Raw genomic sequence first — 57127 nt, 5'->3', positions numbered from 1 at the left:
GAGCACGTCCAGCGCGTGCTGGAGGTCGTCGGGGTACTCGCTCGCGAAATCGACGCGCGACCCGGTGCCGGGGTGTTCGAAGCCCAGCCCCACGGCGTGCAGCCACTGCCGCTCCAGGCCGAGCCGTTTGGCGAGCACGGGGTCGGCGCCGTAGGTGAGGTCGCTCGCGCACGGGTGGTGCAGGGCCGAGAAGTGCACACGGATCTGGTGGGTCCGCCCGGTCTCGAGGTTCACCTCGACGAGCGTCGCGGCCTGGTGCGCCTCGAGCGTGTCGTAGTGCGTGATCGACGGCTTGCCGTCGGAGGTCACCGCGAAGCGCCAGTCCGACGAGGTGTGCCGGCCGATCGGGGCGTCGATCGTCCCGGACAGCGGGTCGGGGTGGCCCTGCACGAGCGCGTGGTAGGTCTTGTCCACGGTGCGGTCCCGGAACGCCCGCTTGAGCAGCGTGTACGCGCGCTCGGATGCGGCCACCACCATGAGCCCGGAGGTGCCCACGTCGAGTCGGTGGACGATCCCCTTGCGCTCGGGCGGCCCGGAGGTGGAGATGCGATAGCCGGCGGCGGCGAGGCCGCCGATGACGGTGGGCCCGGTCCAGCCCACCGAGGCGTGGGCCGCCACGCCGACGGGCTTGTCGACGACGACGATGTCGTCGTCCGAATAGATCACCGCCATCCCCTCGACGGGCTCGGCCACCACCGCGGGCTCGGCTCGCGGCTCGGGCATCTCCACCTCGATCCACGACATCCCGGTGAGCTTGTCCGACTTGCCCACGGCCCGGCCGTCGAGCAGCACCTTGCCCTCGGCCGCGAGGTCCGCCACCGCCGTGCGGGAGATCCCCAGCAGGCGCGCAACGCCGGCGTCAACGCGCATGCCGTCGAGCCCGTCGGGAACGGGGAACGTCCGGGTCTCACCCATCGGCATCGCCCCGTCCCGCCACCTTCGCCGACGCGCGGGAGCCATCCGTCTCCACCCCGAGGAACACCGCCACCGTCACCACGATCACCCCGGTGACCAGGCAGGCGTCCGCCACGTTGAACACCGGCCACCAGCCCACCGAGACGAAGTCCACGACGTGGCCCCGGAGCACGCCGGGCGAGCGGACGAACCGGTCCACGAGGTTGCCGGCGGCGCCGCCCAGGATGAGGCCCAGGCCCCAGGCCCACCACCGCGAGTTGACGCGCCGCGAGTACCAGAGCAGTCCCGCCACCACCGCGCAGGCGATCACGCTGAGGACCACCGTCGCGTCCGTCCCCAGCGAGAACGCCGCCCCAGGGTTGCGGAGCAGTACCAGACGGACGGTGTCGCCGACGAGCCGCACGGGATCGGCGCCCTCGAGTGCGGCCACGGCGGCGAGCTTGGTCACCTGGTCGACGAGCACGATCACCGCGGCGATCGCGAGCATGACCACGGGACCGGCCCGGAAATAGCGCGGCCCCACGCCGTCAGGGGCCTGCCCCGGCGCCGGGGTCCGCGGGCGGTCGGTCTCCGTCATGCCCCCAGTATCCCTGACGAGCCGATGGGCCCGGCGGCCGCGGGGAGCGGACCCTCTAGGCTCGGTCACCGTGACCCCGCGCGCGAGCTCCTCCCCCGCCCCCTCCCGACGCCCCCGCCCCGGCGTGCGTCCCCGCCTCGCCGCCGCGGCGACGGCCGCCGTCCTGGCGGTCGGGGTGGCGGCGTGCGGCGCCGACGACACCGATGGCGGGAACGGGGCGTCGGACATCGCCGTGGAGGCCGGGTCGCTCGAGGCCGCGATGACGGTCGACCCGGGACCCGCGCCCGACGTGCGGCTCCTCGAGCCGGGCACGGGCGAGCGGCGCGTGGTGACGTACGGCCCGTCCCGCACGCCGGCCGTCGTGGAGATCACCCGGTCCGGGTCGTCGCGGACCGTGGTCCCGGGAACCGCGCCCCGGGTCGACGACACCCCCGAGCAGGTCCTCACGGTGGAGGGCGGCTCGGACCCGGACGTGGACGGCGCCCAGCGCGCGACCGTCACCGTGCTCGACTTCACCTCCGTGGACGAGCACCGGGCGGCGCAGTTCGCCACCGCGACCGGCTTCACCGTGACCTGGACCCGAGGCGCCGACGGCGCGGTCCGGCAGGTCTCGCTCGAGGCCCCGGTCGGCGCCACCGACGTGGCCCGGGCCGGCGTCGAGATCACCGCCGCGACGGTGTCCGACACCACCGTGGTGTGGCCCCGCGAGGCCATCGGCGTGGGCGCGCGGTGGGAGGTGACGCGCCGGGTCGACGACGCCGTCGCGCCGACGCGGGTGACGACGTACGAGCTCACCGGCCTCGAGGGGGACGTGGCCACCCTCGAGCACACCACCACCGCACCCGACCCCTCCCCCACGCTCACGGCGCCGGGCTCCGACGGCGAGGGCGGCGTCGCGCTCGACGTGGACGCCTACGATGTCGCCGGACGGGGTGAGCTCACCGTGGACCTGCGCTCGGCGCTCCCGGTCGACGGACGAACCGAGTCCTCGACGCGGGCGGTCTACGTGGACCCCGACTCGGGGGCACGGACCACCCACGACGAGAACTCGGTCCTCGAGTTCGCGCAGGCGGACTGAGGCGGTCCGCGCGGGGCGTCCCGCCCGGACCGCTCATCCGGTCACGGCTGGGCGGGAAGAACCCCCGGGTCGCCGGGCACCGCCGCCGGATCGCCGGCCGGGGCCATGGGGTCGCCCGCCGGGGCCATCGGGTCACCGGCGGGGGCCGCCGGATCACCGGCCGGGGCCGCCGGGTCGGCGCCCGGGGGCGTGCCCGACTCACAGCTGGCCGGAGCCTGCAGGCCGGCGTTGGTGATGAGCGCGCAGGCGAAGGACTTCTGCAGCTTCCACTGTCCGTCCTGCTGGATGAACTGGGCCTGGACGTTGATGTCCTGCTGGCCCTCCTGCGCGATCACGGCGTTGGCGATGAGGGTGCCCGGAATGTCGCCTTCCACCGCGTTGGTGATGGTGACATCCGCGCCCTGCTGCTCCTTGAGCGCGGCGATCTGGTCGAAGAGCTCGGGCGCCTCGGCCCCGCCCTCCACGAGGTTGACCTTCTCCTCGATGGGCACGTTCGGGTCGGAGGCCCGGTCGAGCAGCTCGGTCAGCTCCTCGGCCGTGGGCACGGGGGCCGCGGCCTGCGTGGTCTGCGCAGTCGGCTCCGGTGCGGTCTCGCGCTCGTCTTCCCCACCGCAGGCGGCGAGGCCGCCGAGGGCGAAGGCGGAGAGGGAGACTGCGGCTACGGTCCGTCGAAGACTCACGCGTGGGTCCTTTCGTCGAGGTCTGGGTTCGGGGGCGTCCTGTTATCGGCCCAACTATCGGCCCAACGAGCCCGAGGGTGCCATTGTTCCAGCACCCGCCGCCGGGAGGGTTGACGAAACGCCCGGACGGCACCACTGTGGTGCGGGTGAACAGCGCCGAGACCAGCACCGATACCCGCCGCGTCGTGATCTGCACCACCGGCGGCACGATCACCGCCTCCACCGATCGCGGCGGGGTCGTCTCCGCCGGAGACTCCGGTGCGGCCACGGAGGCGCTGCTCGCCTCCCTCCGCACGGTGCTGCCGGACACGATCCGGGTCTCGGTCCGCGAGGTGCTCGACGCCGACTCCTCGACGTTCGGGCCCGCGGAGTGGGACGCGCTCACCGCCGCCGTCGCCGACGCCCTCGCCGACCCGGGGGTCGCCGGAGTGGTCGTCACCCACGGCACGGACACCCTCGAGGACACCGCCGTGGCACTGGACCTGGTGCACGACGACCCGCGCCCGGTCGCGCTGACCGGCGCCCAGCGCCCGGCCGACCACCCGGAGGCCGACGGCCCCGCCAACCTCCTCGACGCCGTCCTCCTGGCCGCGGACCCGGTCTCGCGGGACCTCGGTGTGCTCGTCGTCCTGGGCCGGGCGATCCTCCAGGCTCGCGGGGTCCGCAAGTGGCACACGACCGACCCCGTGGGCTTTGCCCGCAACGCCCCCGACGTCCCGGTCGAGGGCCTGCCGGCCGGGCTCGAACGGCCCGTCCTGCCCGCCCGGCCCCGGTTCGCCGACATCCGGGTGGACGTGGTGGCCTGCCCGCCCGGCTCCGACGCGACGGCGCTGCGGGCGTGCGTGGCGGCCGGCGCCCGCGGCCTGGTGCTCGAGGGCTCGGGCTCGGGCAACCTGCCGCCGGCGGTCGCCGAGGCAGTAACCGCGCTCGCCACCGACCGCCCGGACGTGGTCGTGGTCGCGAGCAGCCGGGTCCCGCGCGGCGAGGTCACCGCCACCTACGGCGGTCGCGGCGGCGGCGCCGAACTGGCCGCCCGCGGGGTCCTCACCACGGGATACCTGCGCTCCGCGCAGGCGCGGGTCCTGCTGGCCGGGTTGCTCTCGCTCGCCGGGGACTCCACCGACGCCGCCGCCGAGGTGCGACGACAGTGGTCCCGGTTCCACCTCTACGCCTGACGAGGACCGCCCCCTCCCCGGGGCGGCCGGCGGTCACTCCAGCGAGCCAAGCGGGTCCGCCCGCTCGAGCGCCGGGTCGTCCTCGGCGAAGGTCCGCATCCGCCCGGGACCGGTGGTGCGGGTCTCGAAGCGCACCGACACCCGGCCGTGACCACTGCCCTGCACCCAGCCGTGGCCGAACTCCGGGTGGCGCACATCGGCCCCGGTGGGGAACCGCCCCTCCTCGGCCCGCCGCCACGTCCCGATCGCCGGCGGCCCCTCCTCCACGGCCGACTCGCCGGCGGCCTCGTCGTGGGCGTCGGTCGTCACCGTGGTGCCCACGCCCACGATGTCGGGCAGTTCGTCGTCCGCCGCGTCACCGGACTCCGCGGCGGGCCGGGCGTCCGGCACGAACTCCTGCTCGAAGAGCGCGTCCTGGTGCACCTCGACGAGCCCTGAGACACCCACCCCGAGCAACCGGATCGCCCCGAAGTCCACCGGGTCTGGGGCCAGCGAGCGCGCCACGGCGTCGATCGTCTCAAGCGACGTGGTGCCCACCGGGAGCGTCGTGGACCGGGTGCTCACGGAGAAGTCGCTGCGCCGCACCTTGACCGTGACGGTGCGGGCGGCCCGTCCGTCCGCGAGCAGGCGCCGGTGCGCTGCCCCGGCCGCCCGGCGCACCGCTTCCGCGACCTGTCCGGCGGTGGTGAGGTCGGTCGCAAAGGTGCTCTCGGCGCTGATCTGCTTGGCCTCGGCGCGCTCGTGGACCGGCCGGTCGTCGTAACCGCGGGCGATCCGGGCGATGGCCGGGCCGACGGTCCGCCCGAGCGCCTGCGCCACGTCGTCGTCGTCCATCGCCGCCAGGTCTCCGATCGTCACCACCCCGAACTGGGCGAGCCGCTCCCCCGCCACCGGCCCCACCCCCCACAGCTTGCGCACCGGCAGCGGGTCGAGGATCTCGGCGTGGTCGCGCCGGGCGACCACCGCCACCCCGTCCGGCTTGGCCAGGTCGGAGGCGATCTTGGCGTACTGCTTGCCCGCCCCCGCCCCCACCGACGCGGGGAGCCCGGTGGCCTCCCGGACCGCCGCGCGCAGGCGTTCCGCCCACGCGCGCGTGTCCTCCACGGTCGAGCCGCGCAGCTCCGTCGGCTCGAGGAACGCCTCGTCCACGGAGACCTGCTCGACCACCGGCACGTGCGCGCGGAAGACCTCGAAGACGCGGCGGCTCAGGACGCGGTAGACGGACATCCGGTTGGGGAGGACCACCGCGGACGGGCCGACGAGGCGGCGCGCCTGGTGCATGGGCATGGCGGAGTGAACGCCGTGGTCACGGGCCTCGTACGAGCACCCCGCCACCACGCCGCGGCCGCCCACGCCGCCCACGAGTACCGGCCGACCCCGCAGGGTCGGCCGGGTGAGCTGCTCGCAGGACGCGAAGAACGCGTCCATGTCCACGTGCAGGACCCAGCGGTCCTGCCGGACGGTCACGTCGGGCCTCCCGATCAGACCCGGGACAGGGTCATCCGGACGCCCTCGCCCAGGTCCACGGGCGCGCCGTCGGGCCCCGCCTCCGAGTCCAGCGCGTCGACCACGGCGAAGTCGGTGGCCAGCACCTCGCCGGCGACGAGGTGGGCGTGCCGGTCGGCCCACTCGCGCCGCTCCGCCGGCACCTCGAGGCGCACGCGGATGCGGTCTGTGATGTCCAGCCCGGCCGCCCGCCGCGCCTCCTGGATCTCGCGGATGCGGTCCTTGGCCCAACCCTCCGCCTCGAGTTCCTCGGTGACGGTGAGGTCCAGCACCACGAGCCCGGCGCCACCGGGCAGGGCGGCCGTGGACTCAGGGTCGGCGGCCACGAGACGATGCTCGTACTCGCCCGGCTCGAGCTCTATCCCACCGGCGGTCACAACCCCGTCGACCTCCGACCAGTCCCCCGACTTGGCGCCCCTGATGCAGGTCTGGACGTCCTTACCCAGGCGCGGGCCGGCCACGCGGGCGTTGACGGCCAGCTCCATGCGGCCGTGCGCGGCCACGTCGTCGGTGAGCACCACCTCGCGGACGTTGACCTCGTCGGCGATGATCCCGGTGAAGGGCTCGAGCCGGGTGGCGTCCGGCATGGCCACCGTGAGCGAGCTGAGCGGCAGCCGCACGCGCAGGTGCTTGGCCTTGCGGATCGAGGACACGGTCGAGCACACATCACGCACGGCCTCCATCGCCTCGACCAGGCCGGTGTCGTGCGGCAGGTCGGACTCCGCGGGCCAGTCGGTGAGGTGCACCGACTCCTCGCCCGTCAGGCCCGTCCACACGACCTCCGCCATGAGCGGCAGCAGCGGGGCCGCGAGTCGCATGGTGGTCTCGAGCACCGTGTAGAGGGTGTCGAAGGCGTCCTTGGCGTCCTGCCCCGAGGACTCGCCCGCCCAGAACCGCGAGCGGGACCGGCGGACGTACCAGTTGGTCAACGCGTCGGCGAACCGGCGCAGCTCGTCGCAGGCGCCGGCGATGTCGGTGGCGTCCATCGCCGTCGTCATGGCGTCGCGGGTCGAGGCGAGCCGGGCGAGGATGTAGCGGTCCAGGACGTGCTGCGAGTCCGTGCGCCATGTGGCTCGCTCTGCCGCGTAGAGCTGGAAGAAGCTGTAGGCGTTCCACAGTGGGAGCATCGCCTGCCGGACGCCCTCGCGGATCCCCTGCTCGGTCACCACGAGGTTGCCGCCGCGCAGGATGGGCGAGCTCATGAGGAACCAGCGCATGGCGTCCGAGCCGTCGCGGGCGAACACCTCGTTGACGTCCGGGTAGTTGCCCTTGGACTTGCTCATCTTGAGCCCGTCGTTGCCCAGGACGATGCCGTGGGCGGCGACGTGGGTGAAGGCGGGCCGGTCGAACAGCGCGGTGGCCAGCACGTGGAGGGTGTAGAACCAGCCGCGGGTCTGGCCGTTGTACTCCACGATGAAGTCGCCCGGGTTGTGGGTCTCGAACCACTCCTTGTTCTCGAAGGGGTAGTGGACCTGCGCGAACGGCATGGAGCCGGACTCGAACCAGCAGTCGAACACGTCAGCCACGCGCCGCATCGTGGACTTACCGGTCGGGTCGTCCGGGTTGGGCCGGGTGAGCTCGTCGATGTACGGGCGGTGCAGGTCGGTGGGCCGCACACCGAAGTCGCGCTCGAGCTCGTCGAGCGAGCCGTACACGTCGACGCGAGGGTAGGTGGGGTCGTCGGACTCCCACACCGGGATCGGGGCGCCCCAGTAGCGGTTGCGGTTGATGTTCCAGTCGCGGGCGCCCTCGAGCCACTTGCCGAACTGCCCGTCGCGGACGTGCTCGGGCATCCACGTGATCTGCTCGTGGTTGAGCTCCACCATGCGGTCCCGGAACGCCGTGACCTTGACGAACCAGGCCGGCAGCGCCATGTAGATGAGCGGCTGACCGGAACGCCACGAGTGCGGGTACGAGTGCTCGATGGTCTCGTGCCGGATGAGCCGCCCGGCCGAGCGCAGATCGCGGGAGATGGGGGCGTTGGCGTCAAAGACGAGCTGGCCGGCGTACGGCGGAACCTCGGAGGTGAACTTTCCGTCCGGGCCCACGGGGATCACGAGCTCGATACCCGCGGCGTCGCAGGCGTCCTTGTCCTCCTCGCCGAAGGCGGGCGCGAGGTGGACCACGCCGGTGCCGGACTCGGTGGTGACGTAGTCGGCGGAGAGCACCACGTGCGCGTTCGGGTGACCGGCGAAGAAGTCGAAGGGCGGCGTGTAGCGCAGGCCCACGAGCTCGGTGCCCTTGAGCGTGGCGATCACCTCGGCGTCGTCCCCGAACTCGGTGGCGTACACGCCCCGCCGGGCCTCGGCCAGGACGAAGGTCCGGCCGGCGAGGTCGCCGGAACGCACGCGGACCACCGTGTAGTCGATCTCGGGGTGGACGGCGGCCGCGAGGTTGGACGGCAGGGTCCACGGCGTGGTCGTCCACACCAGGGCCTCGGCGCCGTGTAGCGGGCTCGACTGCGGGGCCTCGAGCGGGAGCCCCACGGTCACGGCCGGGTCCTGACGCATCTTGTACGCGTCGTCGAGGCGGGTCTCCTGATTGGACAGCGGCGTCTGCTCGTACCAGGAGTACGGCAGGACGCGGAAGCCCTTGTAGACCAGGCCCTTGTCGTAGAGCTCCTTGAAGGCCCACAGGACGGACTCGGTGAAGTCGATGTCGAGGGTCTTGTAGTCGTTCTCGAAGTCCACCCAGCGGGCCTGGCGGTGGACGTACCGCTCCCACTCGTCGGTGTACCTGAGCACCGACGTCTCGCAGGCGTTGTTGAACTCCGCGAGCCCCATGTCGAGGATCTGGGACTTCTCGGTGATCCCCAACTGCTTCTCGGCCTCGAGCTCGGCGGGCAGCCCGTGGCAGTCCCAGCCGAAGCGCCGCTCCACCTTGTAGCCACGCATCGTGCGGTAGCGCGGGACCACGTCCTTGACGTAGCCGGTGAGCAGGTGCCCGTAGTGCGGCAGGCCGTTGGCGAAGGGCGGGCCGTCGTAGAAGACGTACTCCTCGGCGTCCACGCGGTTGCGGATGGACTCGCGGAACGTGTCGCGCTCGTCCCAGCGGGCGAGGACCTTCTCTTCGAGGGCCGGGAACGACGGCGAGGCGATGGTCCCGTCGGTGAGGTCGAGGCGCGGGTACGCGCCGCCGGTACGGTTTTCGGCGGTGGGCTCGGTGCTCATGTGTGGCGGACTCCTCGCGGGTGCGGGCCCCGCGGGGCGTGGCGTCCGCGGGGCCTGGTGTGGCCTGCTCTCGGGGACGATCCGGCCGCGCTCCTCGCGCGTGCCGTCCGCGGTACCACCCCGTTTGGCGCCGGCGTACGGCGCCCACTCGTGGGTCGGGGCGCCTTCGCGCTCCCGGGGTTCGGTTCTACTGAGCGGGCCCGCCTCCGGCCGCGGCCCGCCGTTCTTCCGAGCGCTCCCCGGTGATGGCCGGATCTCTGCGCATCCGGCGCGTGGCCGGACGGCTCCCGATCCTACCCGCCCGTCCGGGCGTCCGCCCCATCCGGATTCCCGGAGGGGGTCGCGCCGGGGTCACCGCCGGCCTCGTCGTGGCCGCTGCGGCCACGGATGAGGTCGACGACGAGGAGGAGCAGCCCCAGCGCGCCCACGCCGATGCACGCCCACGCCCAGAGGATCTGGCCGGTGGCCACCGCGGCCACGAGGAAGGCGAACCCGAGCATCGTCAGGCCGAGTGCGGCGACGAGCATCGGTGACCTCCTGGCGTTCTCTGCGACAGTGTCCGCGACCGTGGCGCGGTTCCCGCCCCCGAATATACGTCGGTCCCCACACCCGTGACGGGCGCGGGGACCGACGGACGACCCGTGGGCGAGCTACTCGGAGCGGTCGCCGCCCTTCGCGGGGCCCTGATCGGGGGCGCCGGCGTTCTCGGCCGGGGCGGCGGGGGCCGCCGAGCCGGACCTGCCGAGCTCCTGCAGCTGGTTCTCGAGGTAGCTGGTGAGCCGGCTGCGGTAGTCCTTCTCGAAGGTACGGAGCTGGTCGATCCGGCCCTCGAGCACGCCACGCTGCTGGTTGATGGTGGCCATGATCTCTGTGTGCTTGCGCTCGGCGTCGGCCTGCAGCGCGTCGGCCTTGGACTGCGCCTCCTTGACCTGCTGGTCCGAGCGGGCCTGGGCGTCGCTGACGATGGAGTCGGACTTGGTCTTGGCCTCGCCGAGGATCCGGTCGGCCTCCTTGCGGGCCTCCCCGACCATCTTCTCGGACTCGGAGCGGGCGTCGCCGACGAGCTTGTCCGACTCGCCGCGGGCCTTGGTCATGAGCTCGTCGGACTCCTTCTTGGCCTCGCCGGTGAGGCGGTCCGCCATCTCCTGCGCCATCGCGAGGACGCGGGCGGCACGGAGATGGGTCTCCTCGTTGGCCGCGCCGTCGTCGCTCTTGGCGAGCGAGGGGGTCGCGGCGGCCGCCGCGACGGGCGCCGCGGCCTGGGCGGCGGGCTGCTGCTTCTTGCCCTCGCCGGAGTCGTCGGCAGCCGATGCCTTGTCGCTCTTGCCGCCGGACTTGCGCGCCTTCTCGAGGTCGCGCGTCAGCTCCTCGACCCGCTGGCGCAGATCCTCGTTGTCGGCGACCAGCGTGCCGAGCTCGTCCTCGACGAGGTCGAGGAACTGGTCCACCTCGTCCTCGTTGTAGCCGCGCTTGCCGATCGGCGGCTTGGAGAACGCGACATTGTGCACATCGGCTGGAGTCAACGGCATGGGATACCCCTCGTGGTCGTCTCGGGTGCCGGCCCGACGTTCACACGACGGACCCACGTCATCATTACTACCTTAACGGCGGTCAATCTAGTCACAATCGGCCCGCGAGTCACCCGCAGACCCGTCCCACGCGTCAGACCGTCTGCGCCATGAGCATGCTCAGGACCATCTGGAGCACGATGATGATGACGAAGAGCACCAACACCGACAGGTCGAGCGAGATCTGGCCCATCCGCACGGGCTTGATCACTGTGCGCAGGGCCTTGACCGGCGGATCGGTGATCACGAAGATCCACTCGAGCACCACCGCGACCGCGCCCCTCGGACTCCAGCCGCGCGAGAACGACGCGATCATCTCGACGACGATCCGGGCCAACAGGAGGAACCAGAAGATCTGGGTGAGAATGTAGAGAACAACCAAGAATTCGCGCACGCGTCAACCCTAACCGTCCGCGGCCGGCGGGCGCGGACGGCGTCGTCGGAGGTGGTCCGTCAGCGCCGGAAGGCGCCGTTGACAGCCTCGCGAACCTCGGCCTCGGTGAGGTCCATACCGACCGGCTGGAGCAGGAAGGTGCGTTCGCGGTCGGCGACCTTCTCCATGCGGCCGTCGAGGCCAAACACGAGGCCGGCAGCGAAGTCCACCATGCGGCGGGCGTCATCGCGGGCCATCGAGGACAGGTCCAGGACCACGGCGCGCCCCTCGCGGAAGTGCTCGCCGAGGCTCTTGCCGTCGCCGAAGCCGCGGGGGCGCTCGACCACGGTCTCCGGCACGGTGACCAGCCCGTCCTCGACGAAGTCCTCCTCGGGGGCGAGGGCGACGGCGCCGTGGGTGTGGGCGGAGCCGCGGGAGACGCCGCGGAGCGAGGCGCGGGCGCCGGCCTCGGCGGCATGGTAGCGGCGGGGGCGCGGGGCGGGTTCGTCGATCGCGTCGCGGTAGCGGCGCCCCGCGTGGAGGTCGTCCGCGGCGTCGAGCTCGGCGCCGCGGGTACGGGGGGCCTCGTCGGCGTAGCGGTCGGCGGCGTAGCCGTAGTCCTCGCGCCGGTCGCGGGCTGCGGCGCGGGGAGCGAGGTCCAGGTCGTCGGCGCCGCGCAGGCGTGCGTCGCGGACGTCGTGGTGCACGGGCCGGTCGTAGTCGTCGAGGTACTCGTCCTCGTACGCCGCGACGGGCGCCATGCCGAAGTACTCCTTGAACCGGGCGATTGCGTTCATCGGGAGGGGACCTTCCTGGTGCTGGGTCGTCGCGGTCAGCTCGTCACGGGGTCGGTCCCCCGTGATCATGGCCTTCAACCTACTGGTCGCGGGCCGAGGATCGCCGTACCGACACGCACGCACGTCGATCCCGCGGCGACGGCGGCCTCGAGGTCGCCGGACATCCCGGCGGAGAAGGCGTCGGCGTCGGGATGGTCGCGGCGCAGCCGGTCCGCGACGGCGGCGGCGTCGGCGAAGTGGGCGGCTGGATCCCCCTCCAGCGGGGGCACCACCATGAGCCCGGCCAGGCGGAGGTGGTCGAGACCGGCGACGTGGTCGGCGAGAGCCGCCAGGTCGTCGCGGGCGACGCCGCCGCGGGTGGTGTCGCCGTCGAGGCTGAGCTGGAGCAGGACCGGCAGGGCCCCTACGCCGTCGCGCTCCCCGGCGGCCCGGGCGCGGCCGCGCTCGAGACCGCCTGCCACCTTGACCGAGTCCACCGAGTGGACGCGGTCGGCCCAACCGGCCACGGCGGCGGCCTTGTTGGACTGGATGTGGCCGATCATGTTCCACCGCACCCGCGCGGCGAGGTCCGGGTGCCCCTCCGCCAGGTCGGCGACCTTGGCGGACGCCTCCTGCACCCGATTCTCCCCGAGGTCGGCGACGCCCAGCGCGGCGAGGCGCGCGACGTCGGCGACGGGGTGGAACTTGGAGACGACGACGAGGTCGACCACGTCGGTCCGCCCGGCCGCCGCGAGGGCTGCCGACAGGCGGTCGCGGGTTTCGGCCAACCGCGCGGCGATCTCGGCGCCGCGAGGGTCGTCCGTCAGGTCGGTTCCGGTCACTGCTGCCTCCAGATGACGCTCGCCTGGCGGCCGGTGCGTCCCTGCCGCCGGTAGGAGAAGAGGGTGTCGTCGGCAATGGTGCACCGCGGGTCGGCGGACACGCGGGACACGCCCAGTCCGGCGAGCTGGCGGGTGAGGCCGGCCCGGATGTCCACGCCGGCGGTGCCGGCGACGGTCGAGGTGCGGCTGCCGGGAAGGGCGGCCTCGACCTCCGCGGCCAGGTCCTCGGGGAGCTCGTAGTGCCGACCGTCGGCAGCGGGCCCGAGTAGGACGGTGATCCGGTCCGGGAGGGCCCCGAGCGAGCCCATCGCCCCGATGAGCGCGGGGACGATCCCGGCGGCCGCCCCCACCCGGCCGGCGTGGGCGGCGCCGATGACACCGGCCTCCTCGTCGGCGGCGAGGACCGGGACGCAGTCGGCCGTGAGGACGGCGAGCGCGAGCCCCGGGCGGTCGGTGACGAGGCCGTCCGTAGCCGGCACTGCGCCACCGGTGGGCCCGTGAACGCGGGCGATCCGGGTGCCGTGCACCTGGTCCATCCACACGACGTTCCCGGGGGGCAGGCCGAGGTGCCCGGCGAGGCGCCGTCGGTTGGCGGCGACCGCCGCGGGGTCGTCCCCCACGTGATCGCCGAGGTTGAAGGAGTCGAACTCGCCCGCGGACGCGCCGCCGCGCCGGTCGGTGACCACGCGGCGGACGCGCCCGGTGGCAGGTGGCGTCACCGCGGGATCAGTGCCGCATGAACGGCGGGACGTCGATGTCGTCGTCCTCGTCGCGGCGGCGCGAGGGCGAGGCCGGCGCGGCCGCGGGTGCCTCCTCGCGGCGGCGGCCGTCGAGCGGCGTGGATCCGAGGCCCGGCGCGGACTCGCCCTCGCCGGTGGCGCCGGGGACCGCGTCGTCGTCGAGGTGGTGGCGGCCGCGGCGCGACGGGGCGTCCCCGCGCGCGGTGACCGGCCGCGAGCCGCCCTCGAAGCCGGCGGCGATGACGGTCACACGGACCTCGTCGCCGAGCGAGTCGTCGACCACGGTGCCGAAGATGATGTTGGCGTCCGGGTGCGCCTCCTCCTGCACGAGCGAAGCGGCCTCGTTGATCTCGAACAGACCCAGGTCGGAGCCGCCGGCGATGGACATGAGCACGCCCTTGGCGCCCTCCATGGTGGTCTCGAGCAGAGGCGAGTTGATGGCGGCCTCCGCGGCCTTGAACGACCGGTTGTCCCCGCGGGCCGAGCCGATGCCCATGAGCGCGCTGCCCGCGCCGGACATGACGCCCTTGACGTCGGCGAAGTCCACGTTGATGACGCCGGGGGTGGTGATGAGGTCGGTGATGCCCTGCACGCCGTTGAGGAGCACCTCGTCCGCGGTCTTGAACGCCTCCATCATGGACACGCCCGCGTCGCCGAGCTGGAGCAGCCGGTCGTTGGGGATCACGATGAGTGTGTCGCAGGCCTCGCGCAGCGCGTCGATGCCGGCATCGGCCTGGCCGCCGCGGCGCTTGCCCTCGAAGGAGAAGGGCCGGGTGACGACGCCCACGGTGAGTGCGCCGAGCTTGCGGGCGATGGCGGCCACGACGGGCGCGCCACCGGTGCCGGTGCCGCCGCCCTCGCCAGCGGTGACGAAGACCATGTCGGCCCCCTTGAGGACCTCCTCGATCTCGTCCTTGTGATCCTCGGCGGCCTTGCGGCCGACCTCCGGGTCGGCGCCGGCGCCGAGACCGCGGGTGAGCTCGCGGCCCACGTCGAGCTTGACGTCCGCGTCCGACATGAGCAGGGCCTGGGCGTCGGTGTTCACCGCGATGAACTCGACGCCCTTGAGGCCCTCGTCGATCATCCTGTTGACGGCGTTGACGCCGCCGCCGCCGATCCCGACGACCTTGATGACTGCGAGGTAGTTGTGCGGTGAGCTCATCGAGGCCCGGCCTTCCTGTGGGGGTGTCGTGCTCGGTTGCGTGCTGACTCGACGAAACCCTCCACCGGTGAAGTCTCACCCTCTAGTTGAGGGTTAAACTTGCTGGTCAGAGGCCTTTTCCGCCGTCGAGGGACACGGTAGGGGCACGGGCCCCGTGCGTCCACGAGGCTCGCGGGCGTGTCGGGTCGCGAACGCGTCTACCGGGAGGCCGGCAGCGCCGGGTTGGACACGTTCCAGACCTCGCCCGGCCTGTCGAGCACCATCTGCAGGGCGACGGCCTTCTCGTGGTCGCGGCCGGCGGCCCCCCACTCGATCCGTCGGCCGTCTGCCAGGACGAGCACGATCGACGCGCGGGTCTCGACCTCGGCGGCGGTGATGTCGAGACCGGCGGTGCCCCGGGCCTCGTCGAAGACGGTCGCCAGGTCGCGGACCACGGCGGGCAGGTCGGCGCGCGCCGACTCCCCCACCGTGAGCGTCGGCGTCCCGGGCGGGGCCTCGCCCTGCCCGAAGTCCACGCCGTCCGCGTCGACCAGGTGCGGGGCGCCGTCGACGTCCACCACGACGAGCGCCGTGCGCTCCACCAGGTCGATCCGCAGCGAAGAGGGGTAGTCGCGCCGGACCGTCACCTCGTCGACTCGCGGTAGCCCCGCGACCCGGCGGGCCACTGTGTGCGTGTCCACCTGCAGCAGTGGGGTCCCCGTGGCGACGGCCGCACGCTCCGTCACCTGCTCGACGGGGATCGTCTCCGCGCCGTGCACCTGGACCGACCGCACCGACAGCAGGGGCAGGAAGTACAGCGCCACATAGCCCACGAGGACGGCGGCCAGCGCCAGGCCCAGGCCGAGGTAGATGCGGTTGGTGCGGCGACGGCGTCGACGCAGGCGCGCACGGACCGCCGGGTCGGCGTGGCGGACACGCTCGTCCGAGCGCTCCACCGAGGCGGCGGCGGCCCTGCGGTCCGGGTCGTCCGAGATCGTGGCGGGTTCGTCACTGTGGTCGGTCACCGTCACGCCCTCCCGGCGACCCCGTCGAGGATCCGCGGGCCGAGTGTCGTGACGTCACCGGCGCCGAGGGTGAACACGACGTCCCCGGGCCGGACCAGCCCGACCACCGCGGCCAGTGCGGCGTCCAGGTCCGGGACGTGGTGCACGTCGACGGTGACGTGGCGGGCCACGAGTCCGCCGTCGACGCCGGGCTCGGGCTGCTCGCGCGCCCCGTAGACGTCCAGCACCACGACCTCGTCGGCGAGCGAGAGCGCCGCGCCGAACTCGGCCGCGAAGATCCGGGTGCGCGAGTACAAGTGCGGCTGGAACACCGCCACCAGGCGCCCGGGCCCCGCCGCCGTGACCACGTCGCGCGCCGCCGAGAGCACCGCCGTCACCTCGGTGGGGTGGTGCGCGTAGTCGTCGTAGACCTGCACCCGGCCGCCGTCGAGCGCTGCGGAGCCCTTGGGCTCGAAGCGCCGTCCCACCCCGCCGAATCCGGCGAGCCCGGCGAGCAACCCGTCGGTGTCCACGCCGATCTCTCGGGCCGCGAGCAGGGCGGCCAGCGCGTTGAGGGCCATGTGCTCGCCCGGGGCGCCCACGTGGATCCGGCCGACGGGGGCGCCGTCGAGGACGAGCGAGGCGTCGGTGCCGTCACCGTCGACCGTCAGGTCCGCCAACTCGGCCGCAGCGGGCAGCCCCGACTCGGGGCCGCCGGCGGTGCGGTAGCCCACGACGCGCACCCCGGCGGCCGCGGCGCGGCGCGCGCGCTCGGCGGACCCCGGGTCGTCGAGGCAGGCCACGAGCGCGCCGGAGGCCGGGATCCGGGCAAGGAAGGTGTCGAAGACCTCGTAGTAGGCCTCGGCGGTGCCGAAGTGGTCCAGGTGGTCGGGCTCGGCGTTGGTGAGGATCACGACGTCCGGCTCGTAGTGCACGAGCGAGCCGTCGGACTCGTCGGCCTCGGCAACGAATACAGGGTCCGCCCCACCCCGGGCGTTGGTCCCGAACTGCAGGACGGTTCCGCCCACGGCGAACGACGGGTCCCGGCCCGCGGCGAGCATCCCGGCGATGAGCATCGACGTGGTGGAGGTCTTGCCGTGGGTGCCGCACACCATGATCGAGCGGCCGGCGCGCGCGAGGTGGCCGAGGACCTGCGAGCGGGTGACCACCGGGATCCCGGCGTCCCGCGCCGCGGCGAGCTCGGGGTTGTCGGCGGGGATCGCCGCCTTGGACACCACGACGACCTCCGGCGGGGCGCCGAGCACGCCGAGCGCGGCGGCGTCGTGGCCCACGCGGACGGCAGCGCCGCGGGCGGCGAGCGCGCGCAGGTCGTCGGAGTCGCGGGCGTCGCTGCCGGAGACCGCCACCCCGTGGTCGAGGAGGATCCGCGCGACGCCGGACATGCCGGCACCGCCGATCCCGATCATATGGACGCGGCTCAGGGTGTCGGGCACCCCGGTCGTCGTGCCTGGGTTCTCCGTCACCGGCGGGCCTTCCCGGCGGCGTCGAGCGCGACCCGCGCCACGATCTCCGCCGCGTCTCGCGAGCCGCCGCGCACCGCGGCGGCGGACATGGCGTCCAGGCGGTCCCGGTCGAGGACCAGCGGCAGGACGGTCGAGCGCAGGAACTCCGGCCCGAGGTCGGCGTCGTCGACGAGCAGTGCCGCGCCGCCCGCCACGAGGTCCCCGGCGTTGAGCGCCTGCTCACCGTTGCCGTGCGGCAACGGCACGAACACCGCCGGCAGCCCCACGGCCGAGACCTCGGCGACGGTGATCGCACCGGAGCGGCACAGGATGAGGTCGGCGGCCGCGTAGGCCAGGTCCATGCGGTCCACGTAGGACACGGTCACGTACGCCGGGCCGGGACCCTCGACGCGGGGCGCGGAGTCGACGTTCTTGGGCCCCACGGCGTGCAGGACGCCCACCCCGGCCCGCGGGAACTCCTCCGCGACGCCGGCCATCGCCGTGTTGAGCGAGCGCGCGCCCTGCGAGCCACCCACGACGAGCAGGGTCGGGGCGTCGGGATCGAGCCCGAAGAACCGCCGGGCCTCCGCGCGCAGCGCGGTCCGGTCCAGACCGGAGACCGACCGCTTGACCGGGTTGCCGACGACGCGCGCGTCCAGGCCGGACCCCCGGACCGCGGCGAGGGTGGCCACGGCCAGGCGGGCGCCGAGCTTGTTGGCCAGGCCGGCGCGGGCGTTGGCCTCGTGGACCACGATCGGCACGCGGGGGCGGGTGGTCGCGGCGGCGAGATACACCGGCACGCAGGCGTAGCCGCCGAAGCCCACCACCACGTCGGCGTCGGTCCGGCGCAGCACGGCACGGGCCCCGCGGACCGCCCGGGCGAGCCGCACCGGAAGCCGGAGCAGGTCGGCACCGGGCTTCCTCGGCAGCGGGACGGGGTCCACCAGCTCGAGCGGCACGCCCCGCCGCGGGACGAGGTCGGTCTCGAGGCCGCGGGGCGTGCCCACCGCGGTGACGCGGGCGGCCGGGTCGATTGCGGTGATGGCCTCCGCCACGGCGAGGGCGGGCTCGATGTGTCCGGCGGTGCCGCCGCCCACCACGAGGACGGAGGGTCCGCCGGTGTGGGCCGGGGTCATCGCTCGCGCCCCCGGTGGATGGGGCTCGGCGACTGGCGGGCCCCGCCGTCGGCGGACGGGCGCCGCGGGCGGCCCGCCGCCTGGGCGTCGCGGGCGCGGCCGCGTACGGGGCGGGCCGTGCGACCGGTCATGGCCGTGGCGCCGCGACGTCGGTCGCGGTCGGCGTCCGCCGGGATCGGCATCGACTCGTACGCCGGTCCGCTCGGGGCGCCGCGGCCGGGCCGGGGCGTCGGGGCAGGCTGGGCCGTCCGCCGGGGCGCGGCGGACGGGCGACCGCGGCCGGGCTGCTGCGGCGAGCGGGTGACCGGCTCGCCGTAGCGGCGGGCGCCCTCACTGGACCGGCCGGGGGCGGCCGCGGCGGGGACCGGCCGCTCCGGCGTGTACGGCCGGGGGGCGGGCAACGAGAACCAGCGGCGGCGGCGCGCCGGCGAGCTGAGGATCGCCGAGATGGCCTCGGGCTCGTGGCGCGCGCAGTTGGCGAGCAGCCCCAACGAGGTGAGGGTGACGACGGCGGAGGTGCCGCCGTTGGAGATGAGCGGGAGCTGGAGGCCGGTCACCGGCAGCAGCCCTACGACGTAGCCGATGTTGATGAACGCCTGGAGCACGATCGCGGTGGTGATGGTGCCGGCGAGCAGGCGACGGAACGGGTCCACCGAGCGGAGCGCGATCCGCATCCCCGCCCAGCCCAGGGCCACGTAGAGGGCGACGACGACCGCGGCGCCGAACCACCCCAGCTCCTCGCCGATGATCGCGAAGATGAAGTCGTTGGTGGCCTCGGGCAGGTAGAACCACTTGGCGCTCGACTGGCCGAGGCCCACGCCGAAGAGTCCGCCGTCGGCCAGGGAGAGCATGCCCTGATACGACTGGTACGCCGACCCCTGGGGGTTGGAGAAGTCTCCGACGAACGTGCTCGTGAACGTGCGGATACGCTCGAAGCGGTAGGCGAACGCAGCGGCGAAGACGCCGAACACGATGGCGCCGAAGCCCAGGACGTAGAGGAAGTGCCGGCCCGGGTACCCGGCGAACCACAGGGCGGCGAGCAAGACGACGGTTGTGGCGGTGGCCATGCCGAGGTCCGGGGCGACGACGATGAGTCCGGCGACCACCGCCCAGCCGAGGATCGCGGGGAAGAGCATGTCCAGCCAGTAGCCACTGCGCACGCGGCGAGCGATGACCGAGCAGGCCCAGACGAGAAACGCGAACTTGGCGATCTCGGCGGGCTGGATGTGGAACAGGCCGAGGTTGATCCACCCGCGCGAGCCGTTGACCTCCATGCCGACGCCCGGGATGAGCACCGCGCCGAGCAGGGCGATGCCGGCGAGCAACAGAGGGAACGCCATCGCGCGGACAACCTCGATCCGCACGCGCAGGGCCGCGTAGAAGCCCACCCAACCGATCGCGACGAACATCGCCTGGCGCAGGAAGATGTCGAAAGGGGTGCCGCCGCCCGAGAAGGCCAGAACGTTGGAGCTGGAGAGCACCATGCCGAGCCCGATCACCGTGAGCAGGCACGTGATCACCATGACCACGTGGTACGAGGTGAGCGGGGCGCGGTTGATCGCCGCCAGGGGCGCGGCGATGCGGCCGAGCAGGTCGGGCCGCCCCTCCGCGCCGCGGCCGGATCCCTCGTCGGCAGCGGCGGCGGACGCTCCGGCCCGCCGTACGGGTTCCCTGAGTGTCATTCCTACCTCCCCGCCACGCGACCCACGGCGAGGACGAAGCTGCGCCCGCGGTGGCCGTAGTCGGTGAACATGTCCATCGACGCGGCCGCGGGGGCGAGCAGCACGGTGTCGCCACCGGTGGCCATCCGCGCGGCCTCGGCGACCGCACGGTCCATCGTGTGCTGCGGCTCGTCGGGAGCCGCGGCCCCGTCATCGTCTCCCGAGGGCAGCTCCACGACGGGCACCGTCGGCGCGTGTCGGGCCAATGCCTCCGCGATCCGCCCCCGGTCACGGCCCAGGAGCACGACCCCGCGGAGCACGTCGGCGACCTCGGCGACCAGCGGCTCCACGTCCGCGCCCTTGAGCAGCCCGCCGGCGATCCACACCATCGGGCCGCCGGCCAGCAGCGACGTGCGGGCGGCGTGCGGGTTGGTGGCCTTGGAGTCGTCCACGTAGCGCACGCCGTCGACCGTGTCGACGTGCTCGGCGCGGTGCTCGCCCACAGTGAAGTCGCGCAGCGCGGCGGCCACGTGCTCCGGGCGGGCGCCCACGGCCGCGGCCACCGCAGCGGCGGCCAGCGCATCGAGGATCCCGGCCGGGCCCGGCGGACGAACGTCCGCCGCGGGCAGCAGCGCGGCCTCGTCGTCGTCACCGCCGCCCGACGCGCCGCGCACGGTGAGCACCCCCCCGGACACCCCGTACTCCCCGGGCCCGGGCTCCCCCAGCCGCACGCCGACGTGGGTGGGCGCCGGGGCCGCGGCGAGCAGCCGGGCCGCCCGCGGGTCGTCCACCCCGGCCACCGCGACGCGGCCGGTGAGGACCTGCGCCTTGGCCGCGGCGTAGGACTCCATCGACCCGTGCCAGTCCAGGTGGTCCTCGGCCACGTTGAGCACCACGCCCACGTCGGGCCGGCAGCTCGGCGCCCAGTGGAGCTGGAAGCTCGACAGTTCGGCCGCAAGGACGTCCACCCGCGGCTCGGCGAGCAGCACCTCGGTCACCGGCAGCCCGATGTTGCCGCAGGCGCTGACCGCCAGCCCCGCCTCGAGGCAGATCGCCTCGAGCATCGAGGTGGTGGTGGTCTTGCCGTTGGTTCCGGTGACGGCGAGCCAGGTGCGACGCGGGCCGAAGAGCTCGGCGGCGTCCGCGCGCCACGCCAGCTCGACGTCGCCCCACACGTCGATCCCCGCCTCCGCGGCCGCCACGAGCAGCGGCGAGTCCGGCCGCCAGCCGGGACTCGTCACCACGAGGTCCACCTCGCCGTGGGCGACGAGCTGCGCCGCCCGATCGAGGTCCGCGCCGCCGCAGGCGACGCCGCCCGGGAGCGCGGCGCGGAGCCGTTCCAGCGCCTCGGGTCGGGAGTCCGCCACGACGGGCTCGGCGCCCAGGGCGCCGAGCATCCGGACGGCGCCCGGGCCGGACACCCCAGCGCCCAGGACGAGGACCCGCGTGCCCGCGAGCGCGCGGACGTCGGTCCCCCGGGCCCCGGTGGTCAGCCACGTCATGCCGGTCATCCCGTCGAGTTGGCGAGCCAGTCGCCGTAGAACAGGGCGATGGACAGGCCGCAGGAGATTGCGCAGATGAGCCAGAAGCGGATGGTCACCGTGGTCTCCTTCCACCCACCGTTCTCGAAGTGGTGGTGGATCGGCGTCATCCGGAACGGCCGCCGGCCGGTGGTCCGGAACGCGACGACCTGGATGACCACCGAGACGAACTCGATGATGAACAGGGCACCCACGACCACCATGAGCAGCTCGGTGTGCGAGACCACCGACACGCCGGCTACGAGACCGCCGAGGAACATCGAGCCGGTGTCGCCCATGAAGATCTTGGCGGGCGCGGCGTTCCACCAGAGGAAGCCCAGGCAGGCGCCCAGCGCGGCCGAGCAGAGCACCGCGATGTCCAGCGGGTCGCGCACCTGGTAGCAACCGGACAGGTCCACCTCCGTGTTGCTGGAGAAGCACGAATACCGGAACTGCCAGAAGCTGAAGATGACGTAGGTACCCATCACCATGGCCACGGAGCCGGCGGCCAGGCCGTCCAGCCCGTCCGTGAAGTTGACGGCGTTGGACCAGACAAAGACGAGGGCGACGATGAAGATCAGGAAGACCACGACCGGGAAGGTCACCGCGACGAAATCGCGGATGTAGCTCAGCGAGGTGCTCGCCGGCGTGATCCCGTCGGAGTTACGGAAGCCCAGGATGAGCACGGCAAAGGCGAGTGCGGCGGCCACCTGGCCGACGGTCTTGGAGACGATGCCCAGACCCTTGTTGTGGCGCTTGAACACCTTGAGACCGTCGTCGACGGTGCCCACCACGGCGAGCCCGGTGGCCAGCCCGAGCACGAGCAGGCCGGAGGCGGTGAACCCGCCGCCGCCCACCGTGAACTGGCCGACCAGCCCGGCCGCGATGTAGGCCAGCCACACCGCCACCACCATCGCGAGCCCGCCCATCGTCGGGGTGCCGGACTTGCTCAGGTGGGACTTGGGGCCCTCGATCCGGATCTCCTGACCGAACCCGCGGCGCCGGAAGTACAGGATCAGGACGGGCGTGAGGAAGATGCTCACGACGAACGCCACGACTCCCGCGACGATGATCTGGGTCACTTGCTGTTCTCCTCACCACGCGCCTCGAGCAGGTGCTCGGCGACGCTCCACAATCCCACGGCCTGCGAGGCCTTGACCAGCACGAGGTCCCCGGGTTGCACCCGTTCGTCGAGGAGGGCGACGGCCTCGTCGACGTCCGCGACGTGGTCGGCCTCGCTGCCCCACGACCCCTCCTGGATCGCGCCCTGGAACAGCGCGCGCTGCGGGCGGCCGTGCCCCACCACCACGAGCTGCGAGATGTCCAGGCGCACCAGGAAGCGGCCGACGAGGTCGTGCTCGATCACCGCGTCCTCCCCCAGCTCCGCCATCTCGCCGAGCACGGCCCAGGTGCGGCGGTGTCCCCCGCCCGCGCGCGCCATGAGCGCGAGCGACTTGAGCGCGGCCCGCATCGAGTCGGGGTTGGCATTGTACGAGTCGTTGATCACCGTGACGCCGTCGGCGGTCACGCGCACGTCCATGCGGCGCTGGGAGGCGGCGGTGGCCGTGCCCAGCGCGGCCGCGACGGCCGCCACGTCCATGCCGCAGGCGAGGCCGACGGCCGCCGCGGACAAGGCGTTGCCCACCTGGTGTTCGCCGTGGACGCGCAGAGCGACGTCGGCCCCGCCCTCCGGGGTCACGAGCCGGAAATGGGCGCGGGCCCGGTCGTCGAGCGTCACGGACTCGGCGCGCACCTCGGCCGATCCCCCCACCCCGACGCTCACCACGCGGGCCGCGGTGCGGTCCGCCATGGCCTGGACCCGGTCGTCGTCGCGGGTGAGGACGGCCACGCCGCCCTCGGAGGCCGGCGGCAGGGCCTCGACGAGCTCGCCCTTGGTGGCGGCGATGACGTCGCGTGAGCCGAACTCTCCGAGGTGCGCGGTCCCCACGTTGAGCACCACCCCGATGCGGGGCGGGGCGATCCGGGCGAGGTCGGCGATATTGCCGGGCGCGCGGGCGCTCATCTCCAGGACGAGGAAGTCGGTGGACTCGTCGGCGCGCAGCGCGGTCCAGGGGTGGCCGATCTCGTTGTTGAACGACCCGGGAGGCGCCACGACGGTGCCGGCGGCCGAGAGCACGGCGCCGATGAGGTCCTTGGTGCTGGTCTTGCCGGAGGAGCCGGTCACCCCCACCACGACGAGCCCGTGCTCGGCGACAAGGCGGTCAACGCTCGCCCGCGCCAGCGCGCCGAGGGCGGCGAGCACCGCGGCGCCCGAGCCGTCGGCGTCGGCGGCCAGGGCCATGGCGTTGGTCTCGCGCCGGTCCACGGGCGGCACGACGATCTGCGCGCCATCGGCGCCGTCCACCGGCCGGGCCACGAGGGCGGCGGCCGCGCCGGCCGCGAGGGCACCGGCAACGAAGTCGTGGCCGTCGACCCGCTCGCCGGGCAGCGCGAGGAAGAGGCCGCCGGGGCCGACGCGGCGGGAGTCGAACTCGACGGTGCCCGTCACCACAGTGCCGGGGGCGCCGCCGTGCAGGCGGCCGCCGACGATGTCGGCGATCTCGCCGAGCGTGAGGTCGATCATGGGTGGGAGTCCTCCGTCTCGCCGTCCGTGTGGGTGTCGACGCGGAGCCGGTCGATCTCCTCCGCCGCGCAGACGCGGTCGTCGAAGGGGTGGACCGTGCCGGCCACCTCCTGCCCGGTTTCGTGGCCCTTGCCCGCCACCACGACCACGTCCCCGGACCGCGCCCAGGCGACGGCGGCCGCGATCGCGGCGCGGCGGTCGCCGATCTCCACGACGCGCGTGCCGGGGCCCGCGGCGCCCTCCGCCCCGGCCCGGACCTCGGCACGGATCGCCGCCGGGTCCTCGCTGCGCGGGTTGTCGTCGGTCACCACCACGAGGTCGGCCACCTCCGCGGCCGCGGTGCCCATGAGGCGTCGCTTGCCGGGGTCCCGGTCGCCGCCCGCGCCGAGCACCACGGCGACGCGGCCGTCGGCCTGGGCGCGCACGGACCGGAGCACCGCCGACACCGCGCCCGGCTTGTGGGCGTAGTCGACGAGCACCCGGAAATCCTGGCCGTGGTCGATCGGCTCGAGGCGGCCGGGGACCCGGGCGTCCGCCATCCCGGCAGCGGCGTCGCGCACATCCAGCCCGAGCGCGTCGACGATCGCCAGGGCCACGAGCGCGTTGGCCACGTTGAACCGCCCGAGGATCGGCAGCCGGACCTCCACCGTGACGCCCCGCGGCCCCCACGCGGCGAAGGTCTGGGTGCCGTCCGTGGAGGTGAGGGACTCGCCGGCGGTCCAGTCCGCGTCCCCCTGCGGGTCCGCGGAGACGGTGACGGCGTCGGGCCTGCGCGCGGCGACCCGGCGGCCCCACTCGTCATCGACCACCACGACCGCCTTCTCGGCGGGCCGGACCACCGAGCCCGGGTCGGCGTCCGCGGAGAACAGGCGGCACTTGGCGCGGAAGTAGTCCTCCATGTCCGGGTGGAAGTCCAGGTGGTCCTGGCTGAGGTTGAGGAAGGCGCCGACGGCGAAGCGGGTGCCGTCCACCCGTCCCAGCCGCAGGGCGTGGCTGGAGACCTCGGCGGCCACCGCCCGGGCGCCCGCGTCGCGCATCCGGGCCAGCAGCGCCTGGAATTCCGGGGCCTCCGGTGTGGTGAGCCGGCTCGGCAACACACGGCCGGCCACCCGGCTCCCCGTGGTGCCGATGAGCCCGGCGACGGGCCCGCACGCCTCGATCGCCGCCTCGAGCAGGTAGGAGGTGGTGGTCTTGCCCGACGTTCCGGTGATGCCCACCACGTCGAGACGCTCCGAGGGGTCGCCGGCGACGGCCGCGGAGAGTGCCCCGAGGACCGCCCGCGGACGGTCGTGGACGAGCACCGCCACGTGAGAGGCCACCTCGCCCATCGCGTCGAGCCCGGCGGGATCGGTGAGCACGGCCACGGCCCCGGCGGCGACGGCGTCGCCCGCGTAGGCGGCGCCGTGGGCGCGGGCGCCCGGGAGCGCGGCGAACAGGTCGCCGGGGCCGGCGTCCTGCGCGCGGATCGTGGCACCCGTCACGGTCAGCCGGGCGGATCCGGGGTCGCCGAGGAGGTCCGCGCCGACCGTCTCGGCCAGCTGCTTCGCCGTCGTCATCTCGTCGCCCGCCTCCCTCGTCCTGCCGTCTCGACCCTCCTGTGAACCCGCTACACGCTACCGCGTCCGCGTCCGGTCACCGAGCCTGCAGGACCAGCTCCGGGGTGGGCGCCGACGGCGGGATGTTGTCCCGGTTGACGAGCCAGGCGGCGATGTCGTGGAACAGGGGCGCCGCGGAGGCGCCCAGGACGCCCTTGCTCGGCGCGTCGAGCATGATCGCGATGACGTACCGCGGGTCGTCCGCCGGCAGGATCCCGGCGAAGGTGATCCAGTAGCGCGAGTTGGAGTAGCACGAGCACGCCGGGTCGATCTGCTGCGCCGTCCCCGTCTTGCCGCTGATCTGGTAGCCGGCGACAGCGGCCTGCGGGCCGGTGCCCGCGTCCGGCGGCCCCTGGACGACGGCGCGGAACATGTCGCGGACCGTGCGTGCGGTCTGCTCGCTCACCACGCGCACGCCCTCGGGGCGCTCGGTCGCGTGGACCTCGCCGTCGGGGCTCACGCGCTCGGCCACGATCCGGGGCGGTACCCGGACGCCGTCGTTGGCGATGGTCTGGTAGATACCGGCCATCTGCAGGGTGGTCATGGACAGGCCCTGCCCGATGGGGAGGTTGGCGAACGTGCCGCCCTGCCAGTTCTGCAGGTCCGGGACCAGGCCGTCGGATTCGCCGGCCAGCTCGATCCCTGAGCGCTGCCCCAGCCCGAAGTTGCGGAGGTACTCGGAGAAGGGCTCCTTGCCCACCCGCTGCGCGAGCATGAGCGTGCCCACGTTGGAGGACTTACCGAAGATCCCGGTGGTCGTGTACGGCGTGGGGCCGTGCTCCCAGGCGTCGGAGACGGTGACGCCGTCCATCCGGATGCTGCCGTCCACCGAGTGGACCTCGTCCGGGTCCGTGAGGCCGGCCTCGATCGCGGCGGCCGCGGTGACGATCTTGTTGACCGAGCCCGGCTCGAACGGCGACGTGATCGCCGGGTTGCCCAGGTCCGCGCCGCGCTCGAGCTCCTCCCCGATGCCCACCGCGGGGTTGAAGGTGTTGTCGTTGGCCATCGCCCGGACCTCGCCGGTCTTGGCGTCGAGGACCACAGCAGAGGCGCTGCCCGCGCCGGAGTCGTCCTTGGCGGTCTGCACGGCCTTCTGGAGGTGCCACTGGAGGTCCGCGTCGAGCGTGAGGCGGACCGTGTCGCCGTCGCGGGGGGCCGAGACGTTGCGCAGGGTGCCCGGGATCATCGTGTTGTCCTGGGCCTTGTCGAAGGTCTGGCGGCCGTCCTCGCCGTCGAGCTCGTCGTTGAGCACGGCCTCGATGCCCTGGAGGCCGATGATCTTGCCGTCGTCGCTCTTGGACGTGGCGCCCACGACGTTGGCGGCGAGGGCCCCTCCCGGGTACTCCCGGATGTCAACCCGCTCGGAGCCGATCATGGGGAACTTCTTGGTGATGGAGTTGGCCTGGGTGACGTCGATGTTGCGGACGAGGTAGGTGAACCCGCCCTCGGAGGAGAGTTTGGCCTCGATCTCGTCGCGGTCCACCGCGTCGCCGAGCACGGCGACGAACTCGTCGGAGATGTCCTCGACGAGCTGGTCCCACGTCGGCTTGGTGGGGTCGAGCCGCTTGCGCTCCTCGGCGTTGCGCTGCTCCACGAGCGGCTGGATCGACAGGTCGCGGGCCTCGCGGGTGAAGGCGATGGGGTCACCCCCCACGTCGACGATCGCCCCGCGCGTGGCGGGCAGCACCTGGTGGACCTGCCGCTGACTCTCCGCGCGGGCGGCCAGCTCGGTACCGCCGATAGTCTGCACCCACAGCAGTTTGACCAGGGCGATCGCCATGATCGAGATGAAGGCCGTCCGCATCCACACGAAGCGGCGGTCCGTCGCCGAGACCGACCCCACCCGACCGGAGCGGGTGGGGGGCCGCCCGTCGGCCGATCGTCCCGCGCGCTGGGCGCCCTGGGGGACGCCCGGCCCCCTCCGCGGGGCGCGTCGATCGGTCATGGGGTGGCCTTTCGGGTCGAGACGTCAGTGGAACTGCCCCGGGACCGGGGCGAGTGTCGCCGGGTCGTGGGCCGGCGCCGCGGCGGCCTCGGGGGCCGTCGCCGGGCCGTCCGCGGGCGGGACGGGCTCGGCGGGCGGTGCCGATGGAGCGACCGGGGTCGGCGGGCCCGCGAGCGGCGGATAGGGAACAGGGGCCACCCCCCGCGGAGCCCTGTCCTGGGGCGCCTGGGCGGGCGGTGCGTCGAATCCGTCCCGGGCCGGCGGCTCCGACGGGTCGGACGCTACCGGAGCGGGCTGCAACGGCTTGATCGGCGCGCCGAGGGTGGCCTCGGGCTCCCCGACCACCTCGATGTGGCCGTCGGAACCGCGGGTGAGGATGGGGGCGCTCGCCACCCCGACCATGCCGAGCTTCTCCGCGCGGGTGGCGAGGACCTCAGCCGACCGGGCGCGCTCGTTGGAGGCCCGCAGTGCCTCCATCCTCTCGACCAGCTCCACGTTGGCGTCGCGGGCGTTCTTGAGGTCGTAGGTGTCCTGCGTGGACTGCGCCGAGAGCAGCAGCGTGCCGCCGACGCCCGCGCCGATGAGGACGAGAATCACCACGACGAACGGCACCCGCTGCGCCACTTCGGCCGCGCTGAGCCGGGCAGCGGGCGCCGCCTCGACCCGCCGGCCACGGACGGACCGCGCCGGGCGCCCGCGACGGGGGCCGGCGGTCCGCGGGGGGCGCGGCGGCGCGGCGACGCCCGACGCGGCGGCGCCTGGTCCGGCCCCGGGCGGCCTGGCGTGCGACACCTCACGCGTCGTGGTCCCGGAACCGTCGATCGTGCTCGTCATGCCGTTCTCCCGTCGATTCGCCGGACACAGCGCACCCGGACCGAGGCCGAGCGCGGGTTGTGGTCGATCTCCGTCTGATCCGCCTTCTCCGCCCCGCGGGTCACGGACTCGAACTCGGGTCCGTGACCGGGCAGTTCGACCGGCAGGCCGGCCGGGGTCCGCGACGCCGTCCGCGTGCTGATCTCGCGCTTGACGATCCGGTCCTCCAGCGAGTGGTAGGCCATGAAGACGGCGCGCCCGCCACCGCGGAGCAGGTCCAGGTAGCCCGGCACGGCGTTCTCCACCGCCTCGAGCTCGGCGTTGACCTCGATCCGCAGCGCCTGGAATACCCGCTTTCCCGGGTGACCACCCGTGCGGCGGGCCCCGGCGGGGATGGTGTCGTAGAGCAGCTCGACCAGCTCGGCGCTGGTCGTGAGCGGAGTTGTCCCGCGGCGGCGGACGATCTCGGCGGCGATCTGGCGGGCGAACCGCTCCTCGCCGTAGATCCGGAACACCCGGGCGAGATCGTCCCGCGCATAGGTGGCGAGGACGTCCGCGGCGGTCGGGCCCGTGGTGGGGTCCATCCGCATGTCCAACGGGGCGTCCACCGCGTACGCGAAGCCGCGGTCGGCCACGTCGAGCTGCATGGAGGAGACCCCGAAGTCGAGGAGCACCCCGTCGATCGCCGGCCCGGCCGCGTCGCGGGCGTCGGCGGGGAGGGAGGCGACGACGGCCCCGAAGTCGTCGAAGCGGGCGTGCACGGCGGTGAAGCGGTCGCGGTAGGCGGTGAGCCGGCGGGTCGCCATCTCGAGCGCCTCCGGGTCGCGGTCCACGCCCACGATCCGCAGGTCATCGAACTCCGCGAGCAGATGGGAGGAGTGTCCACCGAGCCCGAGCGTGCCGTCCACCACGACGGGCCGGCGCCCCTCGGAGGCGGCGGCCTCCACGACGGGGCGGAAGAGTTCGATCGTGCGGCCGAGGAAGACCGGGACGTGACCCGAGCGCGCGGCGGGGCGGTCGGGTTCGGCCTGTCCTGGCATCTCGCCTCCCTCGCGTCGGCCGGTCGTGTGCTGCCGGTTGTCGTGGAGCCCCCTGGTCCCCGTCCGGAACCCACCTGGCGTTGGGGAAGTACGTCAGGGTGGTGCCGGGCGGGGGCCGGGGGGCTCCGTGCTCCGCGCCGTCCTGCTCTCGTCTCGGTCCGTCTCGTCCTCCGCCCGTCCCCGGTCTCTAGAACTCGATCCCGAGGGAGGTGCCCTCCATCTCGGAGAACACGGGCAGGTTCTCCGCGTTGTAGCGATCCCAGGCCTGTGCGTCCCAGACCTCGAGTCGCTCGCCGAGGCCGTTGACCACGCAGTCCTTGTCGAGGTTCGCGTAGGCGCGCTGGCTCGCCGGGATGGTGACCCGCCCCTGCGAATCCAGCTGCTGGACTTCCGCACCGCTCACCAGGAGCCGGAAGAACGCCATGTGCTTGGCACTGAGGTTGGCGGTCGGCCGGACCTTGCGGACCAGTGCGTCGAACTCGTCTTCCGGGAAGACCGAGAGCGTGTTGGTGAACCACCCGCACACCACCACCCCGTCCGCCAGGCCTGGCCTGAACTTGGCGGGGATCGTCAGTCGTCCCTTGTCGTCGAGCTTGGGCCGGTGTGTCCCGTACCCGACGAAGGCTCGTTCGCGTCCGGAGTCGGCGAGATCGGTGTCGGTCACCCGCCACCTCCTGGGTCCAGGCCCTCCCCCCGGGTCCGCCGTCGCGGCCGGGGAGGTCGGAAATCTCCGTCGAGCTCCTTGCGCTCCCCACTGTACCCCACTTTCCCCCACACACAAGGATCGTTCCCCACTTCTCCCCACAAGCATTCATTTCTGCAGGTCAACGCGGCTACTGCGCGGAAAAATTGGCGGAATCTCCACGGCGCCCCGGCGTGGCGCGCCCAACAGGACTCGTCTCGCCGGGACTTATGAGGCATATGATGATCAGTGTGACAGGGAGGCGCCCTCAGGTGGGGAGAAGTGGGGTCACGGAGTGGGGCGCGGTGGGAGGCCCCGTGGAGCGGACCGTGGAAAGGGAGCGGGGCGGCCGCCGGCCCCCGAGAAGACGAGAGAGGGGCGAGCGCCGAAGCGCTCGCCCCTCTCGGGAGGTCTCTGTGGGTCCGCTAATGCTCGAAGCGGCGGCGGAAGCGGTCCTCCATACGAGACGAGTAGGACTGCCCGTCCCCCGACCTGCCGCCTCCGCGACCCGGGCCGGAAGCACGTCCGCCCTGCCGCGTGCCGCCGCGGGGGCGGGCCGCACCCTGGGGCGCCGACCGCATGGCGAGGACGCCGGCGCCGAACATCACGAGGAAGCCGATGAGGCTCACGAACGGGAACCACCCCGTGTTGAGCGTGAGGACGAGACCGCCGATGAGGAGGGCTAGCCCGAGGACGCCGAGCAGCACGACGAGCCCGGTGGGCCGGGCTGCTCCGGTCGGCCGGGTCTTACGGACGGACGAGGCGAACTTGGGGTCCTCTGCGTAGAGTGCGCTCTCGATCTCGTCGAGCATGCGCTGCTCGTGCTCTGAAAGTGGCACGACGACCTCCTCCGGGTGCTCGGACGACACGGGCGCTGGTGGCTCGATCGAGGGGATGGTTGACGGACGGATGCCCCGCCGACCGGTTTCCCACCATCATACGAGCGGCGCGGCGCGAGGACCACCCGAGTTCCCGGTACACGCGGGCGAGCTGCCCGGGGAAGTCAGGCCGCGGGGCCCAACATCCCCAACCGCTGGTCGACGAGGTCGAGGAACCGCCCCACCGCCCAGAGGAAATCGTCCGCCATCCGGGCGTCGATCCGCCGCGGAAGCCCGTCCTCGACCGCCGCCGCGAGCCGCGAATACCCGGCGAACACGCGTGCCCACTCCCCCAGCTCGGTCACCTCCGCCTCCAGCCGGTGCCACACGTCCGCGGGCCCCCGCCGCCGCGGGCCGGGAGCGAGCAGGGCCGACGCCGCCGTCCGGGCTGCCCGGTACGCCTCGAGGAAGGTCTCCTCGGGGGACCGAGCCGCCACTGCACGCCCGCGATGCACCTCAGCCCGGCCGGCACGCCCCAGCGCCAGCGGGGTCCCCACAACCGGCCGCCCCGTCGTCACCGCCACCACCGTCACCACCTCTTTCCTCTCCGACTCCGCACGGTATCGGCGGGGTACGACACAACCGCGCCGACGAGGGGCGGCGGCGTGATGAGATGGAGGCGATGGACACCGTGATCTCCCGGCTCGACCCCGGGGACTTCCGCGACCGGCTGCCCGAGGCACTCGGCGTCTACGTGGACGCCATGGGGTACCCGACGCAGGTGGTCCGCTCCCGCGCCCCGGCGTGGATGGAGCACAGCCATCGCGAGGGCTGGTCCTGCGTCGCCGCGTTCGACCCGCCGCGTCGCCGCCTCATCGGCCACGCCCGCGGCCCGCTCGTGGGCATCTGTTACGGCTACCGCGGCGCGCCCGGGCAGTGGTGGTACGAACAGGTCTCGCGCGGTTTGCGCGACCACGACCACCACCTCCCCGAGGACTACGTCGAGCTCACCGAACTCCACGTGGCCCCCTCCCACCAGGGCCGGGGTCTGGGGACGATGCTGCTCACCGAGTTCCTCTCGGACCGGACCGAACCGGTGGTGCTGCTCTCCACCCCCGAGGTCGACGACGAGGCCAACGGCGCCTGGCGCCTGTACCGCTCCCACGGCTTCACCGACGTCCTCCGCGACTACCGTTTCGACGGCGACGCGCGTCCGTTCGCGGTCCTGGGCCGCCCCCTCCCCCTGCTCGAGGCGCGGGAGTGAGCGCGCGGCACGACGTCGTGGTGGTGGGCTCCGGCCACAACGGGCTCGTCTGCGCCGCGTACCTCGCCCGCGCCGGGCTCGACGTCCACGTGGTGGAACGCGACACGGTCCTCGGCGGCGCGACGTCCACCGTCGAACGCTATCCCGGGCACCGCACCGACCGGGGGTCCTCGGCCCACCTCATGATCCGCCACACCGGCATCCCCGAGGAGCTCGACCTGGCCGCGCACGGCCTGCGCTACGTGGACTGCGACCCGTGGGGCTTCGCCCCGGCCCCGCCCGGCGAGGACGCCCCGCCGATCGTCTTCCACCGCGACCTCGACGCCACCTGCGCGAGCATCGCCTCGGCCTGCGGGGCCCGGGACGCCGACGCCTACCGTCGCTTCGTCACCCGGTGGGATGTGCTGGCCGGCCGGATGATGGCCGGCTTCGGCGTCCGTCCCACCGCCGCGGGCCTCGGGGCGGCGTTCCTCGGCCGCGAGGACGTCCGCGACCCCTTCGGTGCCGTCCAGGCCTTCCTCTCCTCCGGCGACGCCCTGCTCGACGCGACCTTCGACTCCGAGCGCCTCAAGGCCGCGCTCGCGTGGTTCGGTGCCCAGTCCGGTCCGCCCATGTCCCACCCCGCCACGGCGCCGATGGTCGGATTCGCGGCGCTGATGCACCGGATCCCGCCGGGCCGCGCGATCGGCGGATCGGGGGCCCTCGCCGACGCCCTCGTCTCCGCCGTCCGCTCCCGCGGCGGCACCGTGTCCCCGGGTGCGGGCGCCACGGCCATCCGGCGGGCGGGGGGCGGCTGGCGCGTCGACACCGAGGACGGCCGTGCGCTGCGCTGCCGTGCCGTCGTCGCCGCCTGCCACGTCCACACCACGCTCGACCTGTTGGCCCACGAGCTGCCCGCGACCCGGCTCGAGGGGTGGCGCCGGCGCATCCGCCCCGGATTCGGCCTGGGGATGGTGGTCCGGCTGGGCACCTCCGCGCTACCCCGGTACCCGGGCGTGCCCACCGAGACCAGCGCACACGGCCTCCAGTTGCTCGTCACCGACCGGCGCCGGCTCGACCACCGGTACGGAGTCGCGGCAGCCGGCGGGCTCGACGCGGACCCGGCGGTCCTGGCCATGAGCTTCAGCGCCCTCGACCCCTCGCTCGCCCCACCGGGACGCCACGAGCTCACACTCTGGTCGCAGTGGCACCCCCGGCACCTCGCCGACGGGACCGCGTGGTCGGCGGCCGGCGACGAGGAGGCCGACCGGATCGTCGCCGGACTCGAGCGGTTCGCCCCGGGCTTCACCGACACGATCGTCCACCGGCACGTCCAGACACCGGAGGACCTGGAGACCGAGCTAGGCCTGATCGGCGGGAACGTCATGCACGTGGAGATGTCCCTCGACCAGATGCTGCCGATGCGCCCCCACCCCGACCTCCGCGGGCACGCCGTGCCCGGGGCCGACGGCGTGTTCCTCGCCGGCGCCTCCACCCACCCCGGCGGCGGCGTGATCGGCGCGAGCGGCCGGACCGTGGCCGGTCTCGTCGGCCGCCGTCTCGGCACGTCGGTGCGACGCCTCCGGCGTCCACGGGCACAATGACGGGCGTGACCGTGCAGCACCCCCACTCGTCCGCGGCGTCCGCGGCGGGACGCGCCCGCACCCCGCGCCGCCTCGTCGGCCTGGCGGGGGCCGTCGTCCTGCTCTTCGTCCTCACCGGCTGCCTGCAGCTCAACGTCCAGATGAGCGTCCGCAAGGACGACACGGTCTCGGGTCGGATCCTCGTGGCGGGCGACCAGGTCGCGGAGTCCACGGACCTCGACCGGCTCTCTCCCCCGTCGGGGCTCGAGCAGAAGGTCCGCATCACCCCGTACACCGCCGACGGATTCTCGGGCCGCGAGATCTACTTCACCCAACTCACCTTCGCCGAGGTGGACACGCTGGCCCAGGCCGTGGACATCGAGGGGGCCCGGCCGTACACCATGTCCTTCCGCCGCAGCGGGGACACCGTGGCCTTCACCGGCTCGGTGGACCTCTCGGGCGTCCCCGAGGACCGGGCGGAGTCGGCCTCCACGCGGGTGGACCTCACGTTCCCCAACCGGATCACCGAGACCAATGGCTCGCTCGGCGGCGGGAACTCAGTGAGCTGGACGCCGGCGCCCGGCTCCATCACCCGGATGCAGGCCTCGACCGACTACCCGGACCCGGCCACCCGCGGGTTCGCGGTGTGGATGATCGTCGGCATCGGCGCCGCCCTGCTCGTGTCGATCGGCACGGTCCTCGCCGCACGCACGTCTCGAGCCCGGTCGGACCGCCTCGTGCGCTGAGGTCCGCCCTCAGTTCAGGACCACACCACCGGCGACGCCCGGCGCCGGCGCCATCGAGAGGTTGGCCAGCACCTCCTGCGTGGCGCGGGAGAAGTTGAGGGTGTTGAAGTGCAGGCAGGGCGCGCCCTCGGCGATGAGGCGCTCGCACAGCTGCGTGGCGAACTCGATCCCCACCTCGCGGACGGCAGCGCGGTTCTCCTCGGGGCCGTCGCCGGCGGCGGTCTGCAGGCGCGCCGCCAGATCGTCGGGCAGCGCGCAGCCGGAGAGCTCGACCATGCGGCGCACCTGGCGCAGGCTCGTCACGGGCATGAGCCCGGGGATGACGGGCTTGGCGCCCTGCTCGGGGTCGGCGGCGACCACGCGGTCGCGCAGCCGCAGGTAGTCATCCACGTCCCAGAACATCTGGGTGATGGAGTACTCGGCGCCGGCACGAAGCTTGGACACGAGCACGTCGGTGTCGTGGTCGAGGTCGCGGGCCCGGTAGTGACCCTCCGGGAAGGAGGCGACGCCCACGTGGAAGTCCCCGGCCTCGTGGATGAGCCGGACGAGCTGCTCGGCGTAGAGCAACCCCTCCGGGTGCGGGGTCCACTCGCCGAGCGGGTCGCCGGGCGGGTCCCCACGCAGCGCGAGGATGTTGCTGACCCCGGCACGCCCGTAGGACTCGATCATCTCGCGCAGTTCGGAGACCGGGTGCTCGACGGCGGTGAGGTGGGCGATGGGGACCAGGTCCGTCTCCCGCACGACGCGTTCGACCACCCGGACCGTCCGGTCGCGGGTCGACCCGCCCGCTCCGTAGGTCACGGAGACGAACGCGGCCCCGAGCTCGGAGAACACCTCCGCGGCGCGCCACAGCCGGTCCTCGGCCGCCTCGTCGCGGGGCGGGTAGAACTCGACGGAGAACGGGACGCGGGGGGTGGTCGCCGCGGCGATCCGGTCCACGATGCTCGGGTGCCGGCCGCCGCTCACCGGGTCGGAGTGGGGTCGAATGGTCACCGGCCCAGGGTAGCCGGGCCGCACGGGGAGTCGGCCACCACCCGGCGTCTAGGCTGGGGCCGACGAGGGTCCCGGACCGGGACCGGGAGGGACGGTGACGGTGGCGGCGACTGGTCGGGACGACGACGACGGGGTCCGCGCCCCGGGGACGGCGGACGGCGAGCGAGTCCAGGCCGCGCTCCGGAGGCACCTGGCGGCCCGCCGAGAGGTCGTCGCCGGGGTCGACCCCGGGGTCGACCGGCTCGCCGGTCTCCTGGCCGACTTCGTGCTCGACGGCGGCAAGCGGATGCGCCCGCGGTTCGCGCTCGCCGGCTGGGCGGCGGCTGGTCCCGACGAGGGGTCGGCGCCTGACGAGGTCGTGGCCGCGTGCGCGGCGCTCGAGCTCATCCAGGCCTGCGCGCTGGTCCACGACGACATCGTGGACGCCTCCGACACCCGCCGGGGCCGGCCGACGGTGCACCGCGCGACCGAGGCCGTCCACCGCGAGAACTCCTGGGACGGGGACGCCGCGCGCTACGGCGTTTCCCAGGCGATCCTCCTCGGCGACCTGGCACTGACCTGGGCGGACGAGATGTTCGTGGGGTCGGGCGTCGAGCCCGAGGCCCTCGGTCGGGCCCTCGGGCCGTGGTACGCCATGAAGACCGAGGTTCTCGCCGGGCAGATGCTCGATGTCCTGGCCGAGGCCTCCGGCGCCACCGACGAGGAGACGCCCCGGCGCGTCAACCGCTACAAGACGGCGGCGTATACGGTGGAACGCCCGGTGCACATCGGCGCCGCGCTCGCCGGCGCCCCCGACGAGACGGTCCGCGCCCTTCGCGAGTTCGGGGTCGCGGTGGGGCAGGCCTTCCAACTGCGCGACGACATGCTCGGCGTCTTCGGGGACCCGGAGGTCACCGGCAAGCCCTCGGGCGACGACCTCCGCGAGGGCAAGCGGACACTGCTCCTGGCCCGGGCCGTGGGCCTCGCCGGCGCCGACGACGGCGAGTTCCTGCTCTCGGTCCTGGGGACCGAGCCCGACCCCGACGCGCTCGACCGGGCCCGGACGATCCTCGTGGGCTCGGGCGCGGTGGCCTCCGTCGAGGCGGAGATCGACGCCCTCATCGCCCGCGCGCTCGAGGCGATCGGATCGGAGGCGGTGAGCCCCCACGGCCGCCGGGCCCTGCGCGACCTCGCCGACGCGGCGACCCGCCGGCGGTCATGACGGACTCCCCTGCGACCGGGGACCGGCGGGCGGCGTCGCACGCGCGGCTCGTCGCGGGCGTGCGTGCCGCGCTGTCCGGCCCTTCCGGCCCCGCCCTGTGGCGGGGCGTGGCCGGATCGACGCTGCTCATGCTGGGCGGGTTCGGTGCCGGTGCCGTGCCCGTGGACGGCGGGGTCGCGGCCGCGATCGGGCTGCCGGGCTACACCTTCGGCCACGGCGAGGTGCTGGCGCTCGTCCTGGTGTGGACCGGCGTGGCACTCCTGACAACCTCGTGGCTCGCACTCGGGCCGCGGGCGGTGGCTGGCCGGCTGCCGATGCGGGACGCGGTGTGCGCCACGGCCCTGTGGTCGGCCCCGCTGCTGCCTGCGGTGCCGCTGTTCAGCCGGGACGCGTGGTCCTACCTCGCCCAGGGCGCGATGGCGTCGGCCGGCGTCTCCCCCTACGAGTTCGGCCCCGAGGCACACCCCGGGCCGTTCACGGACGAAGTGAGCCCGGACTGGCGCGCCACGGTCACACCCTACGGCCCCCTCCACCTGCTTCTCATGCGCGGTGTCGTCGCCCTGTCCGGCGGCGACCCGACCGTGGGCGTGTTCGTCCTGCGGATACTGGTGCTCTTCGCGCTGGCTGCGCTCGCCGCGCTCATCGTGGCGGCCGCCCGGCGGGTGGGCGTGCACGCCGGGGCGGCGGTCTGGGCGGCGACCGCCTCGCCGCTCGCGATCGTCCACCTCTCCGGCGGTCTGCACAACGAGATCTTCCCGCTGGCCGCGTGTGTGGCGGCCGTGGTGCTCGCCCTCGACGGCCGGCGCCTCGGTGCGGGTGCGGCGATCGGTGTGGCGGTGGCGGTCAAGGCCACGGCCGTCGTGGTGGCGCCGTTCCTCCTCTGGATCCTCCTCGCCCGGCGCCGGCGCTCGGCCGGCGGTCGGCCGGTCCCGCGGGCCTGCGCGGACACCGCCCTCGGGGGCGTGACCGCCGCGGCCGTCCTCGTGGCGATCAGCGTGGCCTCCGGCACCGGCACCGGCTGGCTCGACGCGCTCGCGGTGTCCGACCGGGTCGTCAACTACCTCAGCCTGCCGACGGCGGTGGCGCACCTGGTCCACGCGTTCCCCGGCACCCCGGGATTCGAGGACGTCCTCGCCCCGGCCCGGACCGGCGGACGAGTGGTGCTCGCCGGAGCCCTGGTGGTCGCGTGGTGGGCGCACCGGCGGGGGACCCGCGAGGCGTTGCGCGGGATCGTGGTGGCGCTGCTGCTGTTCGTCCTGCTCAACAGCCTCGCGTGGCCCTGGTACCACGTCTGGGTGGCGGGATTCTGGATGCTCGCGCGGCCGGGCGGCCGGGTCACGACGGTCGCCGTGGCCGCCACGGTGTTCCTCGCCCTGGTGATCGGTCCCAACGGGTCCACGAGTCTCTACAGCCCGCCACTGGTGGTGGCCGCGCTCCTCGCCGCGGTGGCCGCCGCCTGGTGGTGGGCCCGCGCGACCGCCGACGACGGCGGACCGCCGACCGACGTCAGAACGCCATCGCCTGCGCGCGCCGCATGACCTCACGGGCGCGATGACCGTGCAGCGCGGCGACCGGGCGGCCCGGGAGCGACTCGTCCTCCTCGAACAGCCAGCGCAACACCTCGTCGTCGCGATACCCGCCGTCCCGCAGGACGGCGACGAGCCCCGGCAGGAAGCGGAGCACCTCGTCGTCGTCGTCGAGGAACGTCGCCGGCACCACCAGGTGTCGATCCCGCCGGACGGCGAGCAGCGCGCCGTCCCGGAGCAGGTCGTGGACCCGGGTCACCGGGATGCCCAGCCGGTCGGCCACCTCGGGCAGGTCGAGGACCTCGACGTCGGCGGGCAGGACGTCATCGGAGTGCGGAACAGTACTCACGCGCTACACGTTAGTCACAGGTGCACACCAGGGCACCACCGCGCGACCCCGCCCGGGGCCACCCCATGCGCGGGGGCCGGAGAGGAGAATGGGCGACATGAGCACTCCCGACGGCCCCGTGATCGGACCCGGTTCCCTGCTCGAGGGGCGGTACCGGCTCGACGCGGTGATCGCGCGGGGCGGGATGTCGACGGTCCACCTGGCCACCGACGAGCGGCTCGATCGCCACGTCGCGGTCAAGCTGCTCGACCCGGCGCTGGCCGGCGACCGCGCGTTCGTGGACCGGTTCACCCTCGAGGCGCGCTCGGCCGCCCGGCTGTCCGACCCGAGCATCGTCCAGGTCTTCGACCAGGGCGTCGAGGACGGCACCGCCTTCCTCGTCATGGAGCTCGTCCCCGGGGGCACCCTCCGCGAGCTGCTCGACGAGCGCGGCCCCATGCCGCCGTACGCGGCCGCCGCCGTCCTGCGGCCGCTGCTCGGCGCGCTGCGCGAGGCGCACGACGCGGGCCTCGTCCATCGCGACATCAAGCCGGAGAACGTACTCATCTCGTCCACGGGGGTGGTCAAGCTCGCCGACTTCGGGCTGGTCCGGGCCGTCGCCGAGTCGCGTGCCACCTCCCGCAGCGTGGTGATGGGCACCGCCGCCTACCTGTCCCCCGAGCAGATCGCCGGCGACGACACCGACAGGCGCTCCGACCTGTACTCCCTGGGGGTTCTCGCCTACGAGATGCTCACAGGTGAGCCGCCGTTCAGCGGGGACACCTCACTGGCCGTGGCGTACCGGCGCCTCGACACCGACGTGCCCGCCCCGTCCGATCACGCCGACTCCGTCGCCGAGGACCTCGACCACCTCATCCTGCGGGCCACCCGGCGCAGCCGCGAGGACCGCTACCCCGACGCCGCCGCGATGCTTGACGACCTGGACCGGGCCGCCGCGGTCGGCCGGTTCCCCTCCTACGTGGTGCCCGCGCCCCGCCAGTCCTCGTGGTCGCGGGCCCGGGCCGCAGCCGCCTCGCGAACGGGGCCGGGCGGCGAATCCGAGTTCGACGCCGCCGACCGTGAGAGCGGCGAGGCCCTGACCCGCCGGGACGGGCCGGTCCCCACCCGGGTCCACACCCGGGCGATCCCGCCACAGCACCCGGCCCCCGGACCCCCGCACGAGCCCTGGCGCGGGCAGGGCCACGGGCACGCGGCGGTGGCCGAGCGGTCCCGCGCCGACCTCGACTCCCCCGCGGGCCGGACCCCCGTCCGGCCGCGCCGGGGGCTGGGGCTGCTGTGGCTGCTGTTGGTCCTCGCCGCGGCGGTCGCGGTGGCGGTGGCCGGCTGGTGGCTCGGCTCCGGCCGTTTCGCCACCGTCCCCTCGGTCCAGGGCATGTCGGTGGGCCAGGCGACCGAGGTGGTGTCCGCCGTCGGTCTCGTCGCCGAGACCCGGGACGCCTACAGCGACGAGGTCCCCCGCGCCGGGCTCGTCGGCACCGACCCCACCGCCGGCACCCGCCTACCCAAGGGGGACACGGTCGCCGTGCTCGTCTCCGCGGGACGCCCCGTCGTCCCCGAGGTGGGCGCCCGGCGGGACCTCGACTCCGTTTCCCAGCTTCTGCGCGACACCTCGCTGGAGCCGGTCCGCGGCGGCACCGAACACTCCGACACCGTGCCCGTGGGCGAGGTGGTGACCCTCGACCCGAGTCCCGGTACCACGGTCTCCGTGGGCTCCCGCGTGGCGATGCTCACCAGCTCCGGCCCCGCGCCCGTCGCCGTCCCCGACGTCACCGGGCTCGAGGAGGACCAGGCCCGCACCGCGCTCGAGGGCGCCGGGCTCGCGGTGGGGCGGATCGAGGCCGTGTTCGACGAGGAGGTCGACCGGGGCCGGGTGGTGGGCACCGACCCGGAGTCCGGCACCGACATTGCGCGGGGCGACGCCGTCACCCTCCGCGTCTCCAACGCCCTCACCGTTCCCGACGTACGCGACATGCCCGAGGACGAGGCGCAGGAGGTCCTGTCGCAGGCGGGCTTCACCGTGGTCCGCGACGCACCGGAGACGGACCGGCGGATCACCGACGGCCGGATCGTCCGCAGCGACCCGCCCGCCGGGCGGCGCGTGGACCCCGCGAACGCGGTGGTGCGGATCGTGCCCTCGGACTCCGTGAGCGTGCCCATGGTCCTGGGCTCGCGGGCCTCCGACGCCCAGCGGACGCTCCGGGAGGCCGGGCTGGAGGCGACGATCGACACCGGGACGGGCCGGGGCATCGTCTACGGGCAGACGCCGCTGCCCGGGCGGGTGGTGCAGCGCGGCACCACCATCGAGCTCGACGCGGTGGGCTGAGCCCGGGTCAGTTGCGGAGCATCTCCGCGACGAGGTAAGCCAGCTCGAGGGACTGCTGGGTGTTGAGTCGCGGGTCGCAGGCCGTCTCGTAGCGGCCCGCCAGGTCGAGGTCCGAGATGTCCTGGGCGCCGCCGAGGCACTCCGTGACGTCCTCGCCGGTGAGCTCGATGTGGATGCCGCCCGGGTGCGAGCCGAGGTCGCGGTGCACCTCGAAGAAACCCTGCACCTCGTCGATGATCCGGTCGAAGTGCCGGGTCTTGTAGCCGTTGGTCGTGGAGTGCGTGTTTCCGTGCATCGGGTCGCACTGCCAGATCACCTTGTGGCCACTCGCCTCGACCGCCTCGACGATCGGCGGAAGCGCGTCGCGCACCTTGTCGTTGCCCATGCGGGAGACCAGGGTGAGCCGGCCCGGGCGGTTACGCGGGTCGAGCTTCTCCACGTACTCCACGGCGAGCTCCGGCGTCGTGGTGGGGCCGATCTTCAGGCCGATCGGGTTCTCGATGAGCGAGGCGAACGCCACGTGGGCGTCGTCGATCCCGCGGGTCCGCTCCCCGATCCACAGGTAATGCGCTGAGAGGTCGTAGAGTCCCTGGTCGGCGTCGCCGCTCAGGCCCGTGCCGTCGTCCCCGAGCCGCAGCATGGCGCGCTCATAGTCCAGGACCAGCGCCTCGTGCGAGGAGAAGATGTCGGCGGACCGCAGGTTCTCGTCGGAGACGCCGCAGGCGTCCATGAAGCGAAGGCCGCGGTCGACCTCCGCGGCGAGCGCTTCGTAGCGTGCACCCGCCGGCGAGTCGGCCACGAACTCCATGTTCCACTCGTGGACGCGGTGCAGGTCTGCGGTGCCCGAGGCGGTGAGCGCCCGGACGAGGTTCATGGCCGCGGCCGCGTTGGCGTACGCGCGGACCAGGCGGGACGGGTCGTGCGCGCGCGCCGCCTCGTCGGCCTCCAGTCCGTTGACCATGTCACCACGGTAGGACAGCAGCCCGGCGGCGTCGCGGTCCGCTGACCGCGGCTTGGCGTACTGACCGGCGATCCGGCCGACCTTGACCACGGGCATCGAGGCGCCGTAGGTGAGGACGACGGACATCTGCAGCAGCGTGCGGATGATGCCCTTGATGTGAGGCTCGGTGTTGGCCTCGAACGTCTCGGCACAGTCGCCGCCCTGGAGCAGGAAAGCCCGGCCGTGCGCCACCTCGGCGAGGCGGTCCGACAGGTGCTCGACCTCGGACGGCACACAGATCGGCGGGACGCTCTCGAGCACTTTGCGCATGGCCTCGGCGTGCGCCGGGTCCCACGAGGGCTGCTGCAGGGCCGGCCGCGAGAGGGCGTCGGCCAGTCGCCGACCGAGGTCCCCCGGAAGCGGCGGCAGGTCGGGAAGCTGCGCGATGTCGACGTCGACGGTCCAGTTGCTCACACGGGGAGGATACGTCGCCGCCGTCACCGGGCACCAACCCGGCCGCGACCTACAGTCCCAGGTGAGGCGCCGCGGCGGCGATCGCGCGGAAGCGCGTGAGCACGTGGCGTGCGTCCGCGAGGGCGTCGTGGGCACCGCCGGGCTGGGTCGGCAGGTCCGGCGTGCCGGCGAACTCCCACAGTTGCCGCACGTCGCGGGTGAAGCGCGGCATCGCGGCGGGCAGCGCGGTCATGTCGCCCCACAGCTGGCACACCGCCACGTGGTCGTACGCCCCGATCCACGCCCAGAGCTCGACCGGCCCCGAGATCGGCGCGGTGAGGAAAGCGTAGAGCTCGTCTCGGATCCGGGCGCGCGACATCCACTCCCGCCCCGACGGGTTGGGCAGCTTCGGCAGGACATTCCGGCGCACCCACGGGCCCGCCGCGGCCTCGTCGAACTCGGTGGACACGGCGTAGAACTCGCGCCCGTCCTCGGCCACGACCCCCACCGAGACGAGGTCGATGACGGTGCCGTCCTCGATGAACTCGCAGTCGTAGAAGTAGCGCACGCCTCAGCGCTGCTCGTCGCCCGGCTGGTCCAGGAGGTTGTGGCCGGACTCGCGTAGCGCCTGTAGCCGATTCTTCTCGTCGGCCCCGTAGGTGTCGTGGACATACTCCTGCCCGGTGAGCGCCTGGATGCGCCGCATGAGCTCGTCGGTGATCTCACGCTCGGCGGCGCGGTCTCCCACGCGGTCCGCCCAGGCGGCGGTGTCGAGCGGCTCGCCGATCCGCACCCGCACGCGGGCAGAGAGCGAGAACCGCCGGATCCGGCGCACGTACTCGTCGGTGCCGATCACGCCCACGGGGACGATCGGCACGCCCGCCCGCATGGCGAGCCGGGCGGGCCCCGTCTTGCCGCGGTAGAGACGGCCGTCCGGCGAGCGGGTCCCCTCGGGGTAGATGCACAACAGCTCGCCGGAGGAGAGCACCTCTAGGCCGGCGTCCAGTGCGGCCTGCGCGGAGTCGGCGTTGGTCCGGTCGATCGGATGCTGGCCGCTGCCCGCGAAGAACCAGCGGCTGAGCATGCCCTTGATACCGGTGCCGGTGTAGTAGTCGCTCTTGGCCAGGAAGGTCACCCGGCGAGGCGCGACGAGCGGCATGAAGAGCCAGTCGGCCACCGACAGGTGGTTACCGACCAGCAGCGCGGGACCGGACGCCGGGAAGTTCTCCCGGCCCTCGAACGTCGGCCGCCCGGTCACCCGGAGAAACGGACCGATCAACACGTACTTCAAGAGCCAGTACAGCATCGCGGGTTCCACTCCTCGCCGGTGGTCGGGATCGTGCTCGGGGTTGAGGGAATACTACCCGGTGCGGTCGGCCGAACCGGTCGGGACGAGGTGAGCCGGCCACAGCGCCGGGTCGGGCACGAAGCTCGCCACCACCGCACCGGCATCTCCGTCGTGGACGGAGTCCACGAGGATGCAACGCGCGAGTAGCGGGGGCAGCGGGAGCGCGGCACGGAAACCGTCGAGCTCGAGCCGCAGCCGGTCACCCTCGACGGTGATCGGCGCGGTGGGCGGGTCGGGGACGGCTAGCGTGGCGCGGAAGCCCCCCTCGCCGTCAGGGGTCACCTCGGGGGTGACGGCGCCGCGGGCCAGCGCCGCCAGCCGGGCCGTCCGCTCCGGTGAGGCACCCAGGACGAGCACCTCGACCGGCCCGGCGAGGAAGTCGGTGACGTCACCGGCCATCAGGGACAACCGGTGGGCCTCCTGTACCCGCAGGTCGGCCCGGTCGCCCGCCGCCATGGACGAGAACCGCACGTGGGCGGGCCACCGGGACTCCACGAACGCCGCGAGCTCACCCGTCGCGGCGATCCGGCGGACGGCCGCGAGGTCGCCGTCGAGCTCGATCACCACCACGTCCCACGCACCGGCGGCGGCGGCCCGGCGGGCGTACTCCCACCCCAAGACCGCTGCGAGCGGGGCGTCGCTGCCGGTGGTCAGCGCGGCGAGCACGTCGTCGTCGGGGTCCGTGGCACCCGAGCGGTACGCCTCGAGCCGGGCGACAGGGTCGTCGGCACGGACCTCCACCGGCCCCTCGTCGGAGGTGTCGAGCCGGGCGTCAACCGCGGAGGGGTGCGCCGTGAGGACCAGCGCGGTGCCGCCGTCCGCCAGCAGCAGGTCGCCGATCGCCTCCGAGCGGTCCCGGATGTCGCCGCCCAGGACCACCACGACCCGGCCGGCGGTCATCGCGCCTCCACCCGGCGCTTGAGCTCGCTCAGCGCGGCGCCGATGATGCGCCGTTCCGCGCGGCTGCGGAGCCGACCGATCACGGGCACCATCAGTTCCAGCTCGAGGCGATAGTCGACCTGGGTCCCGTCCCCGACCGGGGCCAGCCGATACGACCCGGTCTGCGACCGCATGAGAGTAGAGCTCTCCAACCGCCATTCGACGCTGCGGCCGTCCGCGGACCATGAGTACTGCAGTACGTACTCGTCGGTGATCGCCCCGGCGTCCAGCTCGAACCGCACCCGGTCGGGGCGGTCGTCGGCCCCCACGGACAGCACCTCGGCGGCCGTGATCGACTCCGCCCACTCGGGGTACCCGGCGAAGTCGGCGATGACGTCCATGACGACGTCGACCGGCGCGTCCACCACCGTGAAGTCGCTGGTCGGCAAGACCTCGGGGGGACCGTTGTCCTCGCTCATGCCACCAAGCTTCACACATCGCGCCGCGGCGTGTCCCGGCGGTGCCGGGTGACAGGACGGAGGGCCTGTTCCGGGCGGTCGTCGCGCACGGCCCCCCGCGGCGATAAGGTGTCCCCACCGCTTACCGCCGTCCGGTCGAACTCTTCAGCGAATATGGCCGGTGGCTCCACCAGGAGGACCCCTCATGCGCGAATACGTGGCCGTTCCCGCCGACTTCTCCGTCCCCGACGACTGGTCCTGCGTGCAGTCCGCGTACGACCGGGCGGCCCGGACGCCCGATCACGTGGCCTTCCGCCGGCCCGTGGACGGCCGCTGGGTCGACGTCACCGACCGCGAGTTCGCCGACACGGTCCGCGCGGTGGGCCGCGGCCTCGTCGCCGCGGGGATCGAGCCTGGCGACCGCGTCGCGCTCCTGTGCTCGACCCGCTACGAATGGAACGTCATCGACTTCGCCATCTGGTCCACCGGCGGCGTCACCGTGCCGATCTACGACAGTTCGTCCGCCGAGCAGGTCCGGTGGATCATGGAGGACTCCGGCGCGCGGCTCATCCTGGTGGAGACCGACGAGCAGGCCGGGACCGCGCGCGAGGGCACCGACGGCCTCGACCACGTCGACATCCTCGTCATCGACGGCACCGGCACCCCGGCGATCGACGCGCTCGTCGCCTCCGGTGAGGGCGTCGACCCGTCGGTGCTCGACGAGCGACGGGCGGGCATGGACGCGGACTCCCCCGCCACGCTCATCTACACCTCCGGCACCACCGGACGCCCCAAGGGCTGCATGCTCACGCACCGGAACTTCATGTCGGAGACCCTGTCGATCCTCGAGACGCCGTTCCACCGCTACCTGCGCGAGGACGCCTCCACCGTGATGTTCCTGCCGCTGGCCCACGTGCTGGCCCGCGCCATCACATACGCGGGCTTCCACGCCGGCGTACAGATCGTCCACTCCTCCGACCTGACCAACCTCGTCGACACCTTCGGCGAAATGCGGCCGCACTACATCCTCGCGGTGCCGCGCGTCTTCCAGAAGGTCTTCACCAGGGCCCAGGCCACCGCGCAGGACGGCGGCAAGCTCAAGACCTGGATCTTCGCCAAGGCCACCGAGACGGCCGTCGCCTACTCCAAGGCCAACCGAGGCCCGGGCAAGGTGGGCCCGCTGCTCAAGGCCCGTCACGCGCTGTTCACCAAGCTGGTCTACGGCAAGCTCATCGCCGCGCTCGGCGGCCGCTGCGAGGTCGCCATCTCCGGTGGCGCCCCGCTCGGCGAGCGGCTCACCCACTTCTTCGACGGCATCGGGGTCAACATCTTCGAGGGCTACGGCCTCACCGAGACCTGCGCCGCGATCACTGTCAACACCCCCGACGCGATGCGGATCGGCAGCGTCGGTCAGCCCCTGCCCGGCTGCGCCGTCCGGATCGCGACCGACGGTGAGGTCGAGGTGTCGGGCCCCGTCGTCACCGCCGGCTACTGGGGCAACGAGAAGGCCACCGCCGAGTCGTTCGCCGACGGCTGGTTCCGCACCGGCGACCTCGGCTCGCTGGACGAGGACGGATTCCTCACGATCACGGGGCGAAAGAAGGAGATCATCGTCACCGCCGGCGGCAAGAACGTCGCCCCCAACCAGCTCGAGGACGCGCTGCGAGCCGACCCGCTCATCTCCGAGGCAGTGTGTGTGGGCGACGGCAAGCCGTTCATCTCCGTGCTACTCACCTTGGACCCCGAGGCCCTCGAGCGGTGGAAGGCCTACCGCGAGAAGTCTGGCAGCCTCTACGAGCTGCTCTCCGACGCGGACATGATCGAGCACCTCGACCAGTCGATCTCCCGTGCCAACCGGATGGTCTCGCACACCGAATCGATCAAGAAGTACCACGTGCTGCCCGACCAGTTCACCGAGGAGACAGGGGAGCTCACAGCCTCGCTCAAGGTCAAGCGCAACGTCGTGCACCAGAAGTACGCGGCCCAGATCGAGGACCTCTACTCCTGACGAGTGAGTCCATGGCCGGGGCCGCTCACCCGCCCGCGAGCACGCGCGCCATGCCCCGGCCGAGGTCCTCCCAGCGCCATCTCTCGAGCACCCAGTTGCGGCCGGCCACGCCCATCGAGGACGCCCGTGGCCGGTCGGTGAGCAGACCCGCCACCGCGTCGGCCACCTCGCCCACCGCGGTGCCGTCCACCACGAGACCGGTGCGTCCGTCGATCACGGTCTCCGGCGCCCCGCCACTGCGTCCCGCGACCACGGGGACGCCGCACGCGGAGGCCTCGAGGTAGACGATCCCGAGACCCTCCACGTCGAGCCCCCCGCCGCGGGTACGGCACGGCATGGCGAACACGTCCGCCATCCGGTGGTGGTCAACGATCTCCTCGGCCGGGACGCGTCCGGTGAAGACGACGCGGTCGGCCACGCCGTGTCGCCGGGCGAGTCCCTCGAGGGTCTTCCGGTACGGGCCCCCGCCGACCACTACGAGCAGCGCGCCGGGCGCACGCCGGACGATTTCCGGCATCGCGCGGATGAGCACGTCCTGCCCCTTGCGCGGTACGAGGCGGGACAGGCACACGATCACGTCCCGGTCCGCGACGCCGTACCGCTCACGGATCGCGCGCCGGCGCACCGGGTCGGGCCGGAACGTCCCGGTGTCCACTCCGCCCGGCTGGTGGACCAGGCGGGCCCGAGGACCGAACGCGGACGCGAATCGCCGGCGCGTGTACTCGCTCACGTAGGTGATCGCGTCGGTGGAATCGCCGATCATCCGGAGGACCTGACGGGCACCGGGGACCATGGACCAGCCCACCTCGTGCCCGTGGGTGCTCGCGACGACCCGGGTCACCGGACCGGTGCGCAGGACCGGCGCCAGCGTCGCGAGGGGCGCGGCCGCCCCGAACCATACCGTGCCCGCCCCGAAGTCGTCCGCGAGTCGCCGTGCGCGGTGGGCCAGGTCCGGCGTGGGCAGCAGCATCTCCGTGGGCACCCGCTCGACCACGTACGGCCGCGTGGCGTCGTAGGCCGCGGACTCGTCTCCCCGGAAGGTGGAGGCGAGGACCGCGACGTCGTTGGGGTCGAGCTGCGCGAGGTAGGTCTCGAGATACGACTGGATCCCGCCGGGGCGCGGCGGGTAGTCGTTGGTGATCAGCAGGGTCCGCGTCATCGGAGTCGAGCCTGCCACAGTCCGGGCCGTCGCCCGGTTCCGGGCGCGGGGTTCCGGGCGCGGGATTCCGGGCTCAGTACCGCCGGATCGAGTGGATCGGCATCACGTCCATGGGCTCGAGCTTGACCGGCTGGCCGTAGGTGGGCGCGTGGACGATGAGGCCGTCGCCCGCGTACATGCCGACGTGCGTGGCCCCCGGAAAGTAGATGACGAGGTCGCCCGGCTGCAGGTCCTGCTGCGCCACCGGGGCGCCGGCCGTCGCCTGCGCCTGACTCGAGCGCGGCAGCGTCTTGCCCTCCTGCGCGTAGGACCACACCATGAGGCCCGAGCAGTCGAACTCCGAAGGGCCGGTCGCACCCCACGAGTACGGCGAGCCGAGCCGCGAGAGCGCCACCCGCAGCGCGGCGGCGTTGACCCCGTCGACCGGCGGGGCCACGTACCCCTCCGGCATGACGGGCCCACCCGCCCAGAGCGCGCGCTGCGCCTCGGACAGGGCGTCGACGCGGCTGCGGACCTCGTCGATCCGCGCCGTCATCTCCTCGGACCGGCGGTCCAGTTCGTCGGCGCGGGCCCGGGCGTCGTCGGCCGCGGCGCGCGCGGCGTCGGAGGCCAGCCGCGCCTCCTCCCGGTACCGGGCGGCTTCGGACGAGGCCTGCCGGGACGCGTCGAGCGCGCTCGTCGTGGCGCCCGTGAGCCGCTGGAGCGCCCCGAGACGGTCCACGAGGTCGCGCGGGCTGTCCGCGAGGACCGCGGCGCGGGCGCCGTCGGTGCCGCCCCCGCGGTAGCGCATGGTGGCGATGTCGTCGACGAGCGACTGGTCCCGGAACGCCGCGCGGTCCGCCAGTGCCGCGCGCCCGGCGGCGACCCCCGCCGCCCGAACACGGGCGTCGCGGTCGGCCTCGGCCTGCTCGAGTTCCGCCCGCGCCAGGTGCAACTCTTCGCCCAGCGCGCCGGCCTCCTCGGAGAGGCGGCTCAGCTCGGCGAGATCCTCACCCGCTTCGCCGGTGGCGGGCTGGTCCGCGACGGCCGCGACGTCCCCGGGGCCGGGCGCGGCGGGCTGGGCGCTGACGGGGGCGCTCCCCACAGAGAGGACGGCCGCGACGGCGACGGTGCCGGCGGCCGCGCGGAACGGACGGGTCAGGGACACGGCGGGACCTTCGGATGAGTACTCAGGGGGACGACGACGCGGCGTGGGGGTGCCGCACGGAGCACGAGTCTACAGACAGCGGACCCCGCCGACACCCGGTTCGTGACCGGGCGTCGGCGGGGTGCCGGGATAGGTGCTCGGAGCCGCGACTCAGTAGTAGCGGGTGGCGCCGTAGAACGGCATCGAGTCGACCGGCGCGTAGCTCACGCTCGTACCGGAGTAGGGCGCGTGGACGACCTGGCCGTTGCCGGCGTAGATGCCGACGTGGGTGGCGCCGCTGTAGAAGGCCACGATGTCACCGGGCTGCAGGTCCGACTTGGCGACCGGGGTGCCGCCGCCGATCTGGGCCTGGCTGGTGCGCGGAATGGAGATGCCCACCTCCTTGTACGCCCACGACGTCAGGCCGGAGCAGTCGAAGGAGTTGGGACCGGTGGCGCCCCACACGTAGGGCGAGCCCACGCGGGTCTTGGCGGCGTCGAGGATGCGCTGGCCGGTGGAGACCTGCGGTGCCGGGTTGGCGAACTCGACGGGGGCAGCGGCCTGCTGCAGGCCGGGCGGGAGGGCGATGCCCTCGGGGACGTCGACGGTGACCTTGTTCGGCACACCCGGCAGGCGGAGCTCGGCGGGGACATCCACCGTCACGGGCGCGGCGGTCGCGGTACCGGCGGCGGCAACGGCGGCACCGGCGGCGAGCATGCCGGCCGCGGCGACACGACGACCGTTCGAGCTGGTCTTGATGCTGTGGGCTCCCACGAGAGACGAATCCTCTTTCTTCCTGGCGACACCGACCGGGTTAGCTGACGGGTTCGGACACGCAAGGCTGTCCTACGCCGACCGTGACCTGGCGGCCCTGTCGGCGATTCACCCCAGTGGAACGTGGTTCCCCGGCGAGCCTCTCGACTCTTAGGTGGTGACCCCGGCTCCCCACCGGTGGGCGGGCGATGACTTCCGAGGTCTCGAAAAGGTTACGAAACCGTCTCGTCGATGTCCAGTTGCCACGTCAGGCAGCGCCCTGGACCCCCACGATCTCGACCTCCGAGAGCAGCCCGGCCGCCCGGAGCACCTCGATCGCGGACCGGATCTCCGGCGCCAGGACATACCCACATGAGTCCGCTTCCGGCGCTTCTACCGGGACATTTTCCGCACCGAGGACGTCGATGAGGCAATCGTCGCAGCCGTGCAGCGCTCGTGGACAACGGGAGCAGTCGATCGAGAGCATGATCTATGTCACATCCCATCCCGGGCGTGTTGCCCGTTCGTTACCGTTCCGCGATTTGCGGCCCTGCCGCGGACCCTACGGTCCGGCTACGACATCCCCCGTGCGGCGGCGGAACCCTGTCGGAGGCACGGGCTACCGTCCCGGGCATGCACTACGCCACCGCCGACCCCGTGGGGATCCAGGTCGCGTTCGACGAACTCGAACCCGACCTGTCGCAGGTGACCTTCGTCGTCGTCGACCTCGAGACCACCGGGACACGGCCGGGCACCGACGAGATCACCGAGGTCGGTGCGATCAGGGTGTGCGGCGGAGAGGTCCAGGCCGAGCTGTCCACCTTCGTCGCCATCGACGGCACCCTCCCCGCCCACGTCAGCCGACTCACCGGCATCGCTCCCGAGGACCTGCACGGCGCCCCCTCCCTCGGCGAGGTGATGTCGACCTTCCTCGAATTCTCCCGCGGGGCGGTCCTCGTGGCGCACAACGCCCGGTTCGACCTCGGGTTCCTCCGTGCCGCCGCGGCCGCCGTCGACCTCGCCTGGCCCGATCCGGTGTCGCTGTGCACGCTCGCGCTCGCCCGCCGCATCCTCCACTCCGGCGAGACCCGCAGCCACCGCCTCGCCGACCTCGCGGCCCACCTCGGCGCCACAGTGCAGCCCACACACCGCGCGCTCGCGGACGCCCGCGCCACGGTCGACGTCCTCCACGCCCTCATCGCCCGGGTCGGGGACTGCGGGGTGGCGACCGTCTCCGAACTCCGCGCCTACGACGCCCGCCTCTCCCCCGACGTCCGCCGCCGCGCCGCCCTCACCGACGGCCTGCACCGCGGGCCGGGTGTCTACGTGTTCCGCGACGCGGCCGGGGGCCCGCTGTACGTCGGGTCGTCCACCGACGTGCGCCGCCGCGCCCGCTCCTACTACTCCGGCGGCGACACGCGCGGGCGCATGCGCACGATGGTCGGACTGGCGACCACGGTCGACGCCGTCCCCTGCGCGCACATGCTCGAGGCGTGGACCGTCGAGGAACAGCTCATCGACGCTCTCCAGCCGCCGTACAACCGGCGGTCCCGGAGCCCGCGTCGCGGCTGGTGGCTCGATTCGGCCCCCGACGGCTCCGCTCGGCCGCGGGTCACGCGGACCCCCGGGGGCTCCGGAGCCGTGGGGCCGTTCCGACGCGCGGACGACGCCCGCGAGGCCTGGTCCGACCTCATGGCGCTGCCCGACCCCCCGCGATCGCGGGAGCGCTGGGACGCCCTGGCCGGGGGCACCGACTCCTCGGCGCTGCGCGCCCTGGTCTCCGAGGTGGACGCCCTCGCGTCCCGCGGGGCGTTCGAGCGGGCCGCCCGCCTCCGGGACCGGGTGGCCGCACTCGTCCGGCTCCTCGCCCGGCACCAGGCACTCGCCGCCACCGCGGCGCTGCCGGAGCTCGTCCTGGCGCAGGCCGGGCCGCGTCGGTCGTGGGCGGTGGCCGTGATCCGCCACGGACGCCTCGCCGCCTCCGGGTCGGTACCGGCCGGCGCGGCCCCGATGCCGGTCATCGACGCATTGCGGGCCGGAGCCGCCACCGTCGTGCCCGGCGACGGCCCCCTCGCCGGCGCGACCACCGCCCAGGTGGCCGCCGTGCACCGGTGGATCGACTCGGCACCCACGCGCATCGTCGCGGTCGACGGAGCGTGGACGATGGGCCGCGACGGAGCCCACGCACTCGAGGGGTGGGCCGGGTGCGCCGAGCAGGCCGCAGCGGACGCCGCTGTCTCACGGCCCGGGGAGGCCCGAACCCGGGAGTGGCCGCGCCGGGCCCGGTGACGTCGCTAGCCGGCGGTCGCGCTGAACCCCATCCACGCCTCGAGCAGCCGGGCCGCGTCGCCACCGTCGATGGCCGCCGCCGCCCGGTCGATCGCCGCCCGCATCGCCTCGACAAGGTCCTCACCGTGCTCGAGCTTGTCGAAGGCCACCAGCGCGGCGGCCGAGTTGAGGAGCACCGCGTCCCGCACCGGCCCCGTGGACCCGGCGAGCAACTCCCGCGCCACGCCCGCGTTGTGGATGCCGTCCCCGCCGCGGAGCTCCTCGATCGAACACGGGGCCATCCCGAAGTCCTGGGGACGGACCTCGTCCTCCTCGATCCGGCCGTCCGCCACCCGCAGGACCCGCGTGGGGCCGGTGAGCGTGATCTCGTCCAGCCCGTCAGCCCCCCTCACCACGAGCGCCGACCGGCCCCGAAGCGCGAACACCTCGGCCATCACCCACATGAGGTCCTCGAAGGCACAGCCGATGAGGTTCGCCGCAGGCGCGGCCGGATTGGTGAGCGGTCCGAGGATGTTGAAGACGGTGGGGATGCCGATTTCCCGTCGCGGGGCGGCGGCGAAGCGCAGGGCCGGGTGGAACACGGGGGCGAAGCAGAACGCCACCCCGATCTCCTCGACGCAGCGGGCCACCTCCTCGGGACCGAGGTCGATGGTCACACCGAGAGCCTCCAGCACGTCCGCTCCCCCACTCTTCGACGAAGCCGCCCGGTTGCCGTGCTTGACCACGGGGACCCCGCAGGCACTGACCACGAGCGAGGACATGGTGGAGATGTTGACCGTCCCCTGCCTGTCACCGCCGGTGCCCACGATGTCCACGCACGACCTCGCGGTGGGGACGCGGCGGGAGTAGGCGAGCATCGTCGAGGACAGCGCATCGAGTTCGGGGCCAGTGACCCCCTTCATCTTGAGCGCCACGCCGAACGCGGCGACCTGCGCGTCGGTCGCCGTCCCCTCCATGATCTGGGCCATCGCCCACCCGGCGGCTTCCGGCTCCAGGTCCTCACCCGCGGTGAGGTCACCGAGCACGTCGGGCCACGACCCGTCCCAGTCGAACGCCGCCGAACTCCCCACAGGTCACGCCCTCTCTCCCGATTGGATCGGCGGACCGCCGGGGTCCGACGGTCCGCGTGTGGCCAATCGTGCCACCAGCGCCGCACCCGCCGCCGGGGGAACCCCCTCAGGACGCACCCCGGACGCCCCCGCGGACAGGCTGAGAGCGCCCTGATAGCCCCTGCTTGGGGTGTATATGGCCACCCGACGACAGCTGTCTTCTCGGACGACCTGCGGAAACGCGATCGGGACACGCCGAAATCGGGGGTCCGTGCTGACTGGGCACCCCACCTGGGACATACTTGCCCTCGTGACGAGCGCAGTTGGAAATTCAGGATCGGCCATGGCCCAGCGTGTTCATTCGCTGAACCGGCCGAACATGGTCAGTGTGGGCACCATCATCTGGTTGTCCCAGGAGCTGATGTTCTTCGCGGGTCTCTTCGCGATGTACTTCGTCTCCAAGGCGAACTCGGGGGGTGACTGGCCCTCGTATCCGACGCACCTCAACGTCCCGTTCGCGCTGACGATCACGACGATCCTCGTGGCATCGTCGTTCACCTGTCAGCTGGGCGTGTTCGCCGCCGAGCAGGGCGACGTGTTCGGGCTCCGCCGCTGGTACGCCATCTCCGCCCTCATGGGCACGGTGTTCCTCATCGGGCAGGTGTACGAGTACGTCATGCTCTATCTCGAGGGGACGACCATCTCCTCGAGCGTCTACGGCTCGGTCTTCTTCATCACCACCGGCTTCCACGGACTCCACGTCCTCGCGGGCGTCATCGCCTTCGTGGTGCTCATCATGCGCACCACGATGTCCCGGTTCACGCCGGCACAGGCAACCGCCGCGATCGTCGTGTCGTACTACTGGCACTTCGTTGACGTTGTCTGGATCGGCCTCTTCGTCGTCATCTACTTCATCCAGTAGTCAGCTGGCCGCAGGACGCCGCGTCCAGCAGGTCCCAACACCAAAGGGAACTCACCAATGAACACACCTCACCAGCCCGCCGCGGACAGCCCGGCGCCGGAGCCCGCTGGGGCTCCCGAGCGCTGGGTCTCGACCAAGCGTCGTCGCAAGGCCACCGGAGCGCTCGTCATCGCCGCCGGCCTGCTCGGCGCCGGCGCCATCGCCACCGCCGTGGTGCCCGACCCGCAGGTCGCCACCGCGAACGAGGACAACGCGGCGCTCGTCGCCGAGGGCAAGGCCCTTTACGACGTCGCCTGCATCACGTGTCACGGCCAGAACCTGCAGGGCGTCGAGGACCGCGGCCCGTCGCTCGTCGGCATGGGCGCCGGCGCCACCTACTTCCAGGTCAACTCCGGCCGGATGCCGATGGCCATCAACGAGGCGCAGGCGGCCCGCAAGAAGCCCCGCTTCAGCGAGCACCAGACGCTCGCGCTCGCGGCCTACGTGGACGCCCACGGCGGCGGCTCGGAGATCATCCACGACGAGGACGGTTCGATCGCCCAGGAGTCGCTCCGCGGCGCCTCGGGGGAGGCCCGCGCCGAGGACATCGCGCGCGGCTCGGAGCTGTTCCGCCTCAACTGCGCGTCCTGCCACAACTTCACCGGCCGCGGCGGCGCCCTCTCGGCCGGCAAGTACGCCCCGATTCTCGATCCTGCCAACGAGCAGGAGATCTACCAGGCCATGCTCACCGGCCCGCAGAACATGCCCAAGTTCTCGGACCGTCAGCTCACGCCTGACGAGAAAAAGGACATCATCGCCTTCATCAAGGACACGGACTCCAAGGTTTCGCCCGGCGGCTACACGCTCGGCGGCCTCGGCCCCGTCACCGAAGGTGCGGCCATGTGGCTTGTCGGCATCGTCGCCCTCATCGGTGCGACCCTGTGGATCGGATCCCGTTCATGAGTGAGACCCCCAAGAACCCGTCCCCCGCGGACCTGGACCGGATGAGCGACGCCGAGCTCGTCACCCTGGGTACGCAGCTCGACGAGGTGGACGTCAAGTTCCGCAAGAACCGCTGGCCCGAGGGCGAGACCACGCGCGCCGAGAAGCGAGCCGCGGCCACCGTGACCATCTGGTTCACGCTGGCGGCCCTTCTGGCGCTCGCCTTTACCGTCATCTACATCTTCTGGCCCTGGGAGTACAAGGGCGAGGGAGAGGACGGCCACTGGCTCTACATGGCCTACACCCCTCTGCTGGGCATCACGATCGGCCTGTCGATCCTGTTCCTCGGCTTCGGCGCGGTGCAGTTCACCAAGAAGTTCATCCCCGAGGAGATCTCGGTCCAGACGCGTCACGACGGCGCCTCCGAGGACATCGACAAGCGGACCATCGCTGCCGAGCTCAACGACGCCTGGAACACCTCGACGCTCGGTCGCCGCAAGGTCATGGGCGGCATGCTCGGCGCCGGGGTGGGCCTCATCGGCCTCTCCGCGATCATCCCGCTCGGCGGCATGATCAAGAACCCGTGGAAGCCGCAGCACGACCTCAACGTCGCGGGTGACGGCACACTCCACACCACCGGCTGGACCCTCGCCTCCGACAACCGTCCCGACGGTATGCCCGCCGAGAAGGTCTACCTCGGTCGCGACACCGGAAAGGTCTACCCCGACGGGCACCCGCCGGCCGGCGAGGGCCGCCTCGAGCGCATCCGCGTCGAGGACCTGGCCGCCGGTGGCCTCGAGTCCGTGTTCCCGCTCCCCGAGAGCGCCCTGGGCAACTTCGAGGAGCACATGCACTCGATCCACGGCGTCCGCAACTCGGTCATGCTCATCCGCTTCCGTCCCGAGGACGCGGCGCGGGTCATCAAGCGCAAGGGCCAGGAGAACTTCAACTACGGCGACCTGTACGCCTTCTCGAAGATCTGCACGCACCTCGCCTGCCCCACCTCGCTCTACGAGCAGCAGACGCATCGCTTCCTCTGCCCGTGCCACCAGTCGCAGTTCGACGCGCTCGAGTACGCGAAGCCGATCTTCGGCCCCGCCGCGCGTGCGCTTCCGCAGCTGCCCATCGCGGTGGACAGCGAGGGCTACCTCGTCGCCAACGGCGACTTCATCGAGCCGGTCGGACCTGCCTACTGGGAGCGTCGTTCATGAGCAACAACACCAAACTCGCCGCGATCGGCAACGAGCTCGACTCGCGGTACACGATGGCCAAGGGCATGCGCCGGCAGATCAACAAGGTCTTTCCGACGCACTGGTCCTTCCTCCTGGGCGAGATCGCGCTGTACAGCTTCATCATCCTGCTGATCTCGGGTGTCTACCTCACCCTGTTCTTCGACCCGTCGATGTCGAAGGTGATCTACCAGGGTGCCTACGCCCCGCTCAACGGCATCGAGATCTCACGCGCCTACGAGACGGCCCTGAACCTCTCGTTCGAGGTCCGCGGTGGCCTGTTCGTCCGTCAGATCCACCACTGGGCGGCCCTGCTGTTCGTGGCCTCCATGGTGGTCCACATGCTGCGCATCTTCTTCACGGGCGCGTTCCGCAAGCCGCGTGAGGCCAACTGGACCATCGGCTGCGTGCTGCTGCTCCTGGGCATCGTCGAGGGCTTCCTCGGCTACGGCCTGCCGGACGACGTCCTCTCGGGCACCGGTCTCCGGATCACCTCCGGCATCGTCGTGGGCCTCCCGGTGATCGGCACCTGGATGCACTGGATGATCTTCGGCGGCGACTTCCCCGGCGACCTCATGATCCCGCGGTTCTACGTCCTGCACGTGCTCATCATCCCGGCGATCATCCTCGCGCTCATCGCAGCGCACCTCGCCCTGGTCTGGTACCAGAAGCACACGCAGTTCCCCGGCCCCGGCCGGACCGAGAACAACGTCGTGGGCGTCCGGATCCTCCCGGTCTTCGCCGTCAAGTCCATCGCCTTCGGCGCGATCACGGTCGGCATGCTCATGCTCTTCTCGGGCGTGTTCACGATCAACGCGATCTGGAAT

At 73.1% G+C, this 57127-nt stretch carries 52 protein-coding genes and 1 riboswitch (2 of these 53 only partly in view); of the genes, 14 read left to right on the top strand and 38 right to left on the bottom strand.

Annotated elements, in window-relative coordinates; all coding sequences use genetic code 11:
• Nucleotides 1-915: the 5' portion of an RluA family pseudouridine synthase gene (locus ACH0BZ_RS08525; RefSeq protein ID WP_406897700.1), read on the bottom strand. The gene continues 12 nt to the left of window position 1, outside the view; only the first 915 of its 927 coding nucleotides appear in the window; its start codon is at nucleotides 913-915; its stop codon lies off the left edge, out of view.
• A complete protein-coding gene (lspA, locus tag ACH0BZ_RS08520; RefSeq protein ID WP_406897699.1) occupies nucleotides 908-1492 on the bottom strand; it encodes a signal peptidase II in 585 nt (194 codons plus the stop codon). Before lspA ends, ACH0BZ_RS08525 begins: the two co-directional genes overlap by 8 nt.
• 70 nt (nucleotides 1493-1562) lie before the next feature.
• On the opposite strand from lspA, the gene ACH0BZ_RS08515 reads away from it, so the two are divergent.
• Complete coding sequence (locus ACH0BZ_RS08515; RefSeq protein ID WP_406897698.1) at nucleotides 1563-2570, top strand: hypothetical protein; 1008 nt, start codon at nucleotides 1563-1565, stop codon at nucleotides 2568-2570.
• A 41-nt stretch (nucleotides 2571-2611) separates the two neighbouring features.
• Here the strand turns inward: ACH0BZ_RS08515 and ACH0BZ_RS08510 are convergent, their stop codons facing one another.
• Entirely contained in the window at nucleotides 2612-3250 is a 639-nt protein-coding gene (locus ACH0BZ_RS08510; RefSeq protein WP_406897696.1) for a hypothetical protein, read from the bottom strand.
• Nucleotides 3251-3396: 146 nt separating this feature from the next.
• Here ACH0BZ_RS08510 and ACH0BZ_RS08505 point away from each other — a divergent pair, with 146 nt between their 5' ends.
• Nucleotides 3397-4425, top strand: a complete 1029-nt coding sequence (locus tag ACH0BZ_RS08505; protein ID WP_406897695.1) for an asparaginase — start codon at nucleotides 3397-3399, stop codon at nucleotides 4423-4425.
• A 33-nt stretch (nucleotides 4426-4458) separates the two neighbouring features.
• Here the strand turns inward: ACH0BZ_RS08505 and ACH0BZ_RS08500 are convergent, their stop codons facing one another.
• From ACH0BZ_RS08500 to ACH0BZ_RS08390, 23 genes are all read right to left on the bottom strand, one after another.
• The gene (locus ACH0BZ_RS08500; RefSeq protein WP_406897694.1) at nucleotides 4459-5892 is read right to left on the bottom strand and encodes a DNA polymerase IV; all 1434 of its coding nucleotides are present in this window, start codon (nucleotides 5890-5892) and stop codon (nucleotides 4459-4461) included.
• Between the two features lie 14 nt (nucleotides 5893-5906).
• Complete coding sequence (ileS, locus tag ACH0BZ_RS08495; RefSeq protein ID WP_406897693.1) at nucleotides 5907-9101, bottom strand: isoleucine--tRNA ligase; 3195 nt, start codon at nucleotides 9099-9101, stop codon at nucleotides 5907-5909.
• A gap of 293 nt (nucleotides 9102-9394) precedes the next feature.
• A complete protein-coding gene (locus ACH0BZ_RS08490) occupies nucleotides 9395-9628 on the bottom strand; it encodes a hypothetical protein (protein ID WP_406897692.1) in 234 nt (77 codons plus the stop codon).
• 123 nt (nucleotides 9629-9751) lie between these two features.
• On the bottom strand, nucleotides 9752-10630 hold the full coding sequence (locus ACH0BZ_RS08485) for a DivIVA domain-containing protein (RefSeq protein ID WP_406897691.1): 879 nt from the start codon (nucleotides 10628-10630) through the stop codon (nucleotides 9752-9754).
• 133 nt (nucleotides 10631-10763) lie between these two features.
• Nucleotides 10764-11063 carry a YggT family protein gene (locus ACH0BZ_RS08480; RefSeq protein WP_406897690.1) on the bottom strand — a complete coding sequence of 100 codons (300 nt, stop codon included), beginning with the start codon at nucleotides 11061-11063 and terminating at the stop codon, nucleotides 10764-10766.
• Nucleotides 11064-11122: 59 nt separating this feature from the next.
• Nucleotides 11123-11839 carry a cell division protein SepF gene (locus tag ACH0BZ_RS08475; protein WP_406897689.1) on the bottom strand — a complete coding sequence of 239 codons (717 nt, stop codon included), beginning with the start codon at nucleotides 11837-11839 and terminating at the stop codon, nucleotides 11123-11125.
• Nucleotides 11840-11913: 74 nt separating this feature from the next.
• Entirely contained in the window at nucleotides 11914-12660 is a 747-nt protein-coding gene (locus tag ACH0BZ_RS08470; RefSeq protein ID WP_406897688.1) for a YggS family pyridoxal phosphate-dependent enzyme, read from the bottom strand.
• Nucleotides 12657-13379 (bottom strand): peptidoglycan editing factor PgeF, encoded by a 723-nt coding sequence (gene pgeF / locus ACH0BZ_RS08465; protein ID WP_406897686.1) that lies wholly within the window; start codon nucleotides 13377-13379, stop codon nucleotides 12657-12659. Before pgeF ends, ACH0BZ_RS08470 begins: the two co-directional genes overlap by 4 nt.
• Nucleotides 13380-13386: 7 nt before the next feature.
• A complete protein-coding gene (ftsZ, locus tag ACH0BZ_RS08460) occupies nucleotides 13387-14562 on the bottom strand; it encodes a cell division protein FtsZ (RefSeq protein WP_406897684.1) in 1176 nt (391 codons plus the stop codon).
• 197 nt (nucleotides 14563-14759) lie between these two features.
• On the bottom strand, nucleotides 14760-15566 hold the full coding sequence (locus ACH0BZ_RS08455) for a cell division protein FtsQ/DivIB (protein ID WP_406897683.1): 807 nt from the start codon (nucleotides 15564-15566) through the stop codon (nucleotides 14760-14762).
• Nucleotides 15567-15568: 2 nt separating this feature from the next.
• Nucleotides 15569-16972: a UDP-N-acetylmuramate--L-alanine ligase gene (murC, locus tag ACH0BZ_RS08450; RefSeq protein ID WP_406897730.1), complete on the bottom strand. Its 1404-nt coding sequence runs from the start codon at nucleotides 16970-16972 to the stop codon at nucleotides 15569-15571.
• A 53-nt stretch (nucleotides 16973-17025) separates the two neighbouring features.
• Nucleotides 17026-18144 (bottom strand): undecaprenyldiphospho-muramoylpentapeptide beta-N-acetylglucosaminyltransferase, encoded by a 1119-nt coding sequence (gene murG / locus ACH0BZ_RS08445; RefSeq protein WP_406897681.1) that lies wholly within the window; start codon nucleotides 18142-18144, stop codon nucleotides 17026-17028.
• Complete coding sequence (gene ftsW, locus ACH0BZ_RS08440) at nucleotides 18141-19826, bottom strand: putative lipid II flippase FtsW (RefSeq protein ID WP_406897680.1); 1686 nt, start codon at nucleotides 19824-19826, stop codon at nucleotides 18141-18143. The genes murG and ftsW overlap by 4 nt, the downstream gene beginning before the upstream one ends.
• Nucleotides 19827-19828: 2 nt before the next feature.
• On the bottom strand, nucleotides 19829-21307 hold the full coding sequence (murD, locus tag ACH0BZ_RS08435) for a UDP-N-acetylmuramoyl-L-alanine--D-glutamate ligase (protein WP_406897679.1): 1479 nt from the start codon (nucleotides 21305-21307) through the stop codon (nucleotides 19829-19831).
• Nucleotides 21308-21312: 5 nt separating this feature from the next.
• A complete protein-coding gene (mraY, locus tag ACH0BZ_RS08430) occupies nucleotides 21313-22407 on the bottom strand; it encodes a phospho-N-acetylmuramoyl-pentapeptide-transferase (protein WP_406897678.1) in 1095 nt (364 codons plus the stop codon).
• Nucleotides 22404-23909 carry a UDP-N-acetylmuramoyl-tripeptide--D-alanyl-D-alanine ligase gene (gene murF / locus ACH0BZ_RS08425; protein ID WP_406897676.1) on the bottom strand — a complete coding sequence of 502 codons (1506 nt, stop codon included), beginning with the start codon at nucleotides 23907-23909 and terminating at the stop codon, nucleotides 22404-22406. Before murF ends, mraY begins: the two co-directional genes overlap by 4 nt.
• Entirely contained in the window at nucleotides 23906-25465 is a 1560-nt protein-coding gene (locus ACH0BZ_RS08420) for a UDP-N-acetylmuramoyl-L-alanyl-D-glutamate--2,6-diaminopimelate ligase (RefSeq protein ID WP_406897674.1), read from the bottom strand. Before ACH0BZ_RS08420 ends, murF begins: the two co-directional genes overlap by 4 nt.
• A 76-nt stretch (nucleotides 25466-25541) precedes the next feature.
• Nucleotides 25542-27449 carry a peptidoglycan D,D-transpeptidase FtsI family protein gene (locus ACH0BZ_RS08415; RefSeq protein ID WP_406897673.1) on the bottom strand — a complete coding sequence of 636 codons (1908 nt, stop codon included), beginning with the start codon at nucleotides 27447-27449 and terminating at the stop codon, nucleotides 25542-25544.
• Nucleotides 27450-27473: 24 nt separating this feature from the next.
• Nucleotides 27474-28283 carry a hypothetical protein gene (locus tag ACH0BZ_RS08410; RefSeq protein WP_406897671.1) on the bottom strand — a complete coding sequence of 270 codons (810 nt, stop codon included), beginning with the start codon at nucleotides 28281-28283 and terminating at the stop codon, nucleotides 27474-27476.
• A complete protein-coding gene (gene rsmH, locus ACH0BZ_RS08405) occupies nucleotides 28280-29302 on the bottom strand; it encodes a 16S rRNA (cytosine(1402)-N(4))-methyltransferase RsmH (RefSeq protein ID WP_406897670.1) in 1023 nt (340 codons plus the stop codon). Before rsmH ends, ACH0BZ_RS08410 begins: the two co-directional genes overlap by 4 nt.
• A 187-nt stretch (nucleotides 29303-29489) precedes the next feature.
• On the bottom strand, nucleotides 29490-29966 hold the full coding sequence (locus ACH0BZ_RS08400; protein ID WP_406897669.1) for a division/cell wall cluster transcriptional repressor MraZ: 477 nt from the start codon (nucleotides 29964-29966) through the stop codon (nucleotides 29490-29492).
• 443 nt (nucleotides 29967-30409) lie between these two features.
• The gene (locus ACH0BZ_RS08395; RefSeq protein ID WP_406897668.1) at nucleotides 30410-30823 is read right to left on the bottom strand and encodes a DUF3040 domain-containing protein; all 414 of its coding nucleotides are present in this window, start codon (nucleotides 30821-30823) and stop codon (nucleotides 30410-30412) included.
• A 164-nt stretch (nucleotides 30824-30987) separates the two neighbouring features.
• Complete coding sequence (locus ACH0BZ_RS08390) at nucleotides 30988-31299, bottom strand: SAV_6107 family HEPN domain-containing protein (RefSeq protein ID WP_406897667.1); 312 nt, start codon at nucleotides 31297-31299, stop codon at nucleotides 30988-30990.
• Nucleotides 31300-31484: 185 nt separating this feature from the next.
• Here ACH0BZ_RS08390 and ACH0BZ_RS08385 point away from each other — a divergent pair, with 185 nt between their 5' ends.
• Genes ACH0BZ_RS08385 through ACH0BZ_RS08375 form a run of 3 tightly spaced genes read left to right on the top strand, consistent with a single transcriptional unit; the run spans nucleotide 31485 to nucleotide 34374 of the window.
• Complete coding sequence (locus ACH0BZ_RS08385; protein WP_406897666.1) at nucleotides 31485-32066, top strand: GNAT family N-acetyltransferase; 582 nt, start codon at nucleotides 31485-31487, stop codon at nucleotides 32064-32066.
• The gene (locus tag ACH0BZ_RS08380) at nucleotides 32063-33649 is read left to right on the top strand and encodes a phytoene desaturase family protein (RefSeq protein ID WP_406897665.1); all 1587 of its coding nucleotides are present in this window, start codon (nucleotides 32063-32065) and stop codon (nucleotides 33647-33649) included. Before ACH0BZ_RS08385 ends, ACH0BZ_RS08380 begins: the two co-directional genes overlap by 4 nt.
• Nucleotides 33646-34374, top strand: a complete 729-nt coding sequence (locus ACH0BZ_RS08375) for an LppM family (lipo)protein (RefSeq protein WP_406897664.1) — start codon at nucleotides 33646-33648, stop codon at nucleotides 34372-34374. The genes ACH0BZ_RS08380 and ACH0BZ_RS08375 overlap by 4 nt, the downstream gene beginning before the upstream one ends.
• A gap of 9 nt (nucleotides 34375-34383) precedes the next feature.
• On the opposite strand, the gene metF is transcribed toward ACH0BZ_RS08375, so the two are convergent.
• Nucleotides 34384-35367 (bottom strand): methylenetetrahydrofolate reductase [NAD(P)H], encoded by a 984-nt coding sequence (gene metF, locus ACH0BZ_RS08370; protein WP_406897663.1) that lies wholly within the window; start codon nucleotides 35365-35367, stop codon nucleotides 34384-34386.
• A 100-nt stretch (nucleotides 35368-35467) separates the two neighbouring features.
• On the opposite strand from metF, the gene ACH0BZ_RS08365 reads away from it, so the two are divergent.
• The gene (locus ACH0BZ_RS08365) at nucleotides 35468-36568 is read left to right on the top strand and encodes a polyprenyl synthetase family protein (RefSeq protein WP_406897662.1); all 1101 of its coding nucleotides are present in this window, start codon (nucleotides 35468-35470) and stop codon (nucleotides 36566-36568) included.
• Nucleotides 36565-38106, top strand: coding sequence for a polyprenol phosphomannose-dependent alpha 1,6 mannosyltransferase MptB (mptB, locus tag ACH0BZ_RS08360; protein WP_406897661.1), 1542 nt, complete (start codon nucleotides 36565-36567; stop codon nucleotides 38104-38106). Before ACH0BZ_RS08365 ends, mptB begins: the two co-directional genes overlap by 4 nt.
• Here mptB and ACH0BZ_RS08355 read toward each other — a convergent pair.
• The gene (locus tag ACH0BZ_RS08355) at nucleotides 38075-38443 is read right to left on the bottom strand and encodes an Rv2175c family DNA-binding protein (protein WP_406897660.1); all 369 of its coding nucleotides are present in this window, start codon (nucleotides 38441-38443) and stop codon (nucleotides 38075-38077) included. The two genes, mptB and ACH0BZ_RS08355, sit on opposite strands and share 32 nt — an antisense overlap.
• 97 nt (nucleotides 38444-38540) lie before the next feature.
• Here ACH0BZ_RS08355 and pknB point away from each other — a divergent pair, with 97 nt between their 5' ends.
• Nucleotides 38541-40766, top strand: coding sequence for a Stk1 family PASTA domain-containing Ser/Thr kinase (gene pknB / locus ACH0BZ_RS08350; RefSeq protein ID WP_406897659.1), 2226 nt, complete (start codon nucleotides 38541-38543; stop codon nucleotides 40764-40766).
• Nucleotides 40767-40773: 7 nt separating this feature from the next.
• Here the strand turns inward: pknB and ACH0BZ_RS08345 are convergent, their stop codons facing one another.
• The 5 genes from ACH0BZ_RS08345 to ACH0BZ_RS08325 are packed head-to-tail and all read right to left on the bottom strand — an operon-like array spanning nucleotide 40774 to nucleotide 44865.
• Nucleotides 40774-42180, bottom strand: coding sequence for a class II 3-deoxy-7-phosphoheptulonate synthase (locus ACH0BZ_RS08345; RefSeq protein ID WP_406897658.1), 1407 nt, complete (start codon nucleotides 42178-42180; stop codon nucleotides 40774-40776).
• A gap of 49 nt (nucleotides 42181-42229) precedes the next feature.
• Entirely contained in the window at nucleotides 42230-42727 is a 498-nt protein-coding gene (locus ACH0BZ_RS08340) for a polyadenylate-specific 3'-exoribonuclease AS (RefSeq protein WP_406897657.1), read from the bottom strand.
• 3 nt (nucleotides 42728-42730) lie between these two features.
• Entirely contained in the window at nucleotides 42731-43465 is a 735-nt protein-coding gene (locus ACH0BZ_RS08335) for a lysophospholipid acyltransferase family protein (protein WP_406897656.1), read from the bottom strand.
• A gap of 54 nt (nucleotides 43466-43519) precedes the next feature.
• Nucleotides 43520-44407: a hypothetical protein gene (locus ACH0BZ_RS08330; protein WP_406897655.1), complete on the bottom strand. Its 888-nt coding sequence runs from the start codon at nucleotides 44405-44407 to the stop codon at nucleotides 43520-43522.
• The gene (locus tag ACH0BZ_RS08325) at nucleotides 44404-44865 is read right to left on the bottom strand and encodes an SRPBCC family protein (protein WP_406897654.1); all 462 of its coding nucleotides are present in this window, start codon (nucleotides 44863-44865) and stop codon (nucleotides 44404-44406) included. The genes ACH0BZ_RS08330 and ACH0BZ_RS08325 overlap by 4 nt, the downstream gene beginning before the upstream one ends.
• Nucleotides 44866-45049: 184 nt before the next feature.
• Here ACH0BZ_RS08325 and ACH0BZ_RS08320 point away from each other — a divergent pair, with 184 nt between their 5' ends.
• Nucleotides 45050-46852, top strand: a complete 1803-nt coding sequence (locus tag ACH0BZ_RS08320) for an AMP-dependent synthetase/ligase (protein WP_406897653.1) — start codon at nucleotides 45050-45052, stop codon at nucleotides 46850-46852.
• Between the two features lie 25 nt (nucleotides 46853-46877).
• Here ACH0BZ_RS08320 and ACH0BZ_RS08315 read toward each other — a convergent pair whose 3' ends face one another.
• From ACH0BZ_RS08315 to ACH0BZ_RS08300, 4 genes are all read right to left on the bottom strand, one after another.
• Nucleotides 46878-48011, bottom strand: a complete 1134-nt coding sequence (locus ACH0BZ_RS08315) for a glycosyltransferase family 4 protein (RefSeq protein WP_406897652.1) — start codon at nucleotides 48009-48011, stop codon at nucleotides 46878-46880.
• Nucleotides 48012-48084: 73 nt separating this feature from the next.
• Nucleotides 48085-49158 (bottom strand): NlpC/P60 family protein, encoded by a 1074-nt coding sequence (locus ACH0BZ_RS08310; protein WP_406897651.1) that lies wholly within the window; start codon nucleotides 49156-49158, stop codon nucleotides 48085-48087.
• 150 nt (nucleotides 49159-49308) lie between these two features.
• Nucleotides 49309-49911, bottom strand: a complete 603-nt coding sequence (locus ACH0BZ_RS08305; RefSeq protein ID WP_406897649.1) for a C40 family peptidase — start codon at nucleotides 49909-49911, stop codon at nucleotides 49309-49311.
• Between the two features lie 13 nt (nucleotides 49912-49924).
• Nucleotides 49925-50078: riboswitch (cyclic di-AMP (ydaO/yuaA leader) on the bottom strand.
• Between the two features lie 80 nt (nucleotides 50079-50158).
• Nucleotides 50159-50377 carry a hypothetical protein gene (locus tag ACH0BZ_RS08300; protein ID WP_406897648.1) on the bottom strand — a complete coding sequence of 73 codons (219 nt, stop codon included), beginning with the start codon at nucleotides 50375-50377 and terminating at the stop codon, nucleotides 50159-50161.
• 146 nt (nucleotides 50378-50523) lie between these two features.
• Here ACH0BZ_RS08300 and ACH0BZ_RS08295 point away from each other — a divergent pair, with 146 nt between their 5' ends.
• Complete coding sequence (locus ACH0BZ_RS08295; RefSeq protein WP_406897647.1) at nucleotides 50524-52179, top strand: DEDD exonuclease domain-containing protein; 1656 nt, start codon at nucleotides 50524-50526, stop codon at nucleotides 52177-52179.
• A gap of 5 nt (nucleotides 52180-52184) precedes the next feature.
• Here the strand turns inward: ACH0BZ_RS08295 and trpD are convergent, their stop codons facing one another.
• A complete protein-coding gene (gene trpD, locus ACH0BZ_RS08290) occupies nucleotides 52185-53249 on the bottom strand; it encodes an anthranilate phosphoribosyltransferase (RefSeq protein ID WP_406897646.1) in 1065 nt (354 codons plus the stop codon).
• Between the two features lie 289 nt (nucleotides 53250-53538).
• On the opposite strand from trpD, the gene ACH0BZ_RS08285 reads away from it, so the two are divergent.
• The 4 genes in view from ACH0BZ_RS08285 to ACH0BZ_RS08270 are tightly spaced (at most 57 nt apart) and all read left to right on the top strand, a layout consistent with a single transcriptional unit that may run on beyond the window.
• Nucleotides 53539-54150, top strand: a complete 612-nt coding sequence (locus tag ACH0BZ_RS08285; protein ID WP_406897645.1) for a heme-copper oxidase subunit III — start codon at nucleotides 53539-53541, stop codon at nucleotides 54148-54150.
• A 57-nt stretch (nucleotides 54151-54207) separates the two neighbouring features.
• Entirely contained in the window at nucleotides 54208-55092 is an 885-nt protein-coding gene (locus ACH0BZ_RS08280; RefSeq protein ID WP_406897644.1) for a c-type cytochrome, read from the top strand.
• A complete protein-coding gene (locus ACH0BZ_RS08275) occupies nucleotides 55089-56282 on the top strand; it encodes a ubiquinol-cytochrome c reductase iron-sulfur subunit (RefSeq protein WP_406897643.1) in 1194 nt (397 codons plus the stop codon). Before ACH0BZ_RS08280 ends, ACH0BZ_RS08275 begins: the two co-directional genes overlap by 4 nt.
• Nucleotides 56279-57127: the 5' portion of a cytochrome bc complex cytochrome b subunit gene (locus tag ACH0BZ_RS08270; protein WP_406897642.1), read on the top strand. 777 nt of this gene lie beyond the right edge of the window; only the first 849 of its 1626 coding nucleotides appear in the window; it begins with the start codon at nucleotides 56279-56281; its stop codon lies off the right edge, out of view. Before ACH0BZ_RS08275 ends, ACH0BZ_RS08270 begins: the two co-directional genes overlap by 4 nt.

This window comes from Dietzia sp. 179-F 9C3 NHS (genome assembly GCF_045369825.1).
Classification (GTDB): domain Bacteria; phylum Actinomycetota; class Actinomycetes; order Mycobacteriales; family Mycobacteriaceae; genus Dietzia.
Note: the sequence above shows the minus strand (reverse complement) of the source record. Positions and strands in the feature narration are given on the sequence as shown.

Coding starts and splice junctions, on each gene's coding strand:
- pknB (WP_406897659.1), top strand. CDS start 38,541: ATGAGCACTCCCGACGGCCCCGTGATCGGACCCGGTTCCCTGCTCGAG.
- ACH0BZ_RS08295 (WP_406897647.1), top strand. CDS start 50,524: ATGCACTACGCCACCGCCGACCCCGTGGGGATCCAGGTCGCGTTCGAC.
- murG (WP_406897681.1), bottom strand. CDS start 18,144: ATGACCCCGGCCCACACCGGCGGACCCTCCGTCCTCGTGGTGGGCGGC.
- ACH0BZ_RS08300 (WP_406897648.1), bottom strand. CDS start 50,377: ATGCTCTCGATCGACTGCTCCCGTTGTCCACGAGCGCTGCACGGCTGC.
- rsmH (WP_406897670.1), bottom strand. CDS start 29,302: ATGCCAGGACAGGCCGAACCCGACCGCCCCGCCGCGCGCTCGGGTCAC.
- ACH0BZ_RS08490 (WP_406897692.1), bottom strand. CDS start 9,628: ATGCTCGTCGCCGCACTCGGCCTGACGATGCTCGGGTTCGCCTTCCTC.
- ACH0BZ_RS08280 (WP_406897644.1), top strand. CDS start 54,208: ATGAACACACCTCACCAGCCCGCCGCGGACAGCCCGGCGCCGGAGCCC.
- ftsW (WP_406897680.1), bottom strand. CDS start 19,826: ATGACACTCAGGGAACCCGTACGGCGGGCCGGAGCGTCCGCCGCCGCT.
- lspA (WP_406897699.1), bottom strand. CDS start 1,492: ATGACGGAGACCGACCGCCCGCGGACCCCGGCGCCGGGGCAGGCCCCT.
- ACH0BZ_RS08275 (WP_406897643.1), top strand. CDS start 55,089: ATGAGTGAGACCCCCAAGAACCCGTCCCCCGCGGACCTGGACCGGATG.
- ftsZ (WP_406897684.1), bottom strand. CDS start 14,562: ATGAGCTCACCGCACAACTACCTCGCAGTCATCAAGGTCGTCGGGATC.
- ACH0BZ_RS08385 (WP_406897666.1), top strand. CDS start 31,485: ATGGACACCGTGATCTCCCGGCTCGACCCCGGGGACTTCCGCGACCGG.
- ACH0BZ_RS08335 (WP_406897656.1), bottom strand. CDS start 43,465: ATGCTGTACTGGCTCTTGAAGTACGTGTTGATCGGTCCGTTTCTCCGG.
- murD (WP_406897679.1), bottom strand. CDS start 21,307: ATGACGTGGCTGACCACCGGGGCCCGGGGGACCGACGTCCGCGCGCTC.
- mptB (WP_406897661.1), top strand. CDS start 36,565: ATGACGGACTCCCCTGCGACCGGGGACCGGCGGGCGGCGTCGCACGCG.
- ileS (WP_406897693.1), bottom strand. CDS start 9,101: ATGAGCACCGAGCCCACCGCCGAAAACCGTACCGGCGGCGCGTACCCG.
- ACH0BZ_RS08320 (WP_406897653.1), top strand. CDS start 45,050: ATGCGCGAATACGTGGCCGTTCCCGCCGACTTCTCCGTCCCCGACGAC.
- ACH0BZ_RS08410 (WP_406897671.1), bottom strand. CDS start 28,283: ATGACGAGCACGATCGACGGTTCCGGGACCACGACGCGTGAGGTGTCG.
- murC (WP_406897730.1), bottom strand. CDS start 16,972: ATGATCGGGATCGGCGGTGCCGGCATGTCCGGCGTCGCGCGGATCCTC.
- murF (WP_406897676.1), bottom strand. CDS start 23,909: ATGATCGACCTCACGCTCGGCGAGATCGCCGACATCGTCGGCGGCCGC.
- ACH0BZ_RS08475 (WP_406897689.1), bottom strand. CDS start 11,839: ATGAACGCAATCGCCCGGTTCAAGGAGTACTTCGGCATGGCGCCCGTC.
- ACH0BZ_RS08375 (WP_406897664.1), top strand. CDS start 33,646: ATGACGGGCGTGACCGTGCAGCACCCCCACTCGTCCGCGGCGTCCGCG.
- ACH0BZ_RS08325 (WP_406897654.1), bottom strand. CDS start 44,865: ATGAGCGAGGACAACGGTCCCCCCGAGGTCTTGCCGACCAGCGACTTC.
- ACH0BZ_RS08415 (WP_406897673.1), bottom strand. CDS start 27,449: ATGACCGATCGACGCGCCCCGCGGAGGGGGCCGGGCGTCCCCCAGGGC.
- ACH0BZ_RS08315 (WP_406897652.1), bottom strand. CDS start 48,011: ATGACGCGGACCCTGCTGATCACCAACGACTACCCGCCGCGCCCCGGC.
- ACH0BZ_RS08420 (WP_406897674.1), bottom strand. CDS start 25,465: ATGACGACGGCGAAGCAGCTGGCCGAGACGGTCGGCGCGGACCTCCTC.
- ACH0BZ_RS08485 (WP_406897691.1), bottom strand. CDS start 10,630: ATGCCGTTGACTCCAGCCGATGTGCACAATGTCGCGTTCTCCAAGCCG.
- ACH0BZ_RS08330 (WP_406897655.1), bottom strand. CDS start 44,407: ATGACCGCCGGCCGGGTCGTGGTGGTCCTGGGCGGCGACATCCGGGAC.